This window comes from Streptomyces sp. NPDC002825 (genome assembly GCF_040295385.1).
GTDB lineage: Bacteria > Actinomycetota > Actinomycetes > Streptomycetales > Streptomycetaceae > Streptomyces.
Window position 1 is genome coordinate 167894 of record NZ_JBEOVH010000005.1, and the last position, 57671, is coordinate 225564.

48 protein-coding genes (1 of these 48 cut by a window edge) are annotated in these 57671 nt (G+C 73.3%); 25 read left to right on the top strand and 23 right to left on the bottom strand.

The annotated features are described in order from the left end of the window. From ABT041_RS09285 to ABT041_RS09295, 3 genes are all read right to left on the bottom strand, one after another. On the bottom strand, positions 1-749 hold the 5' portion of the coding sequence (locus ABT041_RS09285) for a 6-phosphofructokinase (protein ID WP_351181511.1). 277 nt of this gene lie to the left of the window's left edge; the window shows 749 of its 1026 coding nt (coding positions 1-749); the start codon lies at positions 747-749; the stop codon falls past the left edge of the window. 206 nt (positions 750-955) lie between these two features. Further along, positions 956-1684 (bottom strand): type 1 glutamine amidotransferase, encoded by a 729-nt coding sequence (locus ABT041_RS09290; protein WP_041128037.1) that lies wholly within the window; start codon positions 1682-1684, stop codon positions 956-958. A gap of 19 nt (positions 1685-1703) precedes the next feature. Then, entirely contained in the window at positions 1704-2951 is a 1248-nt protein-coding gene (locus ABT041_RS09295) for a Mur ligase family protein (protein ID WP_351181514.1), read from the bottom strand. Between the two features lie 126 nt (positions 2952-3077). Between ABT041_RS09295 and def the strand changes: the two genes are divergently transcribed. Then, a complete protein-coding gene (gene def, locus ABT041_RS09300; protein WP_351181517.1) occupies positions 3078-3635 on the top strand; it encodes a peptide deformylase in 558 nt (185 codons plus the stop codon). Between the two features lie 42 nt (positions 3636-3677). Here def and ABT041_RS09305 read toward each other — a convergent pair whose 3' ends face one another. After that, entirely contained in the window at positions 3678-4325 is a 648-nt protein-coding gene (locus ABT041_RS09305) for a TetR/AcrR family transcriptional regulator (protein WP_351181520.1), read from the bottom strand. Between the two features lie 162 nt (positions 4326-4487). Between ABT041_RS09305 and ABT041_RS09310 the strand changes: the two genes are divergently transcribed. Further along, the gene (locus ABT041_RS09310) at positions 4488-5702 is read left to right on the top strand and encodes an acyl-CoA dehydrogenase family protein (RefSeq protein WP_351181523.1); all 1215 of its coding nucleotides are present in this window, start codon (positions 4488-4490) and stop codon (positions 5700-5702) included. A 9-nt stretch (positions 5703-5711) separates the two neighbouring features. Here ABT041_RS09310 and ABT041_RS09315 read toward each other — a convergent pair whose 3' ends face one another. After that, a complete protein-coding gene (locus ABT041_RS09315; protein ID WP_351181526.1) occupies positions 5712-6182 on the bottom strand; it encodes a VOC family protein in 471 nt (156 codons plus the stop codon). A gap of 159 nt (positions 6183-6341) precedes the next feature. Here ABT041_RS09315 and ABT041_RS09320 point away from each other — a divergent pair, with 159 nt between their 5' ends. Beyond that, positions 6342-7712, top strand: a complete 1371-nt coding sequence (locus ABT041_RS09320) for a cytochrome P450 (RefSeq protein WP_351181529.1) — start codon at positions 6342-6344, stop codon at positions 7710-7712. A gap of 48 nt (positions 7713-7760) precedes the next feature. Here the strand turns inward: ABT041_RS09320 and ABT041_RS09325 are convergent, their stop codons facing one another. Both ABT041_RS09325 and ABT041_RS09330 read right to left on the bottom strand, forming a co-directional pair. Continuing rightward, positions 7761-8564: a putative protein N(5)-glutamine methyltransferase gene (locus ABT041_RS09325; RefSeq protein WP_351181531.1), complete on the bottom strand. Its 804-nt coding sequence runs from the start codon at positions 8562-8564 to the stop codon at positions 7761-7763. Further along, a complete protein-coding gene (locus tag ABT041_RS09330; protein ID WP_351181533.1) occupies positions 8521-9003 on the bottom strand; it encodes a glutathione peroxidase in 483 nt (160 codons plus the stop codon). The genes ABT041_RS09325 and ABT041_RS09330 overlap by 44 nt, the downstream gene beginning before the upstream one ends. Positions 9004-9039: 36 nt before the next feature. Between ABT041_RS09330 and ABT041_RS09335 the strand changes: the two genes are divergently transcribed. Both ABT041_RS09335 and ABT041_RS09340 read left to right on the top strand, forming a co-directional pair. Beyond that, positions 9040-9267, top strand: a complete 228-nt coding sequence (locus ABT041_RS09335) for a DUF6011 domain-containing protein (protein WP_351181536.1) — start codon at positions 9040-9042, stop codon at positions 9265-9267. 416 nt (positions 9268-9683) lie between these two features. After that, positions 9684-10754, top strand: a complete 1071-nt coding sequence (locus ABT041_RS09340) for an RNA ligase (ATP) (RefSeq protein WP_351181539.1) — start codon at positions 9684-9686, stop codon at positions 10752-10754. Positions 10755-10763: 9 nt separating this feature from the next. On the opposite strand, the gene ABT041_RS09345 is transcribed toward ABT041_RS09340, so the two are convergent. Further along, positions 10764-11627: an acyl-CoA thioesterase gene (locus ABT041_RS09345; RefSeq protein ID WP_351181542.1), complete on the bottom strand. Its 864-nt coding sequence runs from the start codon at positions 11625-11627 to the stop codon at positions 10764-10766. Between the two features lie 12 nt (positions 11628-11639). Then, positions 11640-14198, bottom strand: a complete 2559-nt coding sequence (locus tag ABT041_RS09350) for a DEAD/DEAH box helicase (RefSeq protein ID WP_351181545.1) — start codon at positions 14196-14198, stop codon at positions 11640-11642. An 86-nt stretch (positions 14199-14284) separates the two neighbouring features. Between ABT041_RS09350 and ABT041_RS09355 the strand changes: the two genes are divergently transcribed. Continuing rightward, the gene (locus ABT041_RS09355) at positions 14285-15076 is read left to right on the top strand and encodes a metal-dependent hydrolase (protein WP_351181548.1); all 792 of its coding nucleotides are present in this window, start codon (positions 14285-14287) and stop codon (positions 15074-15076) included. A gap of 118 nt (positions 15077-15194) precedes the next feature. Here ABT041_RS09355 and ABT041_RS09360 read toward each other — a convergent pair whose 3' ends face one another. Both ABT041_RS09360 and ABT041_RS09365 read right to left on the bottom strand, forming a co-directional pair. Then, a complete protein-coding gene (locus ABT041_RS09360; RefSeq protein WP_351181551.1) occupies positions 15195-16976 on the bottom strand; it encodes an ABC transporter ATP-binding protein in 1782 nt (593 codons plus the stop codon). Further along, positions 16973-18778 carry an ABC transporter transmembrane domain-containing protein gene (locus tag ABT041_RS09365; protein ID WP_351181554.1) on the bottom strand — a complete coding sequence of 602 codons (1806 nt, stop codon included), beginning with the start codon at positions 18776-18778 and terminating at the stop codon, positions 16973-16975. The genes ABT041_RS09360 and ABT041_RS09365 overlap by 4 nt, the downstream gene beginning before the upstream one ends. 206 nt (positions 18779-18984) lie before the next feature. On the opposite strand from ABT041_RS09365, the gene ABT041_RS09370 reads away from it, so the two are divergent. Beyond that, entirely contained in the window at positions 18985-20598 is a 1614-nt protein-coding gene (locus tag ABT041_RS09370; protein ID WP_351181557.1) for a peptide-N4-asparagine amidase, read from the top strand. A 57-nt stretch (positions 20599-20655) separates the two neighbouring features. Here ABT041_RS09370 and ABT041_RS09375 read toward each other — a convergent pair whose 3' ends face one another. From ABT041_RS09375 to ABT041_RS09385, 3 genes are all read right to left on the bottom strand, one after another. Next, positions 20656-22089 (bottom strand): Gfo/Idh/MocA family protein, encoded by a 1434-nt coding sequence (locus ABT041_RS09375; protein WP_351181559.1) that lies wholly within the window; start codon positions 22087-22089, stop codon positions 20656-20658. Between the two features lie 281 nt (positions 22090-22370). Continuing rightward, positions 22371-25295: an FAD-binding and (Fe-S)-binding domain-containing protein gene (locus ABT041_RS09380; RefSeq protein WP_351181562.1), complete on the bottom strand. Its 2925-nt coding sequence runs from the start codon at positions 25293-25295 to the stop codon at positions 22371-22373. A gap of 39 nt (positions 25296-25334) precedes the next feature. Continuing rightward, positions 25335-25871, bottom strand: coding sequence for a MarR family winged helix-turn-helix transcriptional regulator (locus ABT041_RS09385; RefSeq protein ID WP_351181565.1), 537 nt, complete (start codon positions 25869-25871; stop codon positions 25335-25337). Between the two features lie 88 nt (positions 25872-25959). Here ABT041_RS09385 and ABT041_RS09390 point away from each other — a divergent pair, with 88 nt between their 5' ends. Together ABT041_RS09390 and mltG are read left to right on the top strand one after the other, a co-directional pair. Next, on the top strand, positions 25960-27804 hold the full coding sequence (locus ABT041_RS09390) for an ABC transporter ATP-binding protein (RefSeq protein WP_351181568.1): 1845 nt from the start codon (positions 25960-25962) through the stop codon (positions 27802-27804). Positions 27805-28091: 287 nt separating this feature from the next. After that, positions 28092-29006 (top strand): endolytic transglycosylase MltG, encoded by a 915-nt coding sequence (mltG, locus tag ABT041_RS09395; protein WP_351181571.1) that lies wholly within the window; start codon positions 28092-28094, stop codon positions 29004-29006. 9 nt (positions 29007-29015) lie between these two features. Here the strand turns inward: mltG and ABT041_RS09400 are convergent, their stop codons facing one another. From ABT041_RS09400 to ABT041_RS09420, 5 genes are all read right to left on the bottom strand, one after another. Then, positions 29016-30074 (bottom strand): NAD(P)-binding domain-containing protein, encoded by a 1059-nt coding sequence (locus ABT041_RS09400; RefSeq protein ID WP_351181574.1) that lies wholly within the window; start codon positions 30072-30074, stop codon positions 29016-29018. 88 nt (positions 30075-30162) lie between these two features. Further along, positions 30163-31374, bottom strand: coding sequence for an LLM class flavin-dependent oxidoreductase (locus tag ABT041_RS09405; protein WP_351181577.1), 1212 nt, complete (start codon positions 31372-31374; stop codon positions 30163-30165). Beyond that, on the bottom strand, positions 31374-32405 hold the full coding sequence (locus tag ABT041_RS09410; protein ID WP_351181580.1) for an ABC transporter substrate-binding protein: 1032 nt from the start codon (positions 32403-32405) through the stop codon (positions 31374-31376). Before ABT041_RS09410 ends, ABT041_RS09405 begins: the two co-directional genes overlap by 1 nt. 53 nt (positions 32406-32458) lie before the next feature. Beyond that, positions 32459-33193: an ABC transporter ATP-binding protein gene (locus ABT041_RS09415; protein WP_351181583.1), complete on the bottom strand. Its 735-nt coding sequence runs from the start codon at positions 33191-33193 to the stop codon at positions 32459-32461. Next, positions 33166-34041, bottom strand: coding sequence for an ABC transporter permease (locus tag ABT041_RS09420; RefSeq protein WP_351181586.1), 876 nt, complete (start codon positions 34039-34041; stop codon positions 33166-33168). Before ABT041_RS09420 ends, ABT041_RS09415 begins: the two co-directional genes overlap by 28 nt. Before the next feature lie 427 nt (positions 34042-34468). Here ABT041_RS09420 and ABT041_RS09425 point away from each other — a divergent pair, with 427 nt between their 5' ends. From ABT041_RS09425 to ABT041_RS09435, 3 genes are read left to right on the top strand one after another with little or no spacing between them, the layout of a single operon-like run. Continuing rightward, the gene (locus ABT041_RS09425; protein ID WP_351181589.1) at positions 34469-35605 is read left to right on the top strand and encodes a hypothetical protein; all 1137 of its coding nucleotides are present in this window, start codon (positions 34469-34471) and stop codon (positions 35603-35605) included. A 40-nt stretch (positions 35606-35645) separates the two neighbouring features. Then, positions 35646-36194: a nitrobindin family protein gene (locus ABT041_RS09430; protein ID WP_351181592.1), complete on the top strand. Its 549-nt coding sequence runs from the start codon at positions 35646-35648 to the stop codon at positions 36192-36194. A gap of 33 nt (positions 36195-36227) precedes the next feature. Next, a complete protein-coding gene (locus ABT041_RS09435; RefSeq protein WP_351181595.1) occupies positions 36228-38240 on the top strand; it encodes a prolyl oligopeptidase family serine peptidase in 2013 nt (670 codons plus the stop codon). A gap of 121 nt (positions 38241-38361) precedes the next feature. On the opposite strand, the gene ABT041_RS09440 is transcribed toward ABT041_RS09435, so the two are convergent. Next, entirely contained in the window at positions 38362-39360 is a 999-nt protein-coding gene (locus ABT041_RS09440) for a LuxR family transcriptional regulator (RefSeq protein WP_351181598.1), read from the bottom strand. Positions 39361-39520: 160 nt separating this feature from the next. Between ABT041_RS09440 and ABT041_RS09445 the strand changes: the two genes are divergently transcribed. Together ABT041_RS09445 and ABT041_RS09450 are read left to right on the top strand one after the other, a co-directional pair. Then, positions 39521-40933, top strand: coding sequence for an aminopeptidase P family protein (locus ABT041_RS09445; protein ID WP_351181601.1), 1413 nt, complete (start codon positions 39521-39523; stop codon positions 40931-40933). 109 nt (positions 40934-41042) lie between these two features. Next, on the top strand, positions 41043-42314 hold the full coding sequence (locus tag ABT041_RS09450) for a sialidase family protein (RefSeq protein WP_351181604.1): 1272 nt from the start codon (positions 41043-41045) through the stop codon (positions 42312-42314). 10 nt (positions 42315-42324) lie between these two features. On the opposite strand, the gene ABT041_RS09455 is transcribed toward ABT041_RS09450, so the two are convergent. Further along, positions 42325-43452 (bottom strand): Vgb family protein, encoded by a 1128-nt coding sequence (locus ABT041_RS09455; RefSeq protein WP_351181607.1) that lies wholly within the window; start codon positions 43450-43452, stop codon positions 42325-42327. A 328-nt stretch (positions 43453-43780) separates the two neighbouring features. Here ABT041_RS09455 and ABT041_RS09460 point away from each other — a divergent pair, with 328 nt between their 5' ends. The 8 genes from ABT041_RS09460 (at position 43781) to ABT041_RS09495 (ending at position 51627) form a co-directional block, all read left to right on the top strand. After that, positions 43781-44308 carry a DUF1062 domain-containing protein gene (locus ABT041_RS09460; protein ID WP_351181609.1) on the top strand — a complete coding sequence of 176 codons (528 nt, stop codon included), beginning with the start codon at positions 43781-43783 and terminating at the stop codon, positions 44306-44308. Between the two features lie 129 nt (positions 44309-44437). Then, positions 44438-45088, top strand: a complete 651-nt coding sequence (locus ABT041_RS09465; RefSeq protein WP_351181612.1) for a choice-of-anchor M domain-containing protein — start codon at positions 44438-44440, stop codon at positions 45086-45088. Between the two features lie 110 nt (positions 45089-45198). Then, positions 45199-46356, top strand: a complete 1158-nt coding sequence (locus ABT041_RS09470; RefSeq protein WP_351181615.1) for a choice-of-anchor M domain-containing protein — start codon at positions 45199-45201, stop codon at positions 46354-46356. Then, the gene (locus ABT041_RS09475) at positions 46353-47879 is read left to right on the top strand and encodes an anchored repeat ABC transporter, substrate-binding protein (protein ID WP_351181618.1); all 1527 of its coding nucleotides are present in this window, start codon (positions 46353-46355) and stop codon (positions 47877-47879) included. Before ABT041_RS09470 ends, ABT041_RS09475 begins: the two co-directional genes overlap by 4 nt. Positions 47880-48064: 185 nt before the next feature. After that, positions 48065-49441, top strand: a complete 1377-nt coding sequence (locus ABT041_RS09480) for a choice-of-anchor M domain-containing protein (protein WP_351181620.1) — start codon at positions 48065-48067, stop codon at positions 49439-49441. Then, positions 49438-50154, top strand: a complete 717-nt coding sequence (locus ABT041_RS09485; RefSeq protein WP_351181622.1) for an anchored repeat-type ABC transporter ATP-binding subunit — start codon at positions 49438-49440, stop codon at positions 50152-50154. The genes ABT041_RS09480 and ABT041_RS09485 overlap by 4 nt, the downstream gene beginning before the upstream one ends. Further along, positions 50151-51134, top strand: coding sequence for an anchored repeat-type ABC transporter permease subunit (locus tag ABT041_RS09490; RefSeq protein WP_351181625.1), 984 nt, complete (start codon positions 50151-50153; stop codon positions 51132-51134). The genes ABT041_RS09485 and ABT041_RS09490 overlap by 4 nt, the downstream gene beginning before the upstream one ends. Before the next feature lie 28 nt (positions 51135-51162). Beyond that, on the top strand, positions 51163-51627 hold the full coding sequence (locus tag ABT041_RS09495; RefSeq protein ID WP_351181628.1) for an STAS domain-containing protein: 465 nt from the start codon (positions 51163-51165) through the stop codon (positions 51625-51627). Here ABT041_RS09495 and ABT041_RS09500 read toward each other — a convergent pair. Beyond that, the gene (locus ABT041_RS09500) at positions 51561-52274 is read right to left on the bottom strand and encodes a response regulator (protein ID WP_351181631.1); all 714 of its coding nucleotides are present in this window, start codon (positions 52272-52274) and stop codon (positions 51561-51563) included. The two genes, ABT041_RS09495 and ABT041_RS09500, sit on opposite strands and share 67 nt — an antisense overlap. Before the next feature lie 2 nt (positions 52275-52276). After that, entirely contained in the window at positions 52277-53602 is a 1326-nt protein-coding gene (locus tag ABT041_RS09505) for a sensor histidine kinase (protein WP_351181634.1), read from the bottom strand. Positions 53603-53808: 206 nt separating this feature from the next. Here ABT041_RS09505 and ABT041_RS09510 point away from each other — a divergent pair, with 206 nt between their 5' ends. The 3 genes from ABT041_RS09510 to ABT041_RS09520 all read left to right on the top strand — a co-directional run bounded on the left by ABT041_RS09510 (position 53809) and on the right by ABT041_RS09520 (position 57604). Beyond that, positions 53809-54510, top strand: a complete 702-nt coding sequence (locus ABT041_RS09510) for an ABC transporter ATP-binding protein (RefSeq protein WP_351181637.1) — start codon at positions 53809-53811, stop codon at positions 54508-54510. Continuing rightward, positions 54507-56939, top strand: a complete 2433-nt coding sequence (locus tag ABT041_RS09515; protein WP_502976418.1) for an ABC transporter permease — start codon at positions 54507-54509, stop codon at positions 56937-56939. The genes ABT041_RS09510 and ABT041_RS09515 overlap by 4 nt, the downstream gene beginning before the upstream one ends. A gap of 149 nt (positions 56940-57088) precedes the next feature. Then, the gene (locus ABT041_RS09520) at positions 57089-57604 is read left to right on the top strand and encodes a helix-turn-helix transcriptional regulator (protein ID WP_351181640.1); all 516 of its coding nucleotides are present in this window, start codon (positions 57089-57091) and stop codon (positions 57602-57604) included. Positions 57605-57671 lie beyond the last annotated feature (67 nt).

A 57671-nucleotide genomic window follows, 5' to 3' on the forward strand; every position in this document is an offset into this window, starting at 1 on the left:
GCGATGCCGGTGAAGCGCTCGTGGCCGTAGATGTCGGTCCCGGCGGTCTTGAAGTCCATCGAGCCCTCGCGCGGCTTGGCGCCCTCGGCGACGACCACGATCGCGAACCGCTTGCCGGCCTCGAAGCGCTCGCCGACCCGGGCGGTCAGCTCGTCGATGTCGAAGGGGCGCTCGGGGACGACCACGGCGTGCGCGCCGGCGGCCATGCCGGAGTGCAGCGCTATCCAGCCGGTGTGGCGGCCCATCACCTCGACGACGAGGACCCGCTGGTGCGACTCGGCGGTGGTCTTCAGCCGGTCGAGGGCCTCGGTGGCGACGGTGACGGCGGTGTCGAAGCCGAAGGTGACGTCGGTGGAGGCGATGTCGTTGTCGATCGTCTTCGGGACGCCGACGATAGGGAGGCCCGCCTCGGAGAGCAGGTTGGCCGCCTTGAGGGTGCCCTCGCCGCCGATCGGGATGATGGCGTCGAGGCCGAGGTCGGCGACGTGGCCCTTGGCCCGCTCGACGCCGTCGACGAGGTGCGCGGGCTGGACCCGCGAGGAGCCGAGGATGGTGCCGCCGCGGGCCAGGATGCCGCCCACCGCGTCGAGATCGAGCTTGCGGTAGTCGCACTCCAGGAGGCCCTTCCACCCGTCGTGGAAGCCGATGACCTCGTCGCCGTGATCGACGACGGCGCGGTGCACGACGGAACGGATGACAGCGTTCAGACCGGGGCAGTCTCCGCCGGAGGTGAGCACGCCAATGCGCATAGCCCAAAAACCTTTGCAACGTGGGCCGACTCCCGGACCACGTCGTCCGGCTGGATCCCCGCCACCCTATCGCCGCAGGGTGGCGGGGCCGAACCGGATGTCCGCACAGTGGACAACGTACGTTCGTACGAGGGACCCACAGCGGTGCGCGGATTGACCCGGGCGGGCCGGGTCGCCTCCGCTCGGGCGGGCTTGGCCCGCGTCGCTCAGGCGGGCTGGGTCGCCGCCGCGATGCGCTCCGCGCGCAGCGCCTCGTACCAGCGGTCGTCGGTCGGCGGCAGCGCGTTCACGTCGAGGGCCAGTTTCAGGAGCAGGTCCGCGATCTGCGGGTTCCGCGCCATGACGGGGCCGTGCATGTACGTACCGAAGACGGTGTCGTTGTACGCGCCCTCGGTGCCGTCGCCGGTCCCGTTGCCGTTGCCGAAGACGGTCCGGGCGAAGGGCCGGGCCGTCGGGCCGAGATGGGTGATGCCCTGGTGGTTCTCGAACCCGGTCAGCTGGGGCAGGCCCAGGCGCGGGTCGATGTCCGCGAGGACGTCGCCGACGCAGCGGGCGCCCTCGCCGCGGGTCGAGATCACGTCGATGAGCCCGAGGCCGGGCTCGCGCTCGCCGAGGTCGTTGATGAACTCGTGGCCCAGGATCTGGTACCCGGCGCAGACCGAGAAGATGATCGCGCCGTTGGAGGCGGCCCGGCTCAGGCCGCCGTCCCGCCGCAGCCGCTCGGCCGCGAGCCGCTGCGGACGGTCCTCGCCGCCGCCGATCAGGTAGATGTCGCCCGAGGTCGGCACCGGCTGGTCGCTGCGGACGTCGACGCGCTCGACGCTGAGGCCGCGCTGTTCGGCACGGCGCTGGACGACCAGGACGTTGCCCTGGTCGCCGTAGGTGCTGAGCAGGTCCGGGTAGACCCAGACCAGGCGCAGGCTGCTGTCACTCATGCTGCAAGTCCTCTACGGGTCAGTTGCCGACGCGGCGGCGGACGTCCTGGAAGGCGGTGTAGTTGGCGATCAGCTCGATCTGCCCGGGCGGGGCCATCGCGACGGCCTCGTCGATCGTCTCGCAGACGCGGAAGTCCACCCCCGCGACCTCCAGGCGGACCGCCAGGTCCAGCTTCCGGTCGCCGATCACCATGATCGGGTGGCCGGCGAGCCGGCCGTAGTCCACGTCCCACAGCCAGGAGGTGTCCGTGCCGTCGGCGCCGCGCGCGTTGACGGAGAGGATCACCGGGGCGGGCGGCCCGTCGATGAGGGAAAACGTTTCGAGCCAGCCTGCCGGGTTCTTCGCGAGGAGCAGACGCAGGTCGCGGTTCTGGAAGGAGACCACGTCGTAGCGTCCGGCGACGGCCTGCACCTGGTACATGCGCTCCAGGGCCACCTGCGGCGGCACCCCGAAGACGGCGGCGACGGCCGCCGAGGTCGCGGCGTTCGCCTTGTTGGCGCGGCCGGGCAGCTGGAGCCGGATCGGCCAGGCCGAACCGTGCGGGTCGAGCACGTGGTCGCCGCTGAGCGCCCAGCTCGGCGCGGGACGGCGGAAGCCGCACTCGCCGCAGAACCAGTCGTCGCCGGGGCGCTGCATCACACCGCCGCAGGCGGGGCACGACCAGGCGTCGTCCTTCCACTCCTGGCCGGCGGCGACCCACACCACGTTCGGGGAGGAGGAGGCGGCCCACACGATCAGCGGGTCGTCGGCGTTCGCGATGACCACGGCCTTGGTGCCGTTGAGGCCCTCGCGCCACTTCTCGGCGAGCATCCGGGTCTCGGCCGCGCGGTCGAGCTGGTCGCGGGAGAGGTTGAGCAGCGCGATCGCCTTGGGCGTGGTGTCCCTGGCGACGCCGGCGAGGTACTTCTCGTCGACCTCGATCACGCCGAACTTGGACTCCGAGCCGCCGGCCAGCGCCGAGGTGATGCCCGCGGGCATGTTGGCGCCGAGGGCGTTGGAGACCACGGGACCGGCGGCGCGCAGGGCCTCCGCGATCAGCCGGGTCGTGGTGGTCTTGCCGTTGGTCGCCGACACCAGGACGACGTCCAGGTGCTGCGCGAGCCGACCGAGCAGGTCGGGGTCGAGCTTCAGCGCCACCCGGCCGCCGATCACCGATCCGCTGCCGCGCCCGGCCGCACGCGACACCGCGGCCGCGGCCTTGCCCGCCGTCACGGCCAGCTTGGCGCGCGGCGACAGCGGCTCTGGATTACCGGGGTGTCCTGACATCGTTCTTGTTCCTCCTTGCGTCGGTCCGGGCTCAGCCTATCGAGATCCGGCCAGCAGCCCGAACAGCGGCACCGGCAAGCGGCCGCACGAAACACGGAGGTCACGCCGGACCGTACCCTTACGGCCATGCGAAACCGCCCCATCCCCGGCAGTTCCGGCCTCGTCCGAGCGATGACGCTCCTCGGCGACCCCGTACTGCACACGCCCTGCGCGCCCGTCACCGACTTCGGACCCGAACTGGCCCGTCTCGTCGAGGACATGTTCGCCACGATGTACGCGGCGCACGGCGTGGGCCTGGCGGCGAACCAGGTCGGCGTGGGCCTGCGGGTCTTCGTGTACGACTGCCCCGACGACGAGGAGAACCGCCACCTGGGGCATGTGGTGAACCCGCGCCTGGTGGAGGCGGACGGCGACGAGATCCGCGGCCCCGAGGGCTGCCTGTCCCTGCCGGGCCTGGAGGCGCCGACGCCGCGCTTCGACCGCGCGGTGGTGGAGGGCGTCCGCCTGGACGGCACTCCGATACGGATCGAGGGCACGGGGTTCTTCGCCCGCTGCCTCCAGCACGAGACGGACCACCTGGAGGGCGGGGTCTACGCGGACCACGTCACGGGGTGGCGCAAGTCACGCCTGCTGCGCACGATCCGCAAGCAGCCGTGGGGGAGCGGGGCGGACCGGATCGCCTAGGGAACGGGGGTGTCCGCAGGCCCCCGCCGCTTCGGAACTCCGTCAGAACCCCGGCCCGCCCGGCCGGTCGTCCGCCTCCGCCAGGCGACCCCACAGCAGGTCCGCCAGGCTCTTGACGAGTTCGGCGCGGGAGCAGGGGCGTTCGCCGAGCCACCAGTCGCCGGCCGCGTGCATCATGCCGACGATGCCGTGGCCCCAGATCCTGGCCTGGGCCTCGGCGGCCGGGCCCAGGTCGACGCGCTCGGCGATGACCTGCCCGAGCTCCTCGCCCATGCGGCGGAGCAGCGGGGCCGAGTGGCGGCCGACGTCGAAGCCCTGCTCGGTCTGGTGCGGCTCCTCCGCCGGGTGCATGAGGAAGCGGTAGACCTGGGGCATCGCCTCGATGGACGCCAGGTACGTGTCGAGCGTGGCCTCGACGCGGCGGCGCCGGTCGGCGGGCGCGTCGAGGGAGGCGCGCAGCGAGGCGAGGAGCGCGTCGGTGTGCCGGGTGGCGAGGGCGCGGTAGAGCCCGCCCTTGTCGCCGAAGTGGCGGTAGAGGATCGGCTTGGTGATCCCGGCCTCGGCGGCGATCGCGTTCATGGACGCCCGGGGGCCGTCCCGGAGCACCACCCGGTCCGCCGCCTCCAGCAGCTCGCGGCGCCGCTGCTCGGCGGGCGTCTGCTGGTGGGTGTCCCGGTGTGCGATGTCCATGTGCGTGTCTCCCCGCCCGTGCGATTCGTGAGGCTGTCGCAACGTAACACCCGGCCGGGATCCGATGTCGGTCGGGCCGAAGGGCTCCATCGCAGGTTGACAGCCTCTACCCGTCGGTAACAGACTGCTGTTACCGCAAGTAACGTCATGCTGGGAGGGAACATGGGCGAGTTCACGCTCGAACTCAACGAGGACCAGAAGCAGGTCCGCGACTGGCTCCACGGCTTCGCCGCCGATGTGATGCGCCCCGCGGCCGCCGAGTGGGACGAGCGTGAGGAGACTCCCTGGCCGATCATCCAGGAAGCGGCCAAGCTCGGCATCTACTCCCTCGACTTCTACGCCCAGCAGTTCTTCGACCCGACCGGCCTCGGCATCCCGATGGCGATGGAGGAGCTCTTCTGGGGCGACGCCGGCATCGCCCTCTCCATCGTCGGCACCGGCCTCGCCGCCGTCGGCGTCCTCGCCAACGGCACAGAGGAGCAGATCGGCACCTGGGTCCCCCAGATGTACGGCGACGCGAACGACGTCAAGGTCGCCGCCTTCTGCTCCTCCGAGCCCGACGCCGGTTCGGACGTCGCCTCCATGCGCACCCGCGCCGTGTACGACGAGGCCAAGGACGAGTGGGTCCTCAACGGCACCAAGACCTGGGCGACCAACGGCGGCATCGCCAACGTGCACGTCGTCGTCGCCGTCGTCGACCCCGAGCTCGGCTCCAAGGGCCACGCCTCCTTCATCGTGCCGCCGAACACCCCCGGCCTCTCCCAGGGCCAGAAGTTCCAGAAGCACGGCATCCGCGCCTCCCACACCGCCGAGGTCGTCCTGGAGGACGTCCGCGTGCCCGGCTCCTGCCTGCTCGGCGGCAAGGACAAGCTGGACGAGCGCCTCGCCCGCGCCCGGGAGAAGGCCAGGGCGGGCGGCGAGCGCGTCAAGAACGCCGCCATGGCCACCTTCGAGGCCTCCCGCCCGGCGGTCGGCGCCATGGCCGTCGGCACCGCCCGCGCCGCTTACGAGGTCGCCCTCGACTACGCCAAGACCCGCGTCCAGTTCGGCCGCCCGATCATCGAGAACCAGGGCGTCGCCTTCCAGCTCGCCGACATGGCCACCCAGATCGACGCCGCCCGCCTCCTCGTCTGGCGCGCCTCCTGGATGGCCACCGCCGGCAAGCCCTTCACCGCGGCCGAGGGCTCCATGTCCAAGCTGTACGCGAGCGAGGTCGCCAAGAAGGTCACCGCCCAGGCCATCCAGATCCTCGGCGGCAACGGCTACACCCGCGAGTACCCGGTGGAGCGCATGCACCGCGACGCGGCCATCTACACGATCTTCGAGGGCACGAGCGAGATCCAGCGCATGGTCATCAGCCGCGCGCTCGCGAAGTAGCGCGACCGTTCACACGATGCAGAACTCGTTGCCCTCCGGGTCCTGCAGGACCACCGCGTAGTAGTCCATGCCGTTCGGCTCGTCCATCGCGTAGAGGACGGTCGCGCCGAGCGCCGTCAGCCGGGTCACCTCGCCGTCCACGCGCTCGCGCCGGACGGCGAGGGGGACCTCGCGGCCGCCGCCGACCTTGAGATCCAGATGGACGCGGTTCTTGACGGTCTTGGGCTCCGGGACGCGCTGGAACCAGACGCGGGGACCCACGCCCCTCGGGTCGACGATGGACTCCGGGAGCTCCCCGGCGTCCTCGCCCAGCTCGTCCTCCGGCACGCCGATCGCCTCCCAGTACGCCCGCCAGGTGGCGTGGCCGGCGGGCGGCGGGTCCGGGACGTACCGCAGGGCGTCCAGCCAGAAGGGCACCAGGCGCTGGGGGTCGGCGCAGTCGATGGTCAGCTGCAGTGTCAGCTCGGGTCGCTCGTCCATGAGGGCGAGCCTCGCAGACGCCACTGACAACGGGCCCCCGGGCCGCCGGGCATTTCACGCCAACAGGCTGGATCCGGTCGGCTGTTCGACCCCGGCTGGCTGTGGGTTACTTCCTGAGGAACAATCACCGGGCCAGTGACGATCAAGGGGGAACCGATCATGGCCACCACCGGAACCGAAGCACCCCGGCTCGAGGGACTTCCGCTCCTCGGCTCCATGCTCGATCTCAAGAGCGACTCGCTGGGCACCTACCTGCGCGCCCAGCGCGAGCACGGAGACGTCGTGAAGATGACCGCGGGCCCGCCCGGGATCCGCGCCACCTTCTACGGCATCTTCTCCGCCGAGGGCGCCCAGCAGGTCCTCGCCGCGGAGTCCGCCAACTTCCGCAAGGACAACGCCTTCTACCAGGAGATCCGCGAGTCCTTCGGCAACGGCCTGCTGACCAGCCAGGACGAGGACTACCTCCGCCAGCGCCGGCTCGTCCAGCCCCTCTTCACCAAGCGCCGCGTCGACGGCTACGCGGGGGCCGTCGCCGCCGAGGTCACCACACTCATCGGCGAATGGCAGGACAACGGCGCCGAGACCGTCGACGTCCTCCACGAGATGACCCGCCTCGCCCTGCGCGCGGTCGCCCGCATCCTCTTCGGCACCGACGTCGACGCGGCCGTCGAGATCGTCGAGCGCTGCTTCCCCGAGGTCGGCGCCTATGTGCTGCGCCGTGGCTTCTCCCCGGTCAGCTTCCCCCGCGACTGGCCCACCCCCGGCAACCGCAAGGCCGCCGCCGTCCACCAGGCGCTGTACGAGGTGTGCGACCGGATCATCGCCGAGCGGCGCGGCTCCGGCCGGGCCTCCGCCGACGGCGACGACCTCCTCACCCTGCTCGTCGAGGCCGAGAGCGCCGAGGACGGCAGCTTCGACGCCACCGAGCTGCGCGAGCAGGTCCTCGTCTTCCTGCTCGCCGGACACGAGACCACCGCCACCTCCCTCGGCTTCGCCCTCCACCTCCTCGCCCGGCACCCGGAGGTGCTGAAGCGGACCCACGAGGAGATCGACCGGGTCCTCGGCGGCCGTACCCCCGGCGCCGCCGACCTGGACGCGCTGCCCTACCTCACGCAGGTGCTCAAGGAGACGATGCGCCTCTTCCCCGCCGCCCCCGCCACCGGCCGCCGCGCCGTCGCGGAGACCGTGGTCGACGGCGTCACCATCCCGGCGGGCGCGGACGTCATCGTCTCCTCCTGGGTCACCCACCGGCACCCCGCCTACTGGGAGGACCCGGAGCGCTTCGACCCGGACCGCTTCACGCCCGAGGCGGAGGCGGCCCGCCCCCGGTACGCCTGGTACCCCTTCGGCGGCGGCCCGCGCGCCTGCATCGGCCAGCACTTCTCGATGCTGGAGTCGGTGATCGCGCTGGCGATGATCCTCCAGAAGTACGGCCTGGAGGCCGTCGACACCGAGGTGCCGGTCGGCGCCGCGATCACCCTGTACGCGACGGGCCCGGCCCGTTGCCGCCTGGTGCCGAGGCAGGCCTGAGGACGCCGGACACGGGAGCGGCCCGACCGGGCCGCTCCCGTGTCCGCCCTACGGCCTGGTCGCGACGACGACCGTCGCCCACCACTCCTCGGAGGTGACGACGCGCGGCGCCAGACCGGCCCCGGACATCACCGCGAGGGCCGTCTGCGCCTGCCGCTCGCTCGTCTCCACCAGCAGGTGCCCGCCCGGCGCCAGCCACTCCGGCGCCTCGGCGGCGACCCGCCGCATGACCTCGAGCCCGTCCGCGCCGCCGTCGAGCGTGACGTGCGGCTCGTGGTCACGGGCCTCGGGCGGCAGCAGCTCTATCTCCCCGCTCGGTACGTACGGCACGTTGGCGACCAGAACCCCCACCCGGCCGCGCAGCTCGGGCGGCAGCGGCGCGAAGAGGTCCCCCTCGTACACCCGCCCCCCGCGCGGCTCGACGTTCCGCCGGGCGCAGCGCACCGCCGCCGGCTCGATGTCCGAGGCGTGCACCTCCACGCCCTCCACCCGGTCGAGCAGCACCGCGCCCGCCGCGCCGGAGCCGCAGCACAGGTCGACGCAGACGGCGCCGGGCCGGGCCAGCTCCACCGCGTGGCCGACGAGGAACTCCGTACGCCGCCGGGGCACGAAGACCCCGCCGTCGACCTCGATCCGCAGACCGGCGAACTCCGCCCAGCCCACGACGTGCTCCAGGGGCAGGCCGGAGGCCCGCCGCTCGACCATGAGGTCGAGCTCGGCGGGCCCGGCCGCGGCCGCGAGGATCATCTCCGCCTCTTCCTCGGCGAAGACGCACCCGGCGGCCCGCAGCCGTTCGACGACGCGCGCGTCAGACAAGCTGGGCCTCGATGGCGGAGACGACCTCGGGGGCATCCGGCTCGGTGCGGGGACGGAAGCGGGTGACCTGCCCGTCGCGGCCGATGAGGAACTTCTCGAAGTTCCACTGCACGTCACCGGCCTCGCCCTCGGAGTCGGCGACCTTCACCAGCTCGGAATAGAGCGGGTGGCGCCCGTCCCCGTTCACGTCCGTCTTCTCCAGGAGCGGGAAGGACACCCCGTACGTCGCCGAACAGAAGGTCGCGATCTCCTCGGCGCTGCCCGGCTCCTGCCCGGCGAACTGGTTGCAGGGCACCCCGAGCACGGTGAAGCCGCGCTCCCCGTACTCCTTCTGCAGCCGCTCCAGACCCGCGTACTGCGGGGTGAGCCCGCACTTGGAGGCCACGTTCACCACGAGCACGGCCCGGTCGCGGTAGTCGGCAAGGGAGACCGGCTCACCGGTCAGGGTCTTCAGCGGAATGTCGTACAGGCTCATGGACTGCTCCTCGTCGGAATAGGGTTTGATCTCAGCATGGGAGACGAACCACTGGCAATCGCGATCGATTCCACACCCGAGCCAGGACCGCGCCGCGTGTACTGCCGCCTCTGCGGCCGCCCCCTGACCGGCGCGGACTCCCGCCGCACGGGTCTGGGCCCCACCTGTGACGCGAAACTCCACCCGGCGCCCCCGGACATCCGCACCCGCCGCCACGAGGTGGAACAGGACACCCTGCCGGGCCTGGACCCGTCGGCCGACTGAGGCGAGGACCCGCCAGGCACGATGCCTAGGCCCGCCGGCCTTCGACGAGGGGGATCCGGGGCGGTCGACGGGCGTCTGCGGGCCGGCCCGGCGGGGGCGGTCCCGGCGATCACCGTGCCGATCCGGGCCCGCGGCGACCACCGCACCGCGTATGCCCGCTACGAGCGGCGGATGCGCCCCTTCGTCGCGCTCAACCAGGCCCTTGCCACCGAGAATCCCGGCGGACCCGCCTCGGAGGAGTCCGTCGAGCGCGCCAAGAACGCACTCTCCCTGGACGACTGCGCCCCGACCCAAACAGGCGCCGCCGGGCGCGGCGCGCGACGCTATCAGCCGTCAAAACCGTTGGGCCAGCGGTTTCGTGGCCCGTCAGGATGTCCGGCGATGAGACCGAAACCCGAGCGACCGGAGTCCTGAGCATGTCCACCCTGCGCGTCACCGCCGAAGTCCTCACCGTTCATCCGCATCCCAACGCCGACGCCCTCGAACTCGCCCAGGTCGGGCTCTACCGGGCCGTCGTCGCCAAGGGGATCTACAAGACGGGCGATGTCGCCGTCTACATCCCCGAGCAGGCCGTGCTGCCCCTCGCGCTCGTCGAGGAGCTGGGGCTCACCGGGCGGCTCGCCGGGGGGAACGCGGACCGGGTGAAGGCCGTCCGGCTGCGCGGGGAGCTGTCCCAGGGGCTCGTGTGCCGGCCCGCCGCGCTCGCCGGGACCGACCTGGCGCGGGCCGCCGCCGAGGGAACCGACTTCGCGGAGACGCTCGGGATCAGCAAGTGGGTGCCGCCGATACCGCCGACGATGGACGGAGAGGTCGAGGCCGCGCCCGATCTTCTGCCCTGGGTCGACATCGAGAACCTGCAGCGCTACCCGGACGTGTTCGAGCCGGGTGAGCCCGTCGTCCTGACGGAGAAGCTCCACGGCACCGCCTGCCTGCTGACCTTCCACGCCGAGGACGGCCGTGTCCAGGTCACGTCCAAGGGGTTCGGGGCGAAGGGCCTCGCCCTCCGGGAGGACCCGCGCAACCTGTACTGGCGCGCCGTCCACGGCCACGGGCTCGCCGGCGTCGCCGAGCGGCTCGCCAAGAGGCTCGGCGCCCGCCGCGTGGGGCTCTTCGGCGAGGTGTACGGCTCCGGGGTCCAGGACCTCGCCTACGGCGCCGACGCCCGCTCCGAGACCGTCGGCTACGCCCTCTTCGACGTGTCCGCCGAGATCGACGGGCAGGTGCGGTGGCTGGACCCCGAGGCGGTGATCGACGCCGGTGAGGTGGCGTTCGTGCCGCGCCTGTACTCCGGGCCGTACGCCCTCGGCACCGTCCTCGCGCTCGCCACCGGCCGCGAGACCGTCTCCGGACGGGAGACCCACCTGCGGGAGGGCGTCGTCATCCGGCCCGCGACCGAGCGGTACAGCCCGGTCACCGGCGGCCGGGCCATCGCCAAGGCCGTCAGCCCGGCCTATCTGACCCGCAAGGGCGGTACCGAGTTCGAGTGAGCGGAAGGACTACAGCTTCCTGAACAGGCCCTCCTGGACCACCGACACGAGCAGCCTGCCCTCGCGGTCGTAGATGCGGCCGCGGGCCAGGCCCCGGCCGCCCGTCGCGATCGGGGACTCCTGGTCGTACAGGAACCACTCGTCCGCCCGGAACGGCCGGTGGAACCACATCGCGTGGTCCAGGGAGGCCATGTCGAAGCCCCGCGGGCCCCAGAGCGGTTCGACCGGGATGCGGACCGCGTCCAGGAGCGTCATGTCCGAGGCGTACGTCAGGGCGCACGTGTGGACCAGCGGGTCGTCGCCCAGGGGGCCGACGGCCCGCATCCACACCGCGCTCCGCGGGTCCGCGTCCTTGACCTCCTCCTGGGTCCACCGCAGCCGGTCCACGTACCGGATGTCGAAGGGCTGCCGGCGGGCCATCCGCTCCAGGGCCTCCGGCAGCGCGCCCAGGTGTTCGCGGATCTCGTCCGCCAGGTTCGGCAGGGTGTCCGGGTCGGTCAGGTGCCGCGGCGGCAGCTGATGCTCGAAGGCACCCCCCTCCGGCCTGTGGAAGGAGGCCGTGAGGTTGAAGATCGTCCGGCCTTCCTGGACGGCCGTGACCCGCCGGGTGGTGAACGACCGGCCGTCCCGCACCCGCTCCACCTGGTACACGATCGGCACCCCGGGCCGCCCGGGCCGCAGGAAGTAGGCGTGCAGCGAGTGCACCGGCCGGTCGCCCTCCGTGGTGCGGCCGGCCGCCACCAGGGCCTGCCCGGCGACCTGCCCGCCGAAGACCCGCTGCAGCGACTCCTGCGGGCTGCGCCCACGGAAGATGTTCACCTCGATCTGCTCCAGGTCGAGCAGGTCCACGAGCCTCTCGGCGGGGTTGGTCATCCCGTTTCTCCTCTACAGCTGTCCGACGGACGTCACGCGGACCACCGCCCGGCCCTCCTCGTCGGAGGCCGCGAGATCCACCTCCGCGCTGATACCCCAGTCATGGTCGCCGTTCGGGTCGGCGAAGGTCTGCCGGACGCGCCACAGGCCGTGCGCCGCGTCCTCCTCGATCGCCAGCAGCTTCGGGCCGCGCGCGTCCGGACCCGTACCGAGGTCGTCGTACTCGTCCCAGTAGGCGTCCATCGCCTCGCCCCACGCGTCCGCGTCCCAGCCCGCCTCCGCGTCCAGCTCGCCGAGCGCGTCGACGTTGTCGAGGGCCGCCAGCTCCACCCGGCGGAACATGGCGTTGCGCACCAGGACGCGGAAGGCGCGGGCGTTCGCCGTGACCGGCTTGACCTGGTCGGCCTTCTCCTGCGCCTCCTCGGCCGTCTGGACCTCGGGGTTGGCCAGCTGCTCCCACTCGTCGAGCAGCGAGGAGTCCACCTGGCGCACCATCTCGCCCAGCCAGGCGATCAGGTCCTCCAGGTCCTCCGTCTTCAGGTCGTCCGGGATGGTGTGGTCGAGCGCCTTGTACGCGCTCGCGAGGTACCGCAGGACGATGCCCTCGGTCCGCGCCAGCTCGTACCAGGAGGTGAACTCCGTGAACGTCAGGGCCCGTTCGTACATGTCACGGATGACCGACTTCGGCGACACCGGGTGGTCGCCGACCCACGGGTGCGACTTCCGGTAGACGTTGTACGCGTGCCAGAGCAGCTCCTCCAGCGGCTTCGGGTACGAGATGTCCTGGAGCCGCTCCATCCGCTCCTCGTACTCGACGCCGTCCGCCTTCATCTGCCCCACGGCCTCCCCGCGCGCCTTGTTCTGCATCGCGGCGAGGATCTGGCGCGGGTCGTCGAGCGTCGACTCGACGACGGACACCATGTCCAGGGCGTACGAGGGGGACTCGGGGTCCAGCAGGTCGAAGGCGGCCAGCGCGAACGTCGACAGCGGCTGGTTGAGCGCGAAGTCCTGCTGGAGGTCGACCGTCAGACGGATCGTGCGGCCCTCGGCGTCCGGCTCGTCGAGCTGCTCCACCACACCGCCGTCGAGCAGTGAACGGTAGATCGCGATGGCCCGGCGGATGTGCCGCAGCTGCGCCTTGCGCGGCTCGTGGTTGTCCTCCAGGAGCTTGCGCATCGCCTCGAAGGCGTTGCCCGGCCGGGCGATCACCGAGAGCAGCATGATGTTGGTGACCTTGAAGCGGGAGGTCAGCGGCTCCGGCTCGGCCTCGATCAGCTTCGCGAACGTCGTGTCGGACCAGGCGACGAAGCCCTCGGGGGCCTTCTTGCGGACCACCTTGCGGCGCTTCTTCGGGTCGTCGCCGGCCTTCGCGAGCGCCTTCTCGTTCTCGATGACGTGCTCGGGGGCCTGCGCCACCACGAAACCGGCGGTGTCGAAGCCGGCCCGGCCCGCCCGGCCCGCGATCTGGTGGAACTCACGGGCGCGCAGGGTGCGCACGCGGTTGCCGTCGTACTTGGTGAGGGCAGTGAAGAGCACCGTGCGGATCGGCACGTTCACGCCGACGCCGAGGGTGTCCGTCCCGCAGATCACCTTCAGGAGGCCCGCCTGGGCGAGCTTCTCCACGAGCCGCCGGTACTTCGGCAGCATGCCCGCGTGGTGCACGCCGATGCCGTGCCGGACGTACCGGGAGAGGTTCTGGCCGAACTTGGTGGTGAAGCGGAAGTTGCCGATCAGCTCGGCGATCTGGTCCTTCTCCTCGCGCGTGCACATGTTGATGCTCATCAGCGACTGCGCGCGCTCGACGGCCTGCGCCTGCGTGAAGTGCACGATGTAGACGGGCGCCTGCTTGGTCTCCAGGAGCTCGGTCAGGGTGTCCGTGATGGGCGTGAGCCGGTACTCGTACGACAGCGGAACCGGCCGGGTCGCCGAGCGGACCACGGAGGTCGGCCGGCCGGTGCGCCGGGTCAGGTCCTTCTCGAACATCGACACGTCGCCGAGCGTCGCCGACATCAGGACGAACTGCGCCTGGGGGAGTTCGAGCAGCGGGATCTGCCAGGCCCAGCCGCGGTCCTGCTCGGCGTAGAAGTGGAACTCGTCCATGACGACCTGGCCGATGTCGGCGTACTTGCCGTCCCTCAGCGCGATCGAGGCGAGGACCTCGGCCGTGCAGCAGATCACCGGCGCGTCCGCGTTCACGGAGGCGTCCCCGGTCAGCATGCCGACGTTCTCGGTGCCGAAGAGCTTGCACAGGTCGAAGAACTTCTCCGACACCAGCGCCTTGATCGGCGCGGTGTAGAAGGTCACCTGGTCATTGGCGAGCGCGGTGAAGTGCGCACCGGCCGCGACCAGCGACTTTCCCGATCCGGTGGGTGTGGACAAGATCACGTTGGCCCCGGAGACGACCTCGATCAGCGCCTCTTCCTGGGCCGGGTAGAGCGTGATGCCCCGCTCCTCGGCCCATGAGGAGAAGGCCTCGAAGAGGGCGTCGGGGTCGGCGGTCGGCGGCAGCTGATCGATAAGGGTCACGCCCCCATCTTGCCCGCATTCCGCTCGGATGAGGGAACCGGCCATCGGCAGTCTTGATCACGGACGATAGGCTCGTCCGTCGACCGGCCGTCAACTCGGCGCCGGCAGGGGAGAAACGGGGCGGACCAACCATGATGGGACCGGCGCATTCGCTGTCCGGAGCGGCGGCATGGCTCGGGGTCGGAGCGGCAGCGGCCGCCTTCGACCACCCGATGCCGTGGCCGGTTCTCGTCGTCGGCGCGCTCATCTGCGCGGGCGCGGCCCTCGCGCCCGACCTCGACCACAAGTCGGCGACCATCTCCCGCGCCTTCGGGCCGGTCTCCCGGGGCCTCTGCGAGATCGTCGACAAGCTGTCGTACGCCGTCTACAAGGCCACCCGTTCCTCGTCCGACCCCCGCCGGTCCGGCGGACACCGGACCCTCACCCACACCTGGCTCTGGGCGGTCCTGATCGGCGCCGGGGCCTCCGTCGCTGCGGTCACGGGCGGCCGCTGGGCCGTCCTCGCGATCCTCTTCGTGCATCTGGTCCTCGCCGTGGAAGGCCTGCTGTGGCGGGCCGCCCGGATGTCCAGCGACGTCCTGGTCTGGCTGCTCGGGGCCACCAGCGCGTGGATCCTCGCGGGCGTCCTCGACCAGCCCGGCAACGGCTCGGACTGGTTCTTCACGGGGCCCGGCCAGGAGTACCTGTGGCTGGGCCTGCCCATCGTCCTCGGTGCGCTCGTGCACGACATCGGCGACGCCCTGACCGTCTCCGGCTGCCCGATCCTGTGGCCGATACCGGTCGGCCGCAAGCGCTGGTACCCGCTGGGCCCGCCGAAGGGCATGCGCTTCCGCGCCGGCAGCTGGGTCGAGCTCAAGGTCCTGATGCCCGTCTTCATGCTCCTGGGCGGCGTGGGCGGCGCCTCGGCGCTCGGTTTCATCTAGCAGTACGCGGGTTCTCCGAGCCGTACGCGGGTGCTCCGAGCCGTTCGCGGGTTCTCCGAGCCGTACGCAGACGGAGGGGCCCGCACCGGACATCCGGTGCGGGCCCCTCCCTCGTGGCTCAGCCGTGCCAGGACCGCCACAGCGCGGCGTACGCCCCGTCCGCCGCCACCAGCTCCTCGTGGCTGCCGAGCTCGCTGATCCGGCCCGCCTCGACCACCGCGATCAGGTCGGCGTCGTGGGCGGTGTGCAGCCGGTGCGCGATCGCCACGACCGTCCGGCCGTCCAGGACGCGGCCGAGCGAGCGCTCGAGGTGCCGGGCCGCGCGCGGGTCGAGCAGGGAGGTCGCCTCGTCGAGGACCAGGGTGTGCGGGTCCGCGAGGACGAGCCGGGCCAGCGCGATCTGCTGGGCCTGCGCCGGGGTCAGCGAGCGGCCGCCCGAGCCGACCTCGGTGTCCAGGCCCTCGTCGAGCCCCCGGGTCCAGCCCTCCGCGTCGACGGCCGTGAGCGCCGCCCACAGCTCGGTGTCCGTGGCCCCCGTCCTGGCCAGGAGCAGATTGTCGCGGAGAGAGCCCACGAAGACGTGGTGCTCCTGGTTGACCAGGGCCACGTGCTCGCGGACCCGCTCGGCGGGCATCCGGGCCAGCTCGGCGGCCCCGAGGGTGACCGAACCGGTCCTCGGGGCGTAGATCCCCGCGAGCAGCCGGCCGAGCGTGGACTTGCCCGCGCCCGACGGTCCGACCAGCGCGAGGCGGGTGCCGGGCGCCACCGTCAGGGACACCTCGTGCAGCACGTCGACGCCCTCGCGGTAGCCGAAGCGGACCGCGTCCGCCTCCACCGCCCGGCCCTCGGGCCGCACCTCCCGGTCGCCCGCGTCCGGCTCGATCTCCCGGACGCCGACCAGCCGGGCCAGCGACACCTGCGCGACCTGGAGTTCGTCGTACCAGCGCAGCACGATCCCGACCGGATCCACCAGCATCTGCGCGAGCAGCGCGCCCGTCGTCAGCTGCCCCACGTCGATCCAGCCCTGGAGCACGAACACCCCGCCGAGCAGCAGGACCGCGCACAGCACCGTCGTGTGGGTCAGGTTGATGACGGGGAAGAGCACCGAGCGCAGGAAGAGCGTGTACCGCTCCCAGGCCACCCACTCCGAGATCCGCCGGTCCGAGAGCGCGATCCGCCGCCTGCCGAGGCGGTGCGCCTCGACCGTGCGGCCCGCGTCGACGGTCTCGGCGAGCGCGCCGGCCACCGCCGCGTACCCCGCGGACTCCGAGCGGTACGCGGACGGCGCCCGCTTGAAGTACCAGCGGCAGCCCACGATCAGCAGCGGCGCCGCGAGCAGCGCGGCGAGCGCGAGCGGCGGCGCGGTCACCGCGAGGCCGCCGAGCAGCAGCCCCGCCCAGACGACCCCGATCACCAGCTGCGGCACGGCCTCGCGCATCGCGTTGGCGAGGCGGTCCACGTCCGTGGTGATCCGGGAGAGCAGATCGCCCGTCCCGGCCCGTTCGAGGACGCCCGGCGGCAGTCCGACCGCGCGGACGAGGAAGTCCTCGCGGAGGTCCGCGAGCATCTCCTCGCCGAGCATCGCCCCGCGCAGCCGGACCAGCCGCGTGAACACCGTCTGGACGAGCAGCGCGAGCGCGAACAACGCGACCGTACGCTCCAGAGGGAGGTCACGGACCCCGTCCGCGAGGCCGTCCACCACCGAACCCAGCAGGTACGGACCGGCCATCGAGGCGGTCACGGCGACCGCGTTCACCCCGATGAGCAGCGCGAACGCCCGGCGGTGTCGGTGCAGCAGCTCGCGGACGTAGCCGCGGACGGTGGCGGTCCCGGCGACGGGCAGCGTCGTCGCCGTCTTCGGGGCCGCCGGGTCGTACTCCGGCGGCGCCAGGCCGATCATGCCGATTCCCCTTCCAGTGCGTCGAGTTCGACGGCGCGGCCGCCGGACGTGGCGAGCTCCTCGTCCGTCTCGCGGCTGACGACCGCGCGGTAGCGCGGCTCCGTGGCGAGCAGTGCGCGGTGGCTGCCGACGGCGACCGCCTGGCCCTCGTGGACCAGGACGACCCGGTCGGCGCGGTCAAGCAGCAGCGGCGAGGACGCGAGGACCACGGTGGTCCTCGTCCTGCGCAGCTCCGCGATCCCGCTCGCGACGGCGGCCTCGGTGTGCGCGTCGACCGCCGAGGTCGGCTCGTCCAGGACGAGGACCTCCGGGTCGGTGGCGAGCGACCGGGCCAGGGCGAGCCGCTGGCGCTGGCCGCCGGAGAGCGAGCGGCCCCGCTCGGTGATGCGGGTGAGCATCGGGTCGCCACCGGTGGCGACGGAGGCCTGCGCGAGCGCGTCGAGGACGTCGTCGCACTGGGCGGCGGCGAGCGCATGCTCGGCCCGGACCTTGCCCGACGTGGGAACGTCGAGGAGCTCGCGGAGGGTGCCCGAGAGCAGCACAGGCTCCTTGTCCTGGACGAGGACGACGGTACGGGCGTCCTCCAGCGGCAGTTCGTCGAGCGGCACCCCGCCGAACAGCACCGAGGTGTGGTCGGCGTCCGGTTCCGTCGGGTGGCCGCCGAGCCGGTCCGCGAGCCGTCCGGCCACGTCCGGATCGCCGCAGACGACGGCCGTGAACAGCCCTGCGGGGGCGCGCAGGCCGGTCAGCGGGTCGTACAGGTCGCCGCCGGCCTCGACCTCGCGGGGCGTCGCGACCGTGCTCGTCGTGCGGGTCAGGGAGAGGACCCGGGCGGCCCGCTTCGCGGACGGCCGGGAGAAGGAGAAGGCCTGGGCGATCTCCTCGAAGTTCCGCAGCGCGTGATGGGTGAGGGCCACGGCGCTGTAGACGGTGACCAGCTCGCCGACCTCGATGCGTCCGTCGAGCGCGAGCTTCGTCCCGTACGCCACCACGGCGATGAGCAGCAGGCCCGGCAGCACGACCTGGATCGCGGCGATCAGCGCCCACATCCGCGCGCTGTGCACGGCGGCCGCGCGGACCTCCTGGGAGGCGGCGCGGTAGCGGCCGAGGAAGAGCTCCTCGCCGCCGATGCCGCGCAGCACCCGGAGTCCGGCGACCGTGTCGGAGGCCAGCTCGGTGGCCTTGCCGGCCTTCTCGCGCTGGACGTCCGCACGGCGGGTGGCGCGGGGGAGCAGCGGCAGCACGGCGAGGGCGAGGACGGGGATGCCGACGGCGACGACGACGCCCAGGGCCGGCTGGTAGACGACGAGGCCCACGCAGATGATCACGAGGGTGACGGCGGCCGCGGCGAAGCGCGACAGCGCCTCGACGAACCAGCCGATCCGCTCGACGTCACCCGTCGACACGGCGACGACTTCTCCGGCGGCGACCCGCCGGGTCAGGACCGAGCCCAGTTCCGCGGTCTTGCGGGAGAGGAGCTGCTGCACCCGGGCGGCGGCGGTGATCCAGTTGGTGACGGCGGTGCGGTGGAGCATCACGTCGCCGGCCGCGATCGCCGACCCGAGGGCCACGAGCAGCACCCCGGCGAGCGCGAGCCGTCCGCCGTCGCGGTCCACGACCGCCTGGACGGCGAGGCCGACGCCGAGCGGCAGGCCGGCGATGCCCAGATGGTGCAGCAGCCCCCAGAGCAGGGATTTCACCTGCCCGCCGAGCTGTCGTCGGCCGAGCCAGAGGAGGAACCGGGTGCCCGAGCGGACGTCGGGGACCCCCGGATCGGCGTAGGGAAGATCTCGAATCTGCATGGCTGCCCAGGATCTCCGGGTCTGTTCTGGAGGATCGCGCGCCGGTGGTGTGCCACGGCGGTGTGCGACCACGACGGGGAAACCGTGCAAGGTTCGCTTTTTCCCCCGGGAGCGGCAATCGATTTTCCCCAGGAGGGAACAGATCGCGCCATGTCCGCTCATCGTCCTCTGGACCGCGCCGCCCGCGCGCGCTTCACTTCCGGGCCATGAGATCACTCAAGATCACGAGCGTGATAGGCGGTCTGCTGCTCGCGGCCGGCGCGCTGATCACCGCCCACCCGGCCGCCGCCGACGGTCCGAACGGCCCGACGCCGCCCGCCGAGTTCAGCACCGACTGGCACGACCCGGTCACCGCCGCCCAGCCCGTCGACACCCCCGGCACCCGCAGCTGCGAGGTCACCCTCGCCGCGGCGCAGTTCCGCGACTTCACCCCGTACCGGGGGAGCTACACCCCGCCGAAGGAGTGCGGCACGAGCGCCCGCTGGAACAAGGTCGTCCTGCGGCTCGACGGACAGGTCAAGGGCCGCCAGTACGACCGTCTGGGCTACCTCGCCCTCGGCGGCGTCGAGATCCTCCGCACCTCCACCCCCGAGCCCTCGCCCGACGGCATCAGCTGGTCCGTCGAGAAGGACGTCACCCGCTACCGCGACACGCTCAGCCGCCCGCAGCCCGTCGAGATGCTCATCGGCAACGTCGTGAACGAGACGTACACCGGGGTCATCGACGTCCGCGTCACCCTCACCTTCCACACCGCCGAGGGCCGGGTGAAGCCCGCCGCCGGCACCCCCGACCGCGTCGTCCCGCTCACCGACGCCACCCTCACCACCCCGCGCAACACCGAACGCGTCCTCGCCGAGGTGTACGCCACCGGATCCGGCGGCGGCTGCGAGGAGTTCTGGTACCTCACCGTCCCGGATGCCGCCCCCTACTCCTGCAAGGCCACCGACGGGCCCTACCGGGAGGTGCGGATCTCCGTCGACGGCAAGCTCGCCGGCATCGCGGCTCCCTTCCCGCACGTCTGGACCGGCGGCTGGTCCAACCCCTTCCTCTGGTACGTCACGCCCGCGCCGCGCGCCTTCGACGTGCAGCCGATCGTCTACGACCTCACGCCCTTCGCGGCCCTCCTCAACGACGGCGCGGCCCATCGCGTCGAGGTCTCCGTCGCCGGCGTCCCCGCGGGCCAGTCCGGCTGGAGCATCCCCACCAACGTGCTCCTCTGGCAGGACGAGGGCAGCGAGGTCGTCACCGGCGCCCTGGACCGGCACGAGCCCGGTACCCCGCGCAACTCCGCCGTGTACACGGCCGGTTCGCCCGACGTCCTGGCGGCCACGGGCGGCGACACGCTCACCGTCGCCGGGCATCTGAACACCTCGCACGGCCGGGTCGACACGACCGTCACCCGCACCGTCGACCACAGCTCCACGCACCGCTGGGGCGCCGACGAGAACCCCGACGCGCTCACCGCCCGCTGGACCGACGACGAGACCGTGACCGTCGGCCGGACCGCGACCCGCACCCGGCACACGTACACCATGGACGGCGAGATCGGCGTCGACGGTGCGAACCGCCTGCGGACCGTCCTCACCGTCGGCGACCGCGCCGCCGTCGACGTCGTCCGCGACGGAAAGCGACTGTCCTTCTCGCGCCTGGACGACACGTACACCGGCGACGCCTCCTTCACCCTCGGCGTCCCGCGCGACCAGCGGCACGCGGTCGGCACCAGCACCGAGCGTTACCGGCTGTACGGCTCCGCAGGCTGCTACGACCGGACCCTGACGACCGTCCAGGGCACGGTCACCCAGGACCTGCGGCGCTGCTGAGACGACACGCGGCCGCCCCGGCCCCTCGCGGCGAGGGACCGGGGCGGCACGGCCCGGTCAGGCGGGCTTGGCCGAGTCCACGCCCGAGCGGCTCTTCTTCCACTCGCCGCGCGTGAAGTCCGGGATCTCCTGCGGCGCGCCGTTCGCCTTGATCGAGGCGTGGCTGAGCGGCACCGGGGCCGTCCAGGTGGCCGCGTCGTACACGTCGAAGTCCGGCGGAAGGCCCAGCTGGAGGCACTGCATCAGGCGGTAGACCATGATGTAGTCCATGCCGCCGTGGCCGCCCGGCGGGTTGGCGTGCTCCTTCCACAGCCAGTGGTCGAACTCGGTCGCGTACGCCGAGAAGTCGCCCCACACGTCGTCCTTGTGGTCCGGCTCCAGATAGATCCGGGCCGGGTAGTCCTCGAAGACCCCGCGCGTCCCGCCGAGGCTGTTGATCCTGCTGTACGGGTGCGGGGTGGACACGTCGTGCTCGAGACGGATCAGCCGGCCCTTGGCCGTCGTGACCATGCTGACCGTCCGGTCGCTCTCGATGTACGTCTCCTTCCAGCTCGGGTCGCCGGGCGGCATGTTCGCCGCGCGGTACTCGGCGAGACCCAGGGCCGGAGTGCCGAAGCTGCTGATGCTCACCACCCGGTCGCCCCGGTTGACGTCCATGTAGTTGGCGACCGGACCGAAGCCGTGGTTGGGGTACAGGTCCCCGCGCAGCCGCGTGTGCCACAGCCGGCGCCACGGCCCCTCGTAGTACGTCGGCGAGAACATCAGGCCGCGCAGGTCGTGGTTGTACGCCCCCGCGCCGTGCAGCAGCTCCCCGAACTTGCCGGCGTGCGCCATCCGCAGCACCCGCATCTCGTTCCGCCCGTAGCAGCAGTTCTCCAGCTGCATGCAGTGGCGGCGGGTCTGCTCCGACAGGTCGACCAGCTCCCACAGCTGGGTGAGCTCCATCGCGACCGGACACTCCACGCCGACGTGCTTGCCGCCCAGCATCGCCGCTCTGGCGATCGCGAAGTGGGTCTCCCAGGGCGTCGCCACGTAGACGAAGTCGAGGTCCGTGCGGGTGCAGAGGTTCTCGTAGTCGTCCGCGCCGTGGGTGTACAGGGCGGGGGCGGGCTGTCCCGCGGCGACGACCGTCGCGGCGGCGCGCTCGGCCTTGTCGCGCACCGGGTCGCAGACGGCGACCACCCGGACCCAGGGCAGCGAGAGGAAGTTGCCGATCATGCTCGCGCCGCGGTTGCCGAGCCCGACGATGCCGATCCGGACGGTCGAACGGCCCTCGAACGGCACCCCGGCCATCGTGGCGCCCCGGCGCTTCGGCACGGCCGCGGCGACGGCCTGCGGTGCGGTGACGGTTTCCGGTGCGGCGGCGGGAACGGATCCGGTGGCGGCCTGGGCGGTCGTCGCGGCGGCGATGCCGAGCCCTGCCCCCGCCGCCCCGGCGGTGGTCCTGAGGACCTTGCGGCGGCTCGGGGTGCGCGGTGTCTGCTCGTTCATGGAACCTCCCGGAGCTGTGTGCACGGTTGTTTCATGGAGCCCGCACAGGACCCTGGCCCCGGTGGCCGATGGTGCGCAAGGGCGCCGATAGGACTCTTGCGACGGGTAGTTGGACTTTACTGTTCCGGTTCCCGCGCCGAGTCGGAGCAGGCGCCGATGATCACTCGAACATACGAAGGGCCCCTCACCGCTCGGGGTGAGGGGCCCTGCTCGCCGGGGCGAACGGCCGGCTGACGGGTGGTCAGGGGCGGGTGTCGCCGCTCCCGGGGGAGGAGCAGCGATCAGGGACGCGTGGCGCGCTCCAGGGCGAGGAGCACCGATCCGTAGCTCCGGCCGGTCGCCCGGTCCATCCCGATCTCGCACATGCGGTTGGCCGAGAAGTGCGCGTCGAACGGCCGGGCCGTGACCTCGGCCGCCTCGCGTGCCGTCGCCGAGGCCGTCAGCTCCGGATGCAGCATGCCCCGGTCCCCGGCGAAGGCGCAGCAGCCCGCGTCGGCCGGGACGACGACCTCCTCCGCGCAGGCCCCGGCGAGCGCGGTGAGCTTCTCCTCGTCGCCCAGGTGCCGCATCGAGCAGGTCGGATGGACCACGGCGGAGGCGACGCGGCGCCGCACCTCGAGCCGGGGGAGCAACTCGTCCGCCGCCCACACGAGCGAGTCGAGCACGGTCAGTTCGGCGTGCAGCTCCCGGTTGTCCTCCGTCAGGTACGGCACCACCTCCTGCGCGATCCCCAGGGTGCACGAGGAGGCGTCCACCACCAGCGGCAGCCGCCCGCCGGCCGTCCACCCCCAGGCGGCCTCGACGATCCGGTTCGCCATCACCTCGTTGCCCCGCTCGTACCCCTTGGAGTGCCAGATCGTCGCGCAGCAGGTTCCGGCCACGTCCTCCGGGATCCACACCGGCCGCCCGGCCCGCGCGGACACCGCGACGACGGCCTCCGGGAGCGAGAGCCCCCGCTCGCCCTCCGGGTTGCCGAAGATGCGGTTCACACAGGCCGGGTAGTAGACGGCGACGGCCGCCGGACGGTGGGTGCGGGGCAGCCGCCGCGCCGCCGCGCCCGGGATCTCCGGCAGCCACTCCGGTACGAGTTCGGGGCGCACGGCCTTGCGGGCGAGACCGGTCACCGGTCCCAGGACCCGGTCGCCGATCCGGTCGGCGGCGGCGACCGCGAGCCGCGCGGAGGCCTCCACGGCGCGGAAGTTCTTCGCGGCCAGAGCGGCGATCCGCTCCTCGCGCGGCGAGTGCCGCTCGTGCCGGAACTCCTTCATCAGCGCCCCCGTGTCGATCCCGACCGGGCAGGCGAGCTTGCAGGTGGAGTCGCCGGCGCAGGTGTCGACGGCGTCGTAGCCGTACGACTCCAGGAGCCGGGCCTCGACGGGGGAGCCGTCGGACTGGCGCATCATCTCCCGGCGCAGCACGATCCGCTGGCGCGGAGTGGTCGTCAGATCGTGGCTGGGACAGGTGGGTTCGCAGAAGCCGCACTCGATGCACGGGTCGGCGATCCGCTCGACGGTCGGGATCGTCTTCAGACCCCGCAGATGGGCCTGCGGGTCGTGGTCCAGGACGATCCGCGGGGCGAGCACCCCTGCCGGGTCGACGGCCTCCTTGATCCGCCACATCAGCTCGGTCGCCTTCGCCCCCCACTCCAGCTCCAGGAAGGGCGCGATGTTGCGGCCGGTGGCGTGCTCGGCCTTCAGCGAGCCGTCGAAGCGCTCGACGGTCAGCTTGCAGAACTCGTCCATGAAGGCCGCGTACCGCTGCACGTCGGCGGGGTCGGCCGCGTCGAAGGCGAGCAGGAAGTGGAGGTTGCCGTGGGCCGCGTGGCCCGCCACGGCCGCGTCGAAACCGTGGCGGTCCTGGAGCCCGAGCAGCGCGTCGCAGGCCTCCGCGAGCCGGTCCGGCGGCACCGCGAAGTCCTCGGTGATCAGGGTCGTACCGGAGGGGCGGGAGCCGCCGACGGCCGTCACGAAGGCCTTGCGGGCCTTCCAGTAGCCGGAGATCCGTTTCGGGTCCCGGGTGAACTCGTTCTCCACGGACGCCACCGGGGCGACCAGGCCGAGGCCGTCGAGCACGCCCGCCGCCGCCCGCTCGCACGCCTCCAGGGCCGCCGTGTCCGGCGCCCGGAACTCGACCAGGAGCGCCGCCGTCTCCTTCGGCAGCTCCGCCCAGTCGGCGGGCACGCCCGCCACGCTCACCGAGGCCCGCAGCGTGTTGCCGTCCATCAGCTCGACGGCGAGCGCCCCCGCCTCGTTGAACAGGGGCACGGCCGCGGCGGCGGCCGGAAGCGAGGGGAAGAACAGCAGGGCGGTGGAGACCTTCCGGTCCAGCGGCAGGGTGTCGAAGACGACCTCGGAGATGAAGCCGAAGGTGCCCTCGGAGCCGACCATCAGACCCCGCAGGATCCGCACCGGGGTGTCGCCGTCGAGGAAGGCGTCGAGCCGGTAGCCGTTGGTGTTCTTGATGGCGTACTTGGCGCGGATCCGCGCGGTCAGCTCGGCGTCCGCCTCGATCTCCGCCTTCAGCGCCATCAGCTCCGCGCACAGCCTCGGCTCGGCGCGCGCCAGCTCCTCGTCGGCGTCCGGGTCCGCCGTGTCGACCACGGTTCCGCTCGGCAGGACGACGGTGAGGGAGGCGACGGTCCGGTACGAGTTCCGGGTGGTGCCGGCGGTCATGCCCGAGGCGTTGTTGGCGACGACCCCGCCGATCGTGCACGCGACCGCGCTGGCCGGATCGGGCCCCAGGACCCGCCCGTGCGGGGCGAGCGCGGCATTGGCCCGCACCACCGTGGTGCCGGGACGGATGCGGGCCCGGGAGCCGTCGTCCAGGACCTCGACGCCCACCCAGTGGCGGCGCACGTCCACGAGGATGTCCTCGCCCTGTGCCTGCCCGTTGAGGCTGGTCCCGGCGGCCCGGAAGACCACCTCGCGGCCCTTGCCGTGGGCGTACGACAGGACGGCGGAGATGTCGTCGATGTCCTCGGCGACCACGACGACCTGCGGGACGAAGCGGTACGGGCTCGCGTCCGAGGCGTACCGCACGAGGTCGGAGATCTTCGACAGGACCTTCCCCGGCCCGAGGAGCTCGGTGAGCTCCTCGCGCAGCCGCCGCGGGGTGCCCCGGGCCTGGAGCTCGGGCACGCGGTCCGGGGCGGGGGTCCGCTTCGTACCGGGGCGGAGTGCCCGCGGGTCGGGCTCGAGCAGCGGCATGTCACGGCTCCCCTTCGGCGCGCCCCCGCACCCGACGGGTCAGCAGCCGCGCTCCGGGCCGGGGTCGACCAGGGCGGACAGCAGACCTTCGAGCACCTCGCGCTGATCGACGGTCAATGGAGCAAGGATGTCCTCTGCGGCGGCCCGGCGCGCGCTGCGCAGCTCGCGCAGCGTGGCGCGGCCCGCGTCGGTGAGCTCGATCCGCACGACCCGGCGGTTGCTCGGGTCGGGCACCCGGCGCACCCGGTCGCCCGCCTCGAGTCCGTCGACGAGACTGGTCACGGCCCTCGGGACGACCTCAAGACGGGCCGCGAGGTCCGCCATCCGGGGCGGCTCGCCGAAGTGCGCGACCATGCGCAGGAGCCGGGACTGCGCCGGTGTGATGCCGACCGGCTCCAGGTGGCGCTTCTGGATGCGGTGCAGGCGCCGGGTGAGCCGCAGCAGCTGCTCGGCGAGGAGGCCGTCGGTGTCGGAGGCCCCGCTGGGCCGGTCGGTTGCGCTCGGCCGGTCGGACCCGTTCGGTCGCTCGGACCCGTTCGGTCGCTCGGAGCTGCTCGGACGGTCGGAGGTGCTCATACGGGAACAATATCAGGACCATGTTCATTGTGAGTATAGGTAACAGTGAGCTATGCTCCGATGGAATCGTCTACCCTCGAAGGAGCCCATGCGCCCCCACGACCAGTCCGACTGGACGCCCCCGCCCCGCGACTCCGGCCAGCCCAAGGAGCCCGCCCAGGTGCGGCGGATCCTTCGGCTCTTCCGCCCCTACCGCGCGCGCCTCGCGCTCGTCGGCCTCCTGGTCGGCGCCGCCTCGCTCGTCTCGGTCGCCTCGCCGTTCCTCCTCCGGGAGATCCTGGACACCGCCATCCCCCAGGGCCGCACCGGGCTGCTCAGCCTGCTCGCCCTCGGCATGATCGCCACGGCCGTCCTGACCAGCGTCTTCGGCGTGCTCCAGACCCTGATCTCGACCACCGTCGGTCAGCGCGTCATGCACGACCTGCGCACCGGGGTCTACGAGCAGCTCCAGCGGATGCCGCTCGCCTTCTTCACGCGCACGCGTACGGGCGAGGTGCAGTCCCGCATCGCCAACGACATCGGCGGCATGCAGGCGACCGTGACCTCCACGGCCACCTCCCTCGTCTCCAACCTCACCGCCGTCGTCGCGACCGTCGTCGCCATGCTCGCCCTCGACTGGCGCCTCACCCTCGTCTCGCTGCTCCTGCTGCCCGTCTTCGTCTGGATCAGCCGCCGCGTCGGCCGCGAGCGCAAGACGATCACCACCCAGCGGCAGAAGCAGATGGCCGCCATGGCCGCGACCGTCACCGAGTCCCTCTCGGTCAGCGGCATCCTGCTGGGTCGCACCATGGGTCGCGCCGACTCGCTGACCAAGTCGTTCGCCGAGGAGTCCGAGCGCCTCGTCGACCTCGAAGTGCGCTCCTCCATGGCCGGGCGGTGGCGGATGTCCACCATCGGCATCGTCATGGCCGCCATGCCCGCCCTGATCTACTGGGCCGCCGGCATCGCCCTCGGCTCGGGCGGCTCCGAGATCTCGCTCGGCACGCTCGTCGCCTTCGTCTCGCTCCAGCAGGGCCTCTTCCGGCCCGCCGTCAGCCTGCTCTCCACCGGCGTGCAGGTGCAGACCTCCCTCGCGCTCTTCCAGCGCATCTTCGAATACCTCGACCTGCCCGTCGACATCACCGAGGCCGACGAGCCGGTCCGGCTGCCGGAGATCCGCGGCGAGGTCTCCTTCGAGAAGGTCGAGTTCCACTACGACCCCGAGGGGGAGGGCCGCCCGACCCTGGACGGCATCGACCTGACCGTCCCCGCCGGCGGCAGCCTGGCCGTCGTCGGCCCCACCGGCTCCGGCAAGTCCACCCTCAGCTACCTCGTGCCCCGGCTGTACGACGTCACCGGCGGCCGCGTCACCCTCGACGGGGTCGACGTGCGCGACCTGGACTTCGACACCCTCGCCCGCGCCGTCGGCGTCGTCTCCCAGGAGACGTACCTCTTCCATGCCTCCGTCGCCGACAACCTCCGCTTCGCCAAGCCGGACGCCACCGACGAGGAGATAGAGGCGGCCGCGCGCGCCGCCCAGATCCACGAGCACATCGCGTCGCTCCCCGACGGGTACGACACCCTCGTCGGCGAGCGCGGCTACCGCTTCTCGGGCGGCGAGAAGCAGCGCCTCGCCATCGCGCGCACCATCCTGCGCGACCCTCCGGTCCTGATCCTCGACGAGGCGACCAGCGCCCTCGACACCCGGACCGAGCACGCGGTGCAGCGCGCCATCGACGCCCTGTCGGCCGGCCGCACCACCATCACCATCGCCCACCGGCTCTCCACCGTCCGCGACGCCGACCAGATCGTGGTCCTGGAGGCCGGCGGGATCGCCGAGCGCGGGACGCACGAGGAGCTGCTCGCCCAGGACGGGCGGTACGCGGCCCTGGTCCGCCGGGACGCCCGTACCGAACAGGCGAACGTGGGAGCGGTTGTTCCCCAGAACGTGTGATCGTGCCGGGATTCGTTGCCCGACTCCCGTACGGCATCGGATGATTACGGAGTGCGAGCGACGGGCTGCAGACCGCGACCGCACGGTCCCACTGATGTACCTGTACGAGGAGAAGCACCACCATGAACGTCATCACCAACCTGCTCGCCGGCGTCCTCCACTTCCTGGGCTGGCTCGTCTGACGATCGCAGTGCCCGGCGCCGTCGGTCCCCCGTCCCAGGGGGCCGGCGGCGCCGCCGCGTGCGCGGTTACCCGGATTCGCGTACGGATCGAGTTAGCGTGCGGCCATGACGTACCGGTCGTCCTCCCCGTACGCACCCCCGCGCCGTCCCCGCCGCCCGTCCCTGCCCCGGCCTCCCCGCCGCGCCCGCCTGCCCCGGCCTCCCCGCCGTGCGCGTCTCACCCGGCGCGGGCGGTTGACGCTGCTCCTCGGGGCCGTCCTCGCCGTGGCCGCCGCCGTCACCGTGCCGCTGCTGCTCAGCCACGACGAACCCGCCGTGGAACAGCCCCGCACGCTCCTCATCCCGGAGGGCTGGCGGGCCGGCCAGGTCTACACGGCCGTCGACCGGGCCCTCCGCCTTCCCGACGGGACCGCACGGAAGGCCGCGACCGCCCCCGGCGTCCTCCCGCTGCCCGCCGCGGCCGGCGGCAACCCCGAGGGCTACCTCTTCCCCGCGACCTATCCCGTGCTCTCGACCACCACGCCCGAGGCGCTGCTGCGCTTCATGGCGGACACCGCCGCGAAGCACTACGGCGTCCAGCGGATCGCCGAAGGGGCGCGGGCGCACGGACTGAGCCCGTACGAGACGGTCGTCGCGGCCAGCATCGTGCAGGCCGAGGCCGACAACCCCGAGGACATGGCGAAGGTCGCCCGCGTCCTCCACAACCGGCTCGCCCAGGGCATGCCGCTCCAGATGGACTCGACGCTCCACTACGCCCTCGGGCGCAGCACCGTCGACACCAGCGTGGCGGACACGAAGTCGGAGAGCCCGTACAACACGTACGCGCGCAAGGGGCTGCCGCCGACGCCCATCGGCAACCCCGGGGACCAGGCCATCGACGCGGTCATCCGTCCGGCGGACGGCGACTGGCTCTACTTCGTGACGGTCGCCCCGGGGGACACCCGCTTCACCGCCGACTACGCGGCCCATCAGGCGAACGTGGCCGAGTTCAACGCCAACCGGGGTGCGGCGCAGCGCTGAACAGTCAGGTCAGACCGTGAGCCGGTCGCCGTCGAGGAGACGGCGGACGTCGGCCACGGCCGCGCGGCCGGCCCGGTTGGCGCCGATCGTCGAGGCCGAGGGGCCGTAGCCGACGAGGTGGACGCGCTCGTCCCGTACCGCGCGCGTGCCCTCCACCTGGATGCCGCCGCCCGGTTCCCGCAGCCGCAGCGGCGCCAGGTGGTCGATCGCCGCGCGGAAGCCCGTCGCCCACAGGATGACGTCGACGTCGACGGTCCGGCCGTCGTCCCATGCCACGCCGGTCGGGGTGATCCGATCGAACATCGGCTGCCGGTCCAGGATCCCGCGCGCGCGTGCCGCGCGGATCGCGTCGTTGAGGGGCAGCCCGGTGACCGAGACGACGCTCTGCGGGGGCAGCCCGCGCCGCACCCGCTCCTCGACGAGGGCGACGGCCGCGCGGCCCTCCGCCTCGCCGAAGGGACCCTCGCGGTAGACGGGCTCGCGCCGGGTCACCCAGGTCGTCTCCGCGGCGACCTCGGCGATCTCCATGAGGTGCTGGGTGCCGGAGGCCCCGCCGCCGACCACGAGCACCCGCTTCCCGGCGAACTCCTCGGGGCCCGGGTATCCGGCGGTGTGCAGCTGGCGGCCGCGGAAGGTCTCCTGCCCGGGGTAGCGGGGCCAGAACGGCCGGTCCCAGGTGCCGGTCGCGTTGATCAGGGCCCGCGTCGCGTACACGCCCTCCGAGGTGTCGACCCTGAGCCGCCCGCCCTCGCCCTCCCGGACGGCGGTGACGTCGACGGGGCGGTGGACCCGCAGGTCGAAGGTCCGCTCGTACGTGTCGAAGTACGCGCCGATCACCTCCGAGGAGGGACGCGCGGGATCGGCCCCGGTCAGCTCCATGCCGGGCAGCGCGTGCATCCCGTGCACCTTGCCGTACGTGAGCGAGGGCCACCGGAACTGCCAGGCGCCGCCCGGCGCGGGGGCGTGGTCCAGAACGACGAAGTCCCGGTCCGGCCCCAGCCCGGCCCGCCGCAGATGAAAGCCGGCGGACAACCCGGCCTGCCCGGCCCCGATGACGACGACGTCCACCGCCCGACCCTCTTCGAACCCGAAATCGTTCACCCTTCCACCAACCGGGGCGGGGGTGGGGTTCTTCCCACCCCCGCCGGCCGGAGGCCTACCGCCCGCCCGGTACCAGGAGCGGTGCGCCGCCCGGGGCCGAGGCCGGGCGGCCGTTCGTCGCCGGGACGGCGAGGAGGGGGGAGGCGGGGGGTGACGGCAGGAGGCCGCGGGCCGCGAGTTCGGGGGTCACGCCCTCGCCGAACCAGTACGCCTCCTCCAGGTGCGGGTAGCCCGACAGGACGAAGTGCTCCACGCCCAGGTCGTGGTACTCCTCGATCCGGTCCGCCACATCGGCGTGGCTGCCGACCAGCGCTGTCCCGGCCCCGCCCCGTACCAGACCGACGCCCGCCCACAGGTTCGGCGAGATCTCCAGCCGGTCGCGGTCGAGCGAGCCGCCGCCGTGCAGCGCCAGCATCCGCTGCTGGCCCACCGACTCGCTCCGCCCGAGGAGCTCCTGCGCCGCGGCCACCGTCTCCGCGTCGAGGTCGGAGAGCAGCCGGTCGGCCGTCGCCCAGGCCTCCCGCGCCGAGTCGCGCGAGATCGTGTGCAGCCGGATCCCGAACCGGACCGTCCGGCCGCGCTCCTCCGCGAGCCGCCGGATCCAGTCGATCTTCTCCTTCACCTGCCACGGCGGCTCGCCCCACGTCAGGTACACGTCCGCGTGCTCCGCCGCGACCGGTCCGGCCGCCGCCGACGAGCCGCCGAAGAAGATCTCGGGCAGCGGGTCCGGCGGCAGCGCGGTGAGCCCGCCCTCGATCCGGAAGTGCTCGCCCTCGAAGTCGTACGGCCGCCCTCCCCACACGCCCCGCACCACCGACAGGAACTCGGCCGTGCGCGCGTACCGCCGGTCGTGGTCGAGATGGTCGCCGAAGCGCCGCTGCTCGGCCGAGTCGCCACCGGTCACCACGTTCAGCAGGAGCCGTCCCCGGGTGATCCGCTGGTACGTGGACGCCATCTGCGCCGCGAGCACCGGGGAGATCACCCCGGGCCGGAACGCCACCAGGAACTTCAGCCGCTCGGTGTGCTGCGCGAGCGCCACCGTCGTCAGCCAGGCGTCCTCGCACCACGTGCCGGTCGGCGTCAGCACCGCCTCGAAGCCCAGCTGCTCGGCCGCCTTGGCGATCTGGACGAGGTAGTCGATGTCGGGGGCGCGGACCCCGGACACGGTCCGGTTCCGGGTGATCCCGCCGTCCGTGTAGGCGTGCCGGTCGACGAGGGTCCGGCCGTCGCCGCCGGTCGGCAGGAACCAGTGCAGATGGACGGTCATCAGGAGGCCTTTCCGTAGCTGCGCGCCGGGGTCGTGGACGGCGGCAGGTTCTTGTTGAAGCGGGTGTCGACGTAGTCGGCGAAGCGGAACGTGTGCGGGATCAGCCTGAGGTCGGCGAAGGTGTCGGCGATCTTCTGCTCGGAGGCGACGGCCGCGTCGTCGAGGGCGACGGGGATGCGGGTCCCGTTGCTGCGCTTCACGGACGCCAGGGCCACCTCGTACGGCAGTCCCGTCTCCTTCGCCCAGACCTTCGCCCACTCCTCGGGGTGGTCGAACACCCAGCCCTGGGCGCGGCGCAGCCGCTCGACGAAGTCGCCGATGGCCTGCGCCTTCTCCTTGTCGGCCAGTGCCGAGGGGGCTGCGACCTGGAAGCCGAGGCCGTTGACGAGACCGCGCCCGTCGGTCAGGATCCGGCCCTTTCCGCTCAGCAGGACCTGGGAGGTGTACGGGTCCCAGACCGCCCAGGCGTCGACCTTGCCGCTGGTGAACGCGGCCAGGGCGTCCGCCGGCTGCAGGAGGCTGACCCGGACGTCGGACAGTTCCAGGCCGGCCTTCCGGAGCGAGGCGATCAGCTGGAAGTGGGCGGAGCTTCCCTGCGCGACGGCGACCGTCTTCCCCTTCAGGTCCCGCGCGGTGCGCAGCGGCGAGTCCTTCGGGACGAGCAGCGCCTCGCCCGCGGAGTCGCCGCGGGTCGACGCGACCACGGTGATCTTCGAGCCCGCGCCTGCGCCGAAGACGGGCGGGGTGTTCCCGACGGAGCCGAAGTCGACGGCCTTGGCGTTGATCGCCTCGAGGAGCGGTGGGCCGGAGGTGAACGTCGACCACTTCACCCGGTACGGCAGGTCGTCGAGTTCACCGGCGGCGCGCAGCAGGGCCTCGGAGCCGCCCTTCTGGTCGCCGACGTTCAGGACGACGGAGCCCTTGCCGTCGGAGTTCGAGGCCTCGCCGGCCGCGGAGGCACCGGAGCAGGCGGAGGCGAGGAGGGCGAGCGGCACGAGCAGTGCCGCGGTGGACAGGCGGAAGGACTTCATGGGTGTCTCCTTGCGGTGGGTATAAGGGGGCATCGGTGTAGAGGGGGCATCGGTCAGGCGGCCGCCTGTTCCGTGAACTCGCCTTCCGTCACTCCGAGTTCGGCGAGCAATCGGGTGCGGAGGGCCGTCAGCGCGGGGCTGCCGGGAAAGCGCGGGCGGTCGAGGGCGACGGTCGTGTCGTACGCGATCGCGCCGTCCCGCATCACCAGGACGCGGTCCGCCAGCAGCAGCGCCTCGTCGACGTCGTGCGTGACGAGCAGGACCGTGCAGCCGCGCCGCTGCCACAGCTCGGCCACGAGCCGCTGGGCCTTGATCCGCGTCAGCGCGTCGAGCGCGCCGAACGGTTCGTCGAGCAGCAGCAGATCCGGGTCCCGTACCAACGCCCGGGCGAGCGACGCGCGTTGGGCCTCGCCGCCCGACAGGGTCTTCGGCCAGGCCCCCGAGCGGTGGTCGAGTCCCACCTCCGCGAGCGCCTTCTCCGCCACCGCCCGGTCCGGCTTCCCCGGCAGCCCGAGCAGGACGTTCCGCCAGACCTTCTTCCAGGGCATCAGGCGCGGCGCCTGGAAGGCCACCGCACGGCGGCGCGGCACGAGGACCGTGCCGGAGACCTCCCGGTCGAGCCCCGCGAGGATCCGCAGGAGCGTCGACTTGCCGCAGCCGCTGTGGCCGAGGAGCACCGTGAACTGCCCCGCGAGCAGGGACAGATCGAGCCCGTCGACGACGGGACGCCCGTCGAAGGAGCGGGTGAGCCCCTGGACGGTCACTGCCCCGTGAAGGTCGGTCGCCATTGCAGCAGCAGCCTTTCGAGAGTACGGACGAGGGCGTCGGCCAGCAGGCCGAGAAAGGCGTAGACGACGAGGCAGACGACGATCACGTCCGTGCGGAAGAACTCCCGCGCCTGGTTCATGAGGAAGCCGATCCCGGCGTCGGCGTTGATGGACTCGCCGAAGACGAGCGCGAGCCAGGCCGTCGCGAGCGAGTAGCGCAGGCCGGTCATCGCCCCGGGCAGCGCGCCCGGCAGGACGACGTGCCGGACCAGGCCCCACCGGCCGAGCCCCAGGGACTCGCCCGCCTCTACGAGCCCCGCGTCCACGCCACGGATCCCGGCGTACACGTTCAGATAGAGGTGGAAGGCGACGCCGAGGGCGATGAGCGCCACCTTGGGGGCCTCCCCGATCCCCAGCCAGATGATGAACAGCGGGATGAGCCCCACCCACGGGACCGTCCGCAGCATCTGTACGGGCGCGTCGACGAGGTCCTCGCCGAGCCGCGAGAGCCCGGACACCAGGGCGAGGGCGACCCCCACCACCCCGCCCAGCAGCAGCCCCACGGCGACCCGCCGCAGCGAGACCCCCATGGCGGTCGGCAGCGTCCCGTCCCCGACCAGCTCCGCGGCGGCCCGGGCGATGGTTCCCGGTGAGGCCAGCACGTCCGCCGGCAGCAGCCCCGCCGCACTGCTCGCCTGCCACAGGGCGAGCAGGAGGACGGGTCCCACGGCCCGGCGCAGCCAGCGCGGAACGGCCGGGTCGCCGCGCCGCCGCGAGCGACCCGGCTCCCGGGCGGACGTCAGGGACTCGACGTCCGGCAAAGGCGATATGTCGGGCGGGGTGGAGGGAGGGGCATGGCCGACCGTCATGACGGACTCCGGGGGAGAGGGAGGTGAAGGTACGCGTCAGCGTCCGTGGGCGCGGAGCGGGCACGCGCGCACGGCGATCAGAGCCTCAGCGGAGGCGGGGTGCAGGTGAAAGGGCGTCAGCGGCCGCGGCGACACGCGGCGGAGGCCACCCGCAGCAGGTCGATGTGACCGCGCGTGGTGAGCAGGGCTGTACGCAACATGGCGCGAACGTAGCGGCCGACACGCGCCGGGTCAACGGTGTCTCGGACGCTGGACGCGCGGGCCCGCAGGCGAACCGATGTGTGACCGTGCCCCGTGCGTCCGACCGCGTCTCGGACCCTGGATGCGCGGACCCCGCCCGTCGAACCGACGTCTGGCCGTGCCCCGCGCGTGATCACCGCGCTCTACGCTCCAGCTGACCGGAAGCGTTCACGACGGGGGACAGGACATGACATACCGGCGCGCGGCGATACCCGCACTGATCGGCGGGCTGCTGCTGACCGCACTCCTGTGGTGGGCCGGGGCCACCGCGGACGCCCTGCACCTCCCCGGCAGCGGCGAGCGCCTCGGCGCCGACGCGGTCGCCGAACTCCAGAGCTGGCTGGCCCCGTGGGCGTACGACCCGCCGGCCTTCCTCGACGCCGGCGCGATGGCGTCGGGCTACGTCGGGGACACCATGGGCGACGACAACCGCTCCTTCTACAACGGCCTTTACACGACCGGGGTCCAGATCCGGTACGGAGCCGTGTTCGCCCTCTTCGTGCTCGGCGCGCTCCTCCTGATCCGCAGGCTGCCCCCGGTGCGCGGGCGGACCACCGCCGCGTTCCTCGCGCTGTGGGCCTGGGGCGCGGTGGCCGGAACCCTGGCGCTCGCCGTGTCCGCCCCGTGGCTCATCGCCTCTACCGGACACGGCAGTTACCGCTTCCTGCCCCAGCTGGCGAGCGTGATCGCCGCCGGACGCCAACTCCCCGTCGCCGTCGGACTCGTCGCGGCGGGAGCCGCCGTCCTCGTCGCACGGATCGCCGTCAAGGGCGCCGGCCCGCTGCCCCGCACGGACGTCCCGGCCCGCGCCGCGCGCCTGGCCGCCACGGCGGGGACGGCCGTGATCGCGCTGTCCGTCGTGGTCCTCTCGTACCACTCGGTCGCCGCCGCCCTCCAGGAGCTCACCCCGGGCGGCGGACTCCTCTCCGAGCCGGGGGACCTGCTGCGCCAGTGGCTGCTGCTCGGCGCGTGGTCGGGCCCGGAGGGCGTCCCGCTGGGCGAGTGGCTCCTCTACCGCGCCTCCGACGTCGCGCTCCTCGTCGTCTTCTGGTGGGCCCTGCGCGCCCTCCCCGGGCTGCTCACCCGGGTCACCCTCCCCGCCATGGCGGTCGGCGCGGTCTGCGCCACCGTCCTCGCCCTCCTCGCGAGCCAGCTCGTGCGGATCGCCGTCGTCCAGGCGGGCCCGCAGCAGAGCCTCCTCCACTTCTCCGCCGTCATCGGCAACGGCATCCCGGCGGCCCTCACCTGCGGCCTCGCGGCCGGCGTCGTCGCCACCACGGTCCTCGGGCTCGCGCTGCGGGGCGCGCCGGACACCGCGGCCTAAGCTGCCGTACGGCACAGGTCCCGACCCAGGAGCGCACCCCATGAACGACCGCGACCGGCAGCACCCCTACCCCGACGCGTTCGGGCCGGACGAGGCGCCCGCGCCGCACGCGCTGCTCGCTCCGGTGACCTGGCTGCTCGGGACCTGGGCCGGTCGCGGGCGCGGTGGCTATCCCTCGCTCGCCGAGGAGTTCGCGTACGAGCAGGAGGTCACCTTCAGCCATGACGGGCGCCCCTTCCTGCACTACGAGGCGCGGGCCTGGCTCATCGACGAGGCCGGCGCCCCGCTGCGGCCCTCGGCCCGGGAGAGCGGCTGGTGGCGGCTGCAGCCCGAGGGCCGGGTCGAAGCGCTGATCACCCAGCCGACGGGCATCGCGGAGATCGCCGTCGGCCACGCGGACGGCACCACCGTGGACCTCACGACCCACGAGGTCGCCCTCGCCCCGACCGCCAAGCAGGTCGACGCCACGCGCCGCCGCTACACGCTCACCGGCGGGGACACCCTCGACTTCGTCCACGACCTCGCCGCGGTCGGCCGGCCGCTCCAGCACCACCTCGCCGTACGGCTGCGGCGCGAGAGCCGGGGCTGAGGCGGGACCTTTCGGCTCCTGCACAATACGGGGGTGAGCGATGACGACCCGTACCTGTGGCTGGAAGACATCTCCGGCGAGGCCGCCCTCGCGTGGGTGGCCGAGCGGAACGCCGAGACGGCGGACGTGCTGGCCGCCGACGCCGGGTTCGCCCCGCTGAAGGCGCGCGTGAGGGAGGTCCTCGACGCCTCGGACCGGATCCCGTACACCACGCGGCGCGGCGCGTACCTCTACAACTTCTGGCGCGACGCCGACCACGTGCGCGGGGTGTGGCGGCGCACGACCCTGGAGCAGTACCGCAAGGACGCGCCCGATTGGGAGGTCCTCCTCGACGTCGACGCGCTGGCCGCCGCCGAGGACGAGAAGTGGGTGTGGGACGGGGCGACGGTGCGTCGTCCCGCCTACGACCGGGCCCTGGTGCGGCTGTCCCGGGACGGCGGCGACGCCGTCGTGGTCCGCGAATTCGACCTCGCCAGGCGGGAGTTCGTCGACGGCGGCTTCGAGGTGCCGGAGGCGAAGACGCGGATCGGCTGGGTCGACGCCGACACCGTCTTCCTCGGCACGGACACCGGTCCGGGCTCGCTGACCGACTCCGGCTACCCGCGCACCGTCCGCCGCTGGCGGCGCGGCACGCCGATCGAGCGGTCCGAGCTCGTGTACGAGGCGGAGGACGGCGACGTGTCGGCCTGGGGCTACCGCGACGACACGCCCGGCTTCGAGCGGGACTTCGTCGGCCGCTCGCTGGACTTCTTCCGCAGCGAGACGTACCTCCTGGAGCCCGACGGCACGACCGTACGCATCGAGGTCCCCGACGACGCGCTCGTCCACGTCCACCGCCGGCACCTGCTCGTCACCCTGAAGTCCGCGTGGCTGGGGCAGCCCACCGGCTCCCTCCTCGCGTTCGACTTCGACGCCTTCCTCGCGGGCGACCGCACCCCCGAGGTGCTGTTCACCCCCGACGCGCGCACGGCCCTCGCCGGCCACTCCTGGACCCGGCACCATCTGATCCTGGAGACGATGCGGGACGTCAGCACCCACATCGAGGTCCTCACCCCGGGCGCCGACGGCGCGGGCTGGACGCGCACCCCGCTCGTCGGCGTCCCGGCGCTCTCCGCCGTCGGGGTCGTGGACACGGACCCGGACGTCTCCGACGAGTACTTCCTCGACGTGTCCGGCTTCCTCCAGCCGTCCAGCCTCCACCGCGGGCACATCGGCGGCGACACGGAAGTCCTCAAGCAGGCCCCGGACCGCTTCGACACCGCCGGACTCACGGTCGAGCAGTACTTCGCGACCTCGCCCGACGGCACCCGCGTGCCGTACTTCGTCATCGGCCCCGACCACGCCGTCACCGGCCCGGGACCCACCCTGCTCTACGGCTACGGCGGCTTCGAGGTCTCCCTCACCCCCTACTACGGCGCCGTCACCGGCCGCGCCTGGCTGGAGGGAGGCGGCACGTACGTCATCGCGAACATCCGCGGCGGCGGCGAGTACGGACCGGACTGGCACCAGGCCGCCCTGCGCGCGGACCGGCCGCGGGCCTTCGAGGACTTCGCGGCCGTCGCCCGGGACCTCGTCGCCCGGGGCATCACCACCCCCGACCGGCTCGGCGCCTCCGGCGGCAGCAACGGCGGCCTGCTCATGGGCGCGATGCTCACCCGGTACCCGGAGCTGTTCGGCGCCATCGTCGCGCAGGTCCCGCTGCTCGACATGACCCGCTTCCACAAGCTCCTCGCGGGCGCGTCCTGGATCGCCGAGTACGGCGACCCGGACGACGAGACGGACCTCGCCCACCTGCGGGAACTCTCCCCGTACCACCGCCTCGCGGGCGACCGGACCTACCCGCCGGTGCTTCTGATGACCTCCACCCGCGACGACCGCGTCCACCCCGGCCACGCCCGCAAGACGGCGGCCCGGCTGCGCGAGCTCGGCCACCCCGTCCTGTTCCACGAGAACACCGGCGGCGGCCACGCGGGCGCCGGGGACAACGAACAGGCCGCCCACAACAGCGCCCTCGTCCACACCTTCCTCCGGCGGCACCTGACCTGATGCGCCTGATCTGACGCGCCCGACCTGATGCGCCTGACCTGACGCCGCCTGACCTGGCCGACTGCTCCCGCAGCCGGCCCTGACCGGTCCTGCGGACAGCCCTGCCCCCGGTCCTTCGGTCCTACAGCCAGCCCTGGCGCTGCGCCTGCAGCGCCATCTGGAAGCGGCTCGTGGCGCCGAGCCGGGCCATCAGGACCTGGATGCGGCGGAAGAGCGTACGGCGGCTGACCCCGATCTCCCGGGCGATGACGTCGTCGCTCGCGCCGCCCGCGAGCAGCCACAGGAGCCGCCGGTCGGCGGGCAGCAGTCCGGCGGGCAGCACGCCCGCCGGACGGGCCCTGCCGCCGTGGAACGGCAGGGCGCTCTGCCAGGTCTGCTCGAACAGGGCGACGAGCGCGGAGAGCAGCCCGCACGGCTGCACGACCAGCATCGTGTTGTGCACGTCCGCCTCCCTGATCGACAGGGACACCAGCGCGTACGCCTCGTCGATGATCATGAGCTTGACCGGGACCGACGGCAGCACCCGGGCCTGCTCACCCGCCTCGATGCACGGCTCGATGACCGTCCGCATCTTGTCCGGGTACTCCAGGGACGCCTGGGAGTAGATGACCCGCTGCGTCACCCCACGGGCCAGCGTCGCGAGCGCGTCGTCGGTGGAGCCCGGAATGGGCGTGTACGGCGGGGAGTCGAACTGCCGGATCTGCTCCCGGGCACTGGCCCAGGCCTGCCGGCTCCGCGGGCCGATGGCATCGCCGGTGACGACCTCCACGAGATCGTCGTTGTACGCGGCGAGCCGCTGCCGCCGGAACGACTCGAAGGCGCCCCCGACCGTGATCCTCGACTCGTCGAGCTCGGCCGCCCGGTGCCGGCCCAGGATCTCCAGGCCCGCGGCCGGAGGCACCGGCGCCACCAGGTCGGGGCCCTGCGCCGCCGGGCTCGCCAGGCCCGCGTCGACCAGCTCCCCGTACGCCGCCGAGAGCTCCGGGCCGTCGAGACCGGCCGCGGCGCCGATCGCGCTCAGTGGCGCGGGACCGAGCTCCAGGAGCCGGATGTAGACCCGCCGGGCCTCGCCGCCGATCCCCAGGAGCCGCAGCGCCTCACCGAGCTTCTCGTTCGCCATGGACCGCATTATCGACCCGCCCCGGAGGCCCCCGCCGCCCGGGGTGTGGCCGATTCGTGCCACTGGCCGATCCGGGCACCCGGCGGGCCCGCGGCGCAGTACCGTCCGGGTGCCGCCGACGCACGGCGGCCGAGAACCTATCCGGAAGAAGGTGCAGGACGTGGCGAAGGGTCGCAAGAACGGCCTCTACAACGGCGTCTCCGAGGAGCTCTCCGCTCTGATGAGGACGGGGTGGGCGGACACCGAGCGGCACGACCTCGAACCGGCCGAGCAGGCCCCGTACGCGGCCGCGCGCCGCGCCGCGCTCTCCGCGCGCTTCCCCGGCGAGCGCCTGATCGTCCCCTCCGGCAATCTCAAGTACCGCTCCAACGACGACAACTACCCCTTCCGCCCGTACTCCGGCTATGTGCACATGACCGGCGACCAGGCCCGTGACGGCGCGCTCGTCCTCGAACCGCGTGCCGACGGCGGCCACGACGCCTACTGCTACCAGCTGCCCCGCGACAGCCGCGACAACGACGAGTTCTGGATCGGTTACACCGCCGAGCTGTGGATGGGCCGCCGCCGCTCCCTCGCCGAGGCCGAGACCGTCCTCGGACTGCCCTGCCGTGACGTCCGCACCATCACCGAGGACCTCGCCGCCGGCTCCGGCCTGCCGACCCGCATCGTCCGTGGCATCGACCCGGCCCTCGAAGCCGCCGTCACCACCGACGAGGAGCGCGACGCCGAACTGGAGGGCGTGCTCAGCGACCTCCGCCTCGTCAAGGACGCGTGGGAGCTCGGCGAGATGCGCAAGGCGGTGGACTCCACCGTCCGCGGCTTCACCGACTGCGTCGCCGAACTCTCCCGGGCGGTCGCCTCCTCCGAGCGGTGGATCGAGGGCACCTTCTTCCGCCGGGCCCGCCTGGAGGGCAACCACGTCGGCTACGGCTCGATCTGCGCGGCCGGCGACCACGCCACGATCATGCACTGGACGCAGAACGACGGCCCGGTCCGCCCCGGCGAGCTGCTCCTCCTCGACGCCGGCGTGGAGACGCACTCCCTCTACACCGCCGACGTCACCCGCACCCTCCCCATCAGCGGCACCTTCACCCCCGTCCAGCGCCAGGTGTACGACGCGGTGTACGAGGCCCAGGAGGCCGGCATGGCCGCGGTGAAGCCGGGCGCCCCGTACCGCGACTTCCACGAGGCCTCCCAGCGTCACCTGGCGGCGCGCCTCGTCGAGTGGGGCTTCATCGAGGGCCCCGTCGACCGTGCCTACGAGCTCGGGCTCCAGCGCCGCTTCACCATGGCCGGCACGGGCCACATGCTCGGCCTCGACGTCCACGACTGCGCCCAGGCCCGCACGGAGGAGTACGTCGACGGCGTCCTCGAACCGGGCATGGTGCTCACGGTCGAGCCCGGCCTGTACTTCCAGCCGGACGACCTGACCGTGCCCGAGGAGTGGCGCGGCATCGGCGTCCGCATCGAGGACGACCTCGTCGTCACCGAGGAGGGCCACGAGAACCTGTCGGCCGGTCTGCCGCGTTCCTCGGCCGAGGTCGAGGCGTGGATGGCCCGGTTCGCCGGCTGAGCATGAGGTGAGCCGCCCGGGGGGCCGTCCGCGCGATGTCGCGTGGCCGGCCCCTCGTGTTGTCCCGGAGTTCGGTCCGTCGCCGGTTCGGGCGGGGATCGTGGGGCGGATGGGGCGTGTGCGGGTGGGGATCTTCGGGCTGCTCGGCCTGGTGTGTGTGGCGCTGTACGTCGCGGGGTCGGGCGGTCTCCCGGGTTCGGGTGTGCCGGGAGTCGCCGGGCAGCCGGGCCCGACGGGAGCGCCGGCCGGATGCGCGGTGTCCGTCCCGTACGCCGCCGGTGTCGGCGGCTACGCGAGCTACCGCATTCCCGCCGCCGTGCGGACGCGTGCCGGTACCGTGCTCGCCTTCGCCGAGGGCCGGACCGAAGGGGCCGGGGACAGCGGCGACATCGACATCGTGGTGCGCCGGTCGGCCGACGGCGGCTGCACCTGGGGGCCGCCCGCGGTCGTGGCCGACGGGCACGGCGACACGCGCGGGAACCCGGCGCCGGTCGTCGATCCGCGCTCGGGCGACGTGGTGCTGCTCAGCTCCTACAACGGCGCGGAGGCGACGGAGCGGCGGATCCTGCGCGGTGAGGTCCCGGCTGCACGCGGCCGCCGGGTGTTCGTCCAGCGCAGCTCCGACGACGGGCGGACGTTCTCCGCCCCGCGCGAGATCACCGCCCAGGTGAAGAGGCCCGGATGGCGCTGGTACGCCACGGGCCCGGGCCACGCCCTCGCCCTGACCCGGGGCCCGCACGCGGGCCGGCTCGTCGTGCCGGCCGACCACTCGGCGGCCCCGCCGGAGGGCTCCGCGGACACCGGCGAGGAGCCCCGGTACTACGGGGCGCACGCGCTCCACAGCGACGACGGCGGCCGTTCCTGGCGCCTCGGCTTCGTGGACGACAGCTACGACGGGTTCGTCAACGCCAACGAGTCGACGGCGGCCCAACTGCCGGACGGACGTGTGTACTTCAGCTCCCGTGACCAGCTCGGCGCGAGCCCCGGCCACCGCGCGGACGCCTCCTCCGGCGACGGCGGCGCGAGCCTCGACCGCCCCCTCGCGCCCCAGCACACCCTGGACCGCGTGCCCGTGGTGCAGGGCGGCCTCCTGTACGTGGGCGGCCCCGACGGCCTCCTGCTGTTCTCGGCTCCGTCGGTGCCGGACGCCCGCGCGGAGCCGGCCGTCTGGACCAGCGGGGACGGCGGCCGGACCTTCACGAAGGCACTGACGGTGTCCCGGCGGAAGGCCGCCTACTCGGACCTGGTGCCGCTTGACCCGGCGACGGTGGGCCTCCTCCAGGAGACCGGGACGAGGAGTCCGTACGAGACCGTGGAGTTCCGCCGGATCCCACTGACGGCACTCACCGGCACCGGCACCGGCGTCGTCTCGCGGGGATAGCGTCCAGGGTTCAGCGGCAGAACGGGGCTGCGCCGACGGGGCTCCCCGGGCCGCAGAGCGTCAGCCGGCGGCTGCGCTCGGGGCGCGGCCCCGCAGCCGGCCGCAACGAGGCGGTGGCCTGTGAGACGGCGGTCCGTGTGCCGGGCCCCCGGCCGGGGACGGCCTGCACGCGGCCGATGGCGTTGCCGATGAGCTCGGTGAACCAGACGCCACGGTCGGGCCCGGTCGCGATGTTGTAGGGCACCGTGTCCGCGCCGTTCGGCACCGGGAACTCGGTGACCTTCCCGGCCGGGGTGATCCGCCCGATCGCGCCGGCCTGTTCGGCGAACCACATGTTCCCGTCGGGACCGCGGGTGATGCCGTCCGCACCGGGGCTGGAGGTCGGCAGCGGGAAGAAGGTGAGCTCGCCCGACAGGCTGATCCGCCCGATGTCGCTCCCGCCGAGCTCGGTGAACCACATCCCGCCGGGTCCGGCCGCGATGTCGGACGGGAACTCGTAGCCCGTGGGCAGCGGGAACTCGGTGACGGTGCCGTACCTGTCGACCCGGCCGATCTTGCCGGCGGCGAGTTCCGTGAACCACATCGAGCCGTCCGGAGCGGCGGCGATGTGGTACGGGTTACTGTCCGGCGTGGGGATGGCGTACTCGGTCACGCCGCCGCCCGGCCGCATCCGGCCGATCCGGTTCGTGGCGCCCGCCTCGGTGAACCACAGTGCGCGGTCGGTGCCGAGCGCGATCCCCGTGGGTGCACTGCCTGCGGCCAGGGCGACCTCGGAGACCTGGCCCGCCGTGGTGATGCGGCCGATCTCGTCGGCGTTGGGCTCGGTGAACCACAGTGCCCCGTCCGGGCCCCGGGTGATGTCGAAGGTGAAGCTCTGGTCGCCGGGCACGGGGTAGTCGGTCACGGTGCCGTCGGTCGTGATCCGCCCGATCCTGCCGTCCCCGGCGTACCACAGGGCGCGGTCGGGCCCCGCCGTGATCCCGGCGGGGTAGCTGTCGGGGGTGGTCGTGATCGGGTACTCCGTCAGGTCCCCCACGTCGGCCTGGGCGGGAGCGGCGACGGCGGTGACCGCGAGGAGTCCGCCGAGGGAGGCGGTGAGCAGCCTGTGGAGTCGTCGGGTGGTAGGGGTGCGGCGCATGAACCACTCTTCTCGGGTGACGGAGCCGGGACATGTGACGGAATATCAGTTGCCGTTCCCCCTTGCCCCTGACCGCGCCCCCGGGCCGCCACGGAACCGCCCGACTGCCGTATCCGGCCCGCAGCGCGGAAAATCGGTGGAGCGGAGCCGTCAGGCGCGCCTACCGTGTTGCTGAACCCGTCGTCTGGGCAAGGGCGTGCCGTTGTACACCGTGTGAGAACCCCCGAGCGCTGATCTGTCGCGCGTCGCGCCTCCGCGCCGCGCTGCTTCTTGCTGCGGACTTTCTCACTGAAACCGGTGTACTCCTGTGCTCACCACCTGGTTTGTCATGCCCACCCGTCTTCCGCTCGTCCTCCGCCGTTGCCACGCGTGTGCGTCCGAACGCTTCCGGCCGAACGGCAAGTTCCGTGTCAACGCCCATCACAAGCTCCTCGACGCCTGGCTGCTCGTGCTCTGCGCCTCCTGCGGGGACACCGCGAAGCTGACGCTCCTGGAGCGGATGAACGTGCGCTCCGTACGGCCCGAGCTGCTCGACCGCCTGCACGCCAACGACATGTCGCTGGCCGCCGAGTTGCTCCAGGATCCGGCCGTTCAGCGGCGCAACCGCATCGCCCTCGACTGGGACGGCGCCTGGCGTCTCGACACCGGCGGAGCGGACCACCCGGACGGCGACGTGCTCGACGTCTCGGTCCGCTTCGCGGCCCGGATCCCCGTCCGGCCGACGCGGCTGATCGCCGAGGGCTGCGGCCTCGCGCGGGCCGAGGTCGAGCGGCTGATCGCGGAGGGGAGTCTCGTCTCGGCAATCAGGCTGGGCGGCAGGCTCTCCGGCGACTTCACCTTCACGCTCAAGCGCTGATCCGTTCCCGGGGCGGGTCCTCCCCTGTGGAAGCCCCGCCCCGAGACCTCGCTTGTCAGCTCTTAATGAAAACGATTATCGTCTCCCTTGTTCGCGCACACTCAACCATTTGCCCAAGGGGGGCTTCTTTTGCGTGCCTTCACGCGTTCTCTCACCCTCGCCGGAACCGTCGCCGCCACCCTCGCCGTCGGTGGACTCACCGCCGCCCACGCCGCCGGGACCACCCTCTCCACGGGGCACGTCGACGTCCTCGACGTCGAGTACGACGGCACCGGCCTCGCCCTGCACGTCCACGACGAGTCCGTGACCCCCGACGTCGAGTACGCCCCGGCCGACGTCGTCCTCCGCGCCCTGCCGGCCGCCGCCTACACCGTGCCCACCGGCACCTGCTACAGCCACCTCGGCGCGGCGGGAACCACCGTCTACAGGCTGCCGCAGACGCAGAACGCCGACCTGCTCTGGCCCGGCATATCCGGCGAGCACCTCACCGCCGGCGTCTTCCAGAACGACAAGGTGCAGGTCAAGCTGGTCTCCCTGAGCGGCCCCGGCAAGCTCACCGTCTACAAGAACGGCCTCTGCCCCCGGAGCAACCGCTCCTACGACAGCGGGGACGCCACCCTGGCCAACACCCGGGACATCGCCGCCGGCGAGCACGACCACGCCAACTGGGTCTTCACCAAGGCCGGTTCGTACACCGCGACCTTCTCCGTCAGCGGCACCCTGACGAACGGCACCCCCGTCGGCCCGAGCTCCGCCACGTACACCTTCCAGGTCGGCTGACGCCCGCCCGTCCATGAGCCCCGCGCCGGGGGCGGGGCAACCCGCCGTTCGAACCGCCCCCGGCGCGGCCCCGGCCTCCCCTGTCGCCCCCTCGAAGGAGCCGCCCCGCCATGCGGGCCCGCAACGCACCCTCCACCCCCTCCGCCGTCGCGCTCACCGTCGCCCTCGCCGCCGCTCTCGCCGTGTCGCCCGCCGCACCGCCCGCTCACGGGGCGGAAGCGCCCCCGCGCGAAGCCCCGGCAGGCGAGCGCGTCGTCCTCGACGGCGGCCACCTCGACCTCGCCGCCCGGCTCACCGACGGCCGTCTGGAGTTCCGCGTCAAGGACGGGACGGTCCCCGGTGCCACCGTCTGGCGCGAACCCTCCGACGTCCTCCTCCACTTCGACCCGCGCCACGAGATCGTGATCCCGCCGCGCGAGGAGGTCCCGCAGCTGGAGGGCTTCGGCGCGCCCGGCGCGAGCCTCTGGGTCGACAAGGACTTCGCGTCGACGGAAGGCCTCCTCTGGCCCGGCTGGAACACCCTCGGCATCCTGCCCGCCGACGTGACGGGCGGCATCGCGGTCACCTTCCCCGCGATCGACGGGCCCGGCCGGTTCGTCCTCGGCCAGTGGGAGGACGATCCCGAACTCGGTCTGCGCATCGGCGTCGACGTCGACAGCGCGAAGGCCGAACCGGGCGCCGTCACTCTGCCGGCGTTCAGCCACGCCCACCCGCTCTGGATCTTCGACACGGAGGGCGTCTACCGGATCACCCTGGAGATGAGCGCCACCCTGCCCTCCGGGACGCGGGTCTCCGACCGCGAGACCCTCGCCGTCGCCGTGGGCGACGTGGACCCGTCGACGATCGAGCCGGGGGCGGGGGAGGGCACGCCCACGCCTACGGCCACGCCGACGCCCACTGCGACGCCCACTCCTCCGCCTACGCCTACGTCCGCTCCGACCTCGTCGCCCTCCGGTACCTCTTCGCCGTCCGGTTCGCCGACGCCGACCGGTACGCAGGCCCCCAGCCCTCCGTCGACCGGTGCGGCCGGCCCGACGCCGGACCCGGCCGCCACGTCGTCCCCTGCTCCGTCCCCTCCCGTGGCGCCGACTCCCGCGTCCCCCTTCGAACCCCAGCCGGCTCCCGCCCGTGCCACCCCCACGGGCGACCATCAGCTGGCGGCCACCGGCACGGTCCCGCTCGCCCTGCCGGCGGCGCTCGCAGGGCTCGCCCTCGCGGCCGGAGCCGTGACGGTCGTCCTCGTACGCAGGAAGCGGGTGGCCCGGTGAACCCGTCCCGTACCGCCGCCTTCGCGCTCGGTTCCGTGCTGCTGGTGTCCGGCTGCGCCGGCGGGCCCGGCGGCCGGTCCGCCGGCAAGGCCGAACTGACCGTCTCCACGACCACCGCGATCGTCGCCGACCTCGTCCGCAACGTCGGCGGCGAACGCGTCGACGTCGCCTCCGTCGTGCCGCACCACGGCGACCCCCACTCCTACGAACCCAGCCCCGGCGACGCCGCCCGCGTCGCCCGCTCGGACCTGGTCTTCAGCAACGGGCTCCTCCTCGAAGAGCCAGGGATCACGAAGATGATCCACACCAACGCACCGAAGGCCACCCCCAAGGTGCCCCTCGGCGAAGGCCTCGAACAGTACGGCGGCTCCGTCATCCGGCTCACGGAGGACCTCGGACTCGACGTGCTCTGGCTGGGCTGGGCCGTCGAGGGCGAGGTGGCCGGCGACGGCTCCCACGTCCGGACGACCGCCACCGCGCTCGAAGGCCCGGGCGACCTCCACGTCTATCTGACGGACACGCTCGGCACCCCGCAGGTCGTCGTCGACTCCACCGACGGCTTCGGCGCCGAGGACTCCTTCACCCTGCCGCCCGAGGCGCACACCCACGTCAACTGGGCCTTCAGTGAACCCGGTACGTACCGGCTGACCGTACGGGGACAGACCGAGACCCTCGACGGGAAGACCACCCCGATCGGCGGCGGAACCGTCACCTTCGTCGTCGGCGGCGCCCCGGCACCGGCCGGCAAGACCGTGCTCGACGGCGGGCACGCCGACATCGCGCTCGACACCGGGACCAGGTCGGTGCGGATCCGCTCCGACGACCCGGCGACCGGCCGGCGCGTGCACCGGTCCACGGACGCGGTCGTCCTCTCCGTACCGCAGCGGGCCAGGGGGACCGTGCCCCGCGAGGACGCCTACCGCTTCCTCGGACGACCCGGAGCGGACCTGTGGGTGCTGCCGCAGGCGGTTCTCGGCCGCCATGTGCACGGCGACACCGACCCCCACACCTGGGAGGACGTCGCCAACGCCGAGGCGTACGTCCGCCGGATCGAGGGCGAGCTGACGAAGGCGGACCCGGAGGGCCGCGCCACCTACGAGCGGAACGCGGCCCGGTATCTGAAGCGGCTCGCCGGTCTTGACGACGAGGTCGCGAGAACCCTCGGCCAAGTCCCGCAGAAGAACCGCAAGTTGATCACCACGCACGACGCCTTCGGATACCTCGCGCACGCCTACCACCTGGAGATCGCCGGCTTCGTCGTCCCGGTCCCCAGCCGTGAGCCCAGCGCGGCCGAGATCGCGCGCCTCCGCGCCACGATCCGCGACCGCGAGGTCCCCGCCGTCTTCGTCGAACCGAATCTGGCGGCCCGCGCGGACGTCCTGCGCCGGGTGGCGGAGGACGAGGGCGTCGCCGTCTGCACGATCTACGGCGACTCCTTCGACGACAAGGTCCACGACTACGTCTCGATGATGCGCCACAACGCGAACGAACTGGCCCGCTGCCTGGGCCGGGAGGGGAGGTGAGCCCGATGCGGCTCGCACGGAACACGAGCGTCGCCCTGGCGGCGGCCGGGGCGCTCGCCCTCGGCGGCACGGCGATGACCGAGCCGCCGACCGAAGCACCAGTGCCGGCACCTGCGCCCGCACCTGCGGCAGGGCCTGCGCCTGTGCCTGTTTCTGGGACTCCTGGGCCGGGATGGGCCGACGGCGTGCTCGGTCTCGGTGGGACCGGGGTGATCGACCTCGACGACTCCCACCGGGGCGTGGGGGAGGACGGCTCGGTCCGCTGGGAGTTCAGACCCCCGTGGGACACCACGGGCCTTGCGGAGCGCGGCTCGGTGCGCTGGTCCCTGACCGAGGCGGAGGGGCCCGGCACGGTGACGGTGTTCGGGACGGAGGACGACACGTCCGGCGCGTGGTTCGACAGCGGCGACGGGCTCCCGGACACGTCCGAGCTTCCCGCGGGCGGCCGGGGCGAGAGCCGCTGGGCCTTCTCCGCGCCGGGCGTCTACCGGATCGTGCTCGCAGCGGAAGCCGGGGCCGCCGAGACCGCCACGGCCGGGTTCACCGTACGGGTCGGGGGAACGCGTCTCGCGCCCGCGCCCGTCGCGATGCCCCAGGCCCGGGCGTCCGCCGCCCAACCGGCCGCTCCCCAGGCGCAGCCCGCTGCCGCACCCGTGCAGAAGGCCGAGACGGCGCCCACCGTCCTCGACGAGGGCCACGTCGACATCGCCGCGCGCGTGGTGGACGGCAGGCTCCAGATCCAGGTCAAGGACGGGACGGTGCCCGGCCGGACCGTCTGGCGCGAGCCCTCCTCGCTGGTGCTCCGCGTCAAGCCGGAGGCCCGGCGGACCGTTCCGGCCAACCCGGACTTCGCCTTCCTGGGGAAGGCCGGCGATCCGGTGTGGCTGCTCGACCAGGTCCAGCGGCCCGGGCTGCTCTGGCCCGGCTGGTCCACGGACAACATGGGCGCGGGCGCCACGCGGGGCGAGATCGCGTTCTCCCTGGTGAAGGCCGAAGGGCCGGGGCCCTTCGCGCTCTTCAACTACGACGGGCTCTCCGGCGCGACGGTCCGCTTCGCGAGCGCGGACGGGGTACCCGACACCTTCGGCGTCCCGCAGAACACGCACGCGCACGGCGGCTGGGCCTTCGGTGCCGAGGGCACGTACCGGCTGACCCTCACCATGTCCGGCGTCCTCGCGGACGGGAGCAGGACGAGCGACACCGAGACGTTCACCTTCGAGGTGGGCTCGGGCGGTCCGGGCGGGGGAGCGACGGGCGGGGCGACCGGTGGCGGCTCGGACTCCGGTACGAGTACGGGGACGGGGACGGGGACGGCTTCCGGCTCCGGTACGTCCTCCTCGGGAACCAGTACGGGCGGTTCCAGTACGAGCGGAGCCGGCACCGGCGCCAGCAGCACCACCGGCAACGCGAGCACCGCAGGCACCACCGGCAGCACCTCCCCCCGAGGCTCCATGGCCTCCACCGGTGCCGAGTCCACCCTGCTGCTCACCGGAACGGCCTCCGCCCTCGCCGCCGTCGGCGCCGGTGCCGTCCTCGTCGCCCGGCGGAGGCGCCGCGCATGAGCGTCGACCACGAGGACCTGCTGCGGGTCCGTTCCGTCTCCGTCGCGCTCGGCGGCCGGACGGCGGTCACGGACGTCTCCCTCGCCGTGTCCGGCGGGGAGCTCGTCGGGCTGCTCGGCCCGAACGGCGCGGGCAAGACCACACTGCTCCGCGCCGTCCTCGGCCTCGTCGCCCCGTCGTCGGGCGCGGTCGAGGCCCGGGGCCCCGTCGGCTACGTACCCCAACGGCACGAGTTCGCCTGGGACTTCCCCATCGACGTGGCCGGCGCCGTGCTCAGCGGGCGCACCCGTACGGTCGGCTGGCTGCGCCGGCCCCGGGCGCAGGACCGCGCGGCGGCCAACGAGGCCCTGGAGCGGGCCGGCCTCGCCGCGCTGCGCCGCCGGCCGATCGGCGAGCTGTCCGGCGGCCAGCGCCAGCGCGTCCTGGTGGCGCGCGCCCTCGCCGCCGAGCCCCGGCTGCTGCTCCTGGACGAACCGTTCACGGGGGTCGACGTCCCGACCCAGGACCTGCTCAACGAGCTGTTCGGCCGGCTCGCGGCGGAAGGCAGAGGACTGCTCATGACCACCCACGACCTGGCGGCCGCCGCCCGGACCTGCACCCGGGTGCTGCTCCTGAACCGGACGCTCGTCGCCGAGGGGGGCCCTGAACTCCTCGCGGACGCGGGGCAGATGCTGCGGGCCTTCGGCCTGGACCGGGCGGAGGACGCGGCGTGAACGGGTTCCTCGCTCTCCTCGCCGAGCCATGGGCGCTGCCGTTCATGCGGCGGGCCTTCGCCGTCGCCGCGATCGTCGGTCTCGTCTGCGGGGTCGTCGGCGTCTACGTCGTGCTCCGGGGCATGGCCTTCATCGGTGACGCCGTCGCCCATTCCGCCTTCCCCGGGGTGGCGCTCGCCTACGCCTTCGAGGGCAACCTGCTGCTCGGCGGCGCCGCGGCCGGTGTGACGACGGCCGTGCTCATCGCCTTCGTCTCGCAGAACCGGCGCCTCAAGGAGGACACCGTCATCGGGGTGTTCTTCGCCTTCGCCTTCGGGCTCGGCATCGTGCTCGTGTCGACCCGCGACAGCTGGACGACGGACCTGTCGTCGTTCCTGTTCGGGCAGGTCCTGGCCGTGGACACGGCGGACCTGTGGCGGGTGGCCGCCATCGGGACGGCCCTGGTCGCCGTCGTCCTCGCCCTTCGGAAGGAGCTGGTCGCGGTCAGCCTCGACCGCGAGACGGCCCGGGCCTCGGGGCTTCCCGTCCTGCCGCTGGATTTGACCCTCTACGTCGTCGTGACGGCCACCATCGTCATGTCCCTGGAGGCCGTGGGGAACGTCCTGGTCCTCGCGCTCCTCATCACCCCGGCCGCCACGGCCCGGCTGCTCACCGAGCGGCTGTGGGCGATGACCCTGCTCGCCTCGGGCTTCGGCTGCGTCGGCAGCCTCGCCGGGCTGTACGTGAGCTATGCGTACGACCTGGCGGCCGGCGGTTCGGTCGTGGTCGTCCTGACCGGGATCTTCGCTCTGGTCTGGCTGCTCGCACCCCGTCACGGGCTCGCCGCACGCGCGCGCGTACGCAGGGGCCGGAGGTCCGTACACACGTCCGGCCCACGCGCGTCCGAACGAGAGAAACAGGCTCGGATGTTCACCGATTCAGGTGACTGCGGACGAGGCGAAACGTCCCTCCCTTCGGCGGGGCGGCCACGCTCGACGTGACACATGGAGCCACCCTGTGGAGCGTCCGATGCAGCTGATCCCCCGTCACGACCCGTACCTCGTCGTCCGCTCACAGGGCGGTCTCACGGTCGCCGCCCTCCGGGGCGAGCTCGACCTCGTCCTGGTGCGGCACCTGCGGCCCGAGCTCGACACCCTGGTCCGGGAGTCCGAGGCCCTGACCGTCGACATCCGGCGCCTCACCTTCTGCGACGCCACCGGGCTCGGACTCCTCGCCCACTGCGCCGGGCGCATGCACCGGCGCGGTGCGCGCTGGCGGCTCGTCTGCGACCAGCCGTGGATCCTGCGGCTCATCCGGCTGACCGCGCTGGACGACGTCCTCCGGCCCGAGGCAGGACCAAAGGATCTTCTCGCTCACCCGGACGTCCTCGCTCAGTCGGATGCGGCCGGCCGGCCGGCTCCGCTCGATCAGCCGCCGCCCGCGCCGATGGGTCCGCTGCCCGTCGAGCCCGGGGTGACGAGACCGGTCTCGTAGGCGGCGATCACCGCCTGGGCCCGGTCGCGGAGCCGGAGCTTCTGGAGGATGCGGGCGACATGGGTCTTCACCGTCGCCTCGCTCAGCCGGAAGCGCGCGGCGAGTTCGGCGTTGGTGAGGCCGCGCGCCAAGGCCTCCAGGACCTCCAGCTCGCGCGGGGTGAGCGTGGCCAGTTCGCGGTGCGGGGGCGCCGCCCGGGGACCCGCACCCGTACCGGACGAGGCGAAGCGCTCGACGAGGCGCCGCGTGATCGCAGGGGCGAGCAGCGCGTCCCCGGAGCGGACGAGCCGGACCGCCGCCGTCAGGTGCTCAGGGGTGACGTCCTTCAGCAGGAAGCCGCTCGCGCCCGCCGCCAGCGCCGCGTACACGTACTGGTCGAGGTCGTACGTGGTGAGGACCACGATCCTCGGCGGCGTCGCCACCTCGTCCGCGAGGATGCGGCGCGTGGCCTCCAGGCCGTCCGTGCCCGGCATCCGGATGTCCATCAGGACCACGTCCGGCCGGGTCCTGCGGACCGCCGCCACGGCCGCCTCGCCGTCGGCGGCCTCCGCGACCACGTCGATGCCGTCGGCGGCGAGGATCATCCGGAAACCGGTCCGCACGAGCGCCTGGTCGTCGACGATCACCACGCGCGGAGCGTCGGCCACGGTCACGGCACCTCCCACGGAATCACCGCACGGACCCGGTACCCGCCGTGCGGGCGGCTGCCCGCGTCGAGCGTACCGCCGTACACCGCGAGCCTTTCCCGCAGTCCGAGCAGCCCGTGGCCGCCGCCCGGCTCCGCCGTCCGCAGCCGGCGCCCGCCCGTGTCGGACACCTCGACGCACAGCCGGTCCGTCCCGTACTCCACCGTCACCGACACCCGCGCGCCCGCCGCGTGCTTCACCGCGTTCGTCAGCGCCTCCTGCACCACCCGGTACGCGGCGAGGTCCACCCCGGCCGGCAGCTCCACCGGGACGCCCCGCACCGCCACCTCCACCGGCACCCCCGAGGAACGCACCCGGTCCGTCAGCTCCGTCAGCCGGTCCAGGCCCGGCTGCGGGGCGAGCGCCACGTCGGCGGCCGGATCGGGACCGTCCCCGGCCATCGTCAGCAGCCCCATCACATGCCGCAGCTCCGACATCGCCGTCCGTCCGGCCGCCTCCACCGCGAGCATCGCCTCCCGGGCCAGGTCGGGGGAGGCGGCCAGGACCGTGCGCGCCGCACCGGCCTGAATCGTCATCATGCTCACGTTGTGGGTGACCACGTCGTGCAGCTCCCGCGCGATCCGGGACCGCTCGGCCTCCACCGCCCGCCGCAGCGCCGCCTCCTGCTCCTCCCGCAGCACCCGCTCGCGCTGCCGCCACAGATGGACGCCGTGCGAGGCGAGGGCGAGCGGCAGCAGGACGAGGACGGGCACGAGGTCGCTGTCGACGGCCGGGACCAGCGGGAAGACCGCGTAGAGCAGGGCGCCGGCCAGGAGCGAGGCCACCACCGACTTGCGGTGCGGGCTGTACATCGCCGCGCTGTACGCGGCGACGAGCCCCGAGGCGAAGGTGATCCGCGTGGCGTCGTCGGCGGCGTCCCCCAGGTGCAGGACCACCGTCGCGGCCGTCACCACCCAGTAGACGGCCAGCGGGAAGCGGCGCCGCAGCACCAGCGGCAGCGCGGTCAGCACCGCCGCCGCCAGCTCCCAGGCCTCCACCGGCGGCAGCAGATGCTCCACGGCGGGCACCGGGTGCGGGCCGTCCGGAGCCCCCGGCACGTGCGGGGGCGCGGGCGGGGTCGGGAGCTGCCCGGGCACCCGGGTCTTGCTCCCCGCCAGGTCCGGCCGGAGCTCCAGGTACGAGCGGTTCATGTTCCCGACGAGGGTGGCGACCGTCAGCGACAGGGCGAGCAGCCCGTCGGCCAGCCACGCCCAGCGGGACAGCGGGGGCGGCGCACCGATGGTCCGCGACCCGCGCACCCGGGCCATGAGTTCCTCGTACCTGATCACCGGTGCAGTGTGCCAAGCGGGCACGCGGGCGCGAATCGGCCCGGAGGACCACGGCCCCGTCCGCGCGGTGTACATCGCGCGGATGACCCTCCCGCGCCTCCGCCGCCCACGGTACGGATCTTCGCCACCACGGCCGACGCGCCAAAGGGCGCACCGCTCCTAGCTTTCGGGGCGAAACCCGACCGACCCCACGCCCTGGAGGCCCCATGACGCCCATCGAAGCCGAGCCGCTCATCGACCTGAGCGAGGTCGGCAGGACGTACGACGAGGGGCCGGCGGCGCTCGCCGGGCTGAACCTGCGGGTGGCGCGCGGGGAGTCGCTCGCCGTGCTCGGCCCCTCCGGCAGCGGCAAGTCGACCCTCCTCAACCTCCTCGCCGGTCTCGACCGGCCGAGCACGGGCCGGGTGACCGTCGACGGGCTCCGCGTCGACGCGCTGAGCGAGACGGCCTCCGCCCGCTACCGGCGCGACCGCATCGGCATGGTCTTCCAGTTCTTCAACCTCCTCGACGACCTCACCGTCCTCGACAACGTGCTGCTGCCCGCCCAGCTCGCCGGCATGGCGCGCGGCCGGGCGGCGGGACGCGCCGCCGAACTCCTCGAACGGCTCGGTGTCGCCCGCCACGCGCGCGTGCATCCCGGCCGCCTCTCCGGCGGCGAACGGCAGCGCGTCGCCGTCGCCCGCGCCCTGATGAACGAGCCGCCGCTGCTCCTCGCCGACGAACCCACCGGAGCACTCGACACCGCGTCCGGCGCCGACGTCCGCGACCTCCTGCGCGCACTCAACGCAGACGGTCAGACGATCGTCCTCGTCACCCACGACCTGGCGCTCGCCGAGGCCTGCGCGACGCGCACGATCGAACTCGTCGACGGCCGCATCACCCGCGACGTCCCGGCGGTGGCCCGATGAGCGCGCGGCCCGCCACCGAGACCCCGGGCACCGCGCAGCCCCTCGCCTCGACCGCGCGGAGCGGACGGAAGGGCGCCGGGGCACTCGGCCGGGTCGTACGGGCCGGGGTCGGGCGGCGGCGCACGCAGACGGCCGTGATGGTCCTGACCACGCTGCTCTCCGTCGCCTCCGCCGTCCTCGCGCTCGGTCTGCTCGTCGCCTCGGGCGCGCCCTTCGACCGGGCCTTCGCCCGGCAGCACGGCGCCCATCTGACCGTGCGGTTCGACGGTTCCGCCGTCACCCCGGAGCAGGCCGCGGCCACCGCCCGCGCGTCCGGAGTGGCCGCCGCCTCGGGCCCGTTCGCCGTCACCTCCGTGCGCCTGACGGCGGACCGAGCGGCCCCGCCGGGGTTCGCGCCGCCCCCGCTGACGGTCGTCGGCCGGGCCTCCGCCGCCGGAGCCGTGGACGCGGTGACCCTGACCGAGGGCCGGTGGGCCACGGCTCCCGGCGAGATCGTCCTGGAGCGGGGATCCGAACCGCCGAGCTCGGGCTCCGGGGCCCGGGTGACCGCCGGCGGCGTCACCCTCACTGTCGTGGGCATCGCCGAGTCCGTCGGCGAGAGCGCCGACGCCTGGGTCGTCCCCGGGCAGCTCACGGCGCTCGCCGGAGGGCGGCGGCCCGCGCTCCAGATGCTCTACCGGCTCACCGACGCCGACACCGCCGCCGACGTGACGGCCGGACAGAAGGCCGTCGCGGGCGCCGTGCCGGCCGGAGCGGTCACCGGCAGCCGCTCGTACCTCGACGTACGGGAGACCGCCCGTGCGAACACGGCCGCCTTCGTGCCCTTCGTCACCGCCTTCGCGCTCCTCGGGCTCGCGATGTCGGTCCTGGTGATCGGGATCGTGGTGAGCGGCGCCGTCGGCGCCGCGACCCGCCGGATCGGGATCCTCAAGTCCCTCGGCTTCACCCCGTTCCAGGTGGGACGCGCGTACGTGGCCCAGGCGCTGATCCCGGGCACCGTCGGGGCCGTGCTCGGCGTCGCCCTCGGAAACGTGCTCGCCGTGCCCCTCATGGCCGAGGTGGCCGAGGTGTACGGCACGACCGAGGTCCTCATCCCGCTGTGGGTGGACCTCGCCGTACCGGCCGGCGGGCTCGCCCTGGTGGCCGCCACCGCCTTCGGGCCCGCCCTGCGCGCGGCCCGGCTGCCGACCGCGACGGTCCTGCGCGTCGGACCCGCCACCGGCGGCGGCCGGAGCCGCGCCGTCCGCGGCCTGTTCGGGCGGCTGCCGCTGCCCCGGCCCGTCACCCTGGGGCTCGCCGCGCCCTTCGCCCGCCCCGCGCGGGCGGCGAGCACGGCCGCCGCGGTGACCTTCGGCGCCCTCGCGGTGACCTTCGCCGTGGGCCTCGGCAGCACCCTCGTCGCCGTCAAGACCGACGGCGACCCGGACCGCGGCGGCGACGTCACCGTCCACACGGTCGCCGTGCCCCGCGGGAACCCCGGGGGTCCGGCCGCCCTGCCGGGCAGGCCCGCCGACCCCGCCGCCGTGACGGCGGCGATCTCCGGGCTGCCGGGCACCGGCTCGGTGTACCGGACGGCCCGCACGCAGCTGGACGTGGCCGGGCTCAAGGGCGGCGCGCCCCTCGTCGCGTACGAGGGGGACACGGCCGGCAGCCGCCACACGATGGTCTCCGGGCGCTGGTTCGCGGCCCCGGGGGAGGCCGTCGCGGCCACCCGGTTCCTGCGCGCCACCGGCGTCCGCGCCGGCGACACCGTCACCCTCTCCGAGCAGGGCCGCACGGTCCGGGTCCGGATCGTCGGCGAGGTCTTCGACCTGGGCGACGACGGCATGGCTCTGCGCACCGCGGCGGCGTCCGTGGCCGCGCTCCACGCCCGCTACCAGCCCGCCGAGTTCGCCGTGACGGTCACCGACGGCACGGACGCGGCGCGCTACGCGGAGAACCTCGACGCCGCCGTGGCACCGCTCGGGGCGGAGGCCGCCGTCACCGAGGGCAGCAAGTCGAGCGTGATCCGGGCGATGCAGGCCCTGATCGTCATGCTCACCCTGATGCTCGTGGCCGTCGCCTGCCTCGGCGTCCTCAACACGGTGGTCCTCGACACCCGCGACCGCGTCCGTGACCTGGGCGTCTTCAAGGCCCTGGGGATGACCCCGCGGCAGACGGTCGCGCAGGTCCTCACCTCCGTCGGTGCCATCGGCCTCGTGTCGGGCCTCGTCGGCGTGCCGCTCGGGGTGGCCCTGCACGGCCGGGTGATGCCGGCGATGGGCCGCGCGGTCGGCACCACGATCCCGCCCGCCGACATCGACGTGTACGGCACACCGCTGCTCGTGCTCCTCGCGACGGCGGGCGTGGTGATCGCGACGGCCGGCGCCCTGCTCCCGGCGGGCTGGGCGGCCCGAACGGCGACGGCGCGGGCGCTGCGGGCGGAGTAGGGGCGGGGAGAAGGCCCAGGGCCCGGTGGGGCGCCGCCCCGGTCGCCCCACCGGGACGTCCGCCCCCGTCCCGCCGCCCCGCCTCCCCGGTCGTCCCACCGCCCCGCCTCCCCGGTCGTCCCACCGCCCCGGCGCGATACCGTCGCCGCATGTCTGAAGTCCGGTTGACCACGCCTTCCTTCCTCGTACTCGGCATCATCGACAAGCTGGGCGAGGCCAGTCCTTACGACGTGAAGGTGGAGGCCGCGCGGACGGTGGCCCCGTTCTGGTCGATGCCGCACGCGCAGGTGTACGCGCAGTGCGACCGGCTCCTGGAGGCGGGGCTGCTGTCGGAGGTGCGGCAGCCGGGCGGCCGCAACCGGCGCCTGATGAGCCTCACGGAGGAGGGGGCGGCAGCGCTGCGCGGCTGGCTGGCCGACCCCGCCTTCGTCCCGGTCGAGGCCCGCGAGCGGGGCATCCTCAAGCTGTGGTTCGGCGCCAGCCCGCGCGTCCACGCCCCCGTCCAGATCGACGAGCACCGCAAGACCCTGGACGAGTACGAGGGACTCGCCGACGAGGTCGGTGAGTTGCTGACGCGCGGGCAGCGCGAGGCGCTGGAGTTCGGCATCCGCTATGAGCGGATGATGGTCGATTTCTGGCAGTGGGTGGAGAGCCGCGAGGGCTGAGCCCAGCAACGACGGCTTGTTACCGACCGGTTGACCCCGGTGGTGTCTCGCCCTACCTTCCTCCATA

Coding starts and splice junctions, on each gene's coding strand:
- ABT041_RS09290 (WP_041128037.1), bottom strand. CDS start 1,684: ATGAGTGACAGCAGCCTGCGCCTGGTCTGGGTCTACCCGGACCTGCTC.
- ABT041_RS09295 (WP_351181514.1), bottom strand. CDS start 2,951: ATGTCAGGACACCCCGGTAATCCAGAGCCGCTGTCGCCGCGCGCCAAG.
- def (WP_351181517.1), top strand. CDS start 3,078: ATGCGAAACCGCCCCATCCCCGGCAGTTCCGGCCTCGTCCGAGCGATG.
- ABT041_RS09305 (WP_351181520.1), bottom strand. CDS start 4,325: ATGGACATCGCACACCGGGACACCCACCAGCAGACGCCCGCCGAGCAG.
- ABT041_RS09310 (WP_351181523.1), top strand. CDS start 4,488: ATGGGCGAGTTCACGCTCGAACTCAACGAGGACCAGAAGCAGGTCCGC.
- ABT041_RS09315 (WP_351181526.1), bottom strand. CDS start 6,182: ATGGACGAGCGACCCGAGCTGACACTGCAGCTGACCATCGACTGCGCC.
- ABT041_RS09320 (WP_351181529.1), top strand. CDS start 6,342: ATGGCCACCACCGGAACCGAAGCACCCCGGCTCGAGGGACTTCCGCTC.
- ABT041_RS09325 (WP_351181531.1), bottom strand. CDS start 8,564: ATGCCCCCGAGGTCGTCTCCGCCATCGAGGCCCAGCTTGTCTGACGCG.
- ABT041_RS09330 (WP_351181533.1), bottom strand. CDS start 9,003: ATGAGCCTGTACGACATTCCGCTGAAGACCCTGACCGGTGAGCCGGTC.
- ABT041_RS09335 (WP_351181536.1), top strand. CDS start 9,040: ATGGGAGACGAACCACTGGCAATCGCGATCGATTCCACACCCGAGCCA.
- ABT041_RS09340 (WP_351181539.1), top strand. CDS start 9,684: ATGTCCACCCTGCGCGTCACCGCCGAAGTCCTCACCGTTCATCCGCAT.
- ABT041_RS09345 (WP_351181542.1), bottom strand. CDS start 11,627: ATGACCAACCCCGCCGAGAGGCTCGTGGACCTGCTCGACCTGGAGCAG.
- ABT041_RS09350 (WP_351181545.1), bottom strand. CDS start 14,198: ATGGCCGGTTCCCTCATCCGAGCGGAATGCGGGCAAGATGGGGGCGTG.
- ABT041_RS09355 (WP_351181548.1), top strand. CDS start 14,285: ATGATGGGACCGGCGCATTCGCTGTCCGGAGCGGCGGCATGGCTCGGG.
- ABT041_RS09360 (WP_351181551.1), bottom strand. CDS start 16,976: ATGATCGGCCTGGCGCCGCCGGAGTACGACCCGGCGGCCCCGAAGACG.
- ABT041_RS09365 (WP_351181554.1), bottom strand. CDS start 18,778: ATGCAGATTCGAGATCTTCCCTACGCCGATCCGGGGGTCCCCGACGTC.
- ABT041_RS09370 (WP_351181557.1), top strand. CDS start 18,985: ATGAGATCACTCAAGATCACGAGCGTGATAGGCGGTCTGCTGCTCGCG.
- ABT041_RS09375 (WP_351181559.1), bottom strand. CDS start 22,089: ATGAACGAGCAGACACCGCGCACCCCGAGCCGCCGCAAGGTCCTCAGG.
- ABT041_RS09380 (WP_351181562.1), bottom strand. CDS start 25,295: ATGCCGCTGCTCGAGCCCGACCCGCGGGCACTCCGCCCCGGTACGAAG.
- ABT041_RS09385 (WP_351181565.1), bottom strand. CDS start 25,871: ATGAGCACCTCCGACCGTCCGAGCAGCTCCGAGCGACCGAACGGGTCC.
- ABT041_RS09390 (WP_351181568.1), top strand. CDS start 25,960: ATGCGCCCCCACGACCAGTCCGACTGGACGCCCCCGCCCCGCGACTCC.
- mltG (WP_351181571.1), top strand. CDS start 28,092: ATGACGTACCGGTCGTCCTCCCCGTACGCACCCCCGCGCCGTCCCCGC.
- ABT041_RS09405 (WP_351181577.1), bottom strand. CDS start 31,374: ATGACCGTCCATCTGCACTGGTTCCTGCCGACCGGCGGCGACGGCCGG.
- ABT041_RS09410 (WP_351181580.1), bottom strand. CDS start 32,405: ATGAAGTCCTTCCGCCTGTCCACCGCGGCACTGCTCGTGCCGCTCGCC.
- ABT041_RS09415 (WP_351181583.1), bottom strand. CDS start 33,193: ATGGCGACCGACCTTCACGGGGCAGTGACCGTCCAGGGGCTCACCCGC.
- ABT041_RS09420 (WP_351181586.1), bottom strand. CDS start 34,041: ATGACGGTCGGCCATGCCCCTCCCTCCACCCCGCCCGACATATCGCCT.
- ABT041_RS09425 (WP_351181589.1), top strand. CDS start 34,469: ATGACATACCGGCGCGCGGCGATACCCGCACTGATCGGCGGGCTGCTG.
- ABT041_RS09430 (WP_351181592.1), top strand. CDS start 35,646: ATGAACGACCGCGACCGGCAGCACCCCTACCCCGACGCGTTCGGGCCG.
- ABT041_RS09440 (WP_351181598.1), bottom strand. CDS start 39,360: ATGGCGAACGAGAAGCTCGGTGAGGCGCTGCGGCTCCTGGGGATCGGC.
- ABT041_RS09450 (WP_351181604.1), top strand. CDS start 41,043: ATGGGGCGTGTGCGGGTGGGGATCTTCGGGCTGCTCGGCCTGGTGTGT.
- ABT041_RS09455 (WP_351181607.1), bottom strand. CDS start 43,452: ATGCGCCGCACCCCTACCACCCGACGACTCCACAGGCTGCTCACCGCC.
- ABT041_RS09460 (WP_351181609.1), top strand. CDS start 43,781: ATGCCCACCCGTCTTCCGCTCGTCCTCCGCCGTTGCCACGCGTGTGCG.
- ABT041_RS09470 (WP_351181615.1), top strand. CDS start 45,199: ATGCGGGCCCGCAACGCACCCTCCACCCCCTCCGCCGTCGCGCTCACC.
- ABT041_RS09485 (WP_351181622.1), top strand. CDS start 49,438: ATGAGCGTCGACCACGAGGACCTGCTGCGGGTCCGTTCCGTCTCCGTC.
- ABT041_RS09495 (WP_351181628.1), top strand. CDS start 51,163: ATGCAGCTGATCCCCCGTCACGACCCGTACCTCGTCGTCCGCTCACAG.
- ABT041_RS09510 (WP_351181637.1), top strand. CDS start 53,809: ATGACGCCCATCGAAGCCGAGCCGCTCATCGACCTGAGCGAGGTCGGC.
- ABT041_RS09515 (WP_502976418.1), top strand. CDS start 54,507: ATGAGCGCGCGGCCCGCCACCGAGACCCCGGGCACCGCGCAGCCCCTC.
- ABT041_RS09520 (WP_351181640.1), top strand. CDS start 57,089: ATGTCTGAAGTCCGGTTGACCACGCCTTCCTTCCTCGTACTCGGCATC.